Origin of the sequence: Bacteroides salyersiae (assembly GCF_031172035.1) — a bacterium.
Classification (GTDB): Bacteria; Bacteroidota; Bacteroidia; order Bacteroidales; family Bacteroidaceae; genus Bacteroides; species Bacteroides salyersiae.
In genome coordinates this window covers 5,017,414-5,075,084 of the sequence record NZ_CP133452.1, presented here as the reverse complement: position 1 = coordinate 5,075,084, position 57,671 = coordinate 5,017,414, and the positions used below count along the sequence as shown (strand labels likewise).

52 protein-coding genes and 1 tRNA gene (2 of these 53 only partly in view) are annotated in these 57,671 nt (G+C 39.5%); 32 read left to right on the top strand and 21 right to left on the bottom strand.

Annotated features, from left to right (window positions below; translation table 11 throughout):
• From RB604_RS19540 to RB604_RS19520, 5 genes are all read right to left on the bottom strand, one after another.
• On the bottom strand, positions 1-849 hold the 5' portion of the coding sequence (locus RB604_RS19540) for an OadG family transporter subunit (protein ID WP_007481520.1). Its footprint begins 66 nt before the window's first position; the window shows 849 of its 915 coding nt (coding positions 1-849); it begins with the start codon at positions 847-849; the stop codon falls past the left edge of the window.
• Positions 850-869: 20 nt separating this feature from the next.
• The gene (locus RB604_RS19535; protein ID WP_005929789.1) at positions 870-2,423 is read right to left on the bottom strand and encodes an acyl-CoA carboxylase subunit beta; all 1,554 of its coding nucleotides are present in this window, start codon (positions 2,421-2,423) and stop codon (positions 870-872) included.
• Positions 2,424-2,554: 131 nt separating this feature from the next.
• Entirely contained in the window at positions 2,555-2,959 is a 405-nt protein-coding gene (gene mce, locus RB604_RS19530; RefSeq protein WP_002561104.1) for a methylmalonyl-CoA epimerase, read from the bottom strand.
• A gap of 104 nt (positions 2,960-3,063) precedes the next feature.
• A complete protein-coding gene (locus RB604_RS19525; RefSeq protein ID WP_005929793.1) occupies positions 3,064-5,469 on the bottom strand; it encodes a TonB-dependent receptor in 2,406 nt (801 codons plus the stop codon).
• Between the two features lie 76 nt (positions 5,470-5,545).
• On the bottom strand, positions 5,546-6,532 hold the full coding sequence (locus tag RB604_RS19520) for a GNAT family N-acetyltransferase (protein ID WP_005929796.1): 987 nt from the start codon (positions 6,530-6,532) through the stop codon (positions 5,546-5,548).
• A gap of 117 nt (positions 6,533-6,649) precedes the next feature.
• Between RB604_RS19520 and RB604_RS19515 the strand changes: the two genes are divergently transcribed.
• Positions 6,650-7,192, top strand: coding sequence for a beta-class carbonic anhydrase (locus tag RB604_RS19515; protein WP_005929799.1), 543 nt, complete (start codon positions 6,650-6,652; stop codon positions 7,190-7,192).
• Here RB604_RS19515 and RB604_RS19510 read toward each other — a convergent pair.
• Positions 7,152-7,361 carry a hypothetical protein gene (locus RB604_RS19510; RefSeq protein ID WP_005929802.1) on the bottom strand — a complete coding sequence of 70 codons (210 nt, stop codon included), beginning with the start codon at positions 7,359-7,361 and terminating at the stop codon, positions 7,152-7,154. The two genes, RB604_RS19515 and RB604_RS19510, sit on opposite strands and share 41 nt — an antisense overlap.
• Positions 7,362-7,794: 433 nt before the next feature.
• Here RB604_RS19510 and RB604_RS19505 point away from each other — a divergent pair, with 433 nt between their 5' ends.
• The 5 genes from RB604_RS19505 (at position 7,795) to RB604_RS19485 (ending at position 10,657) form a co-directional block, all read left to right on the top strand.
• The gene (locus RB604_RS19505; RefSeq protein ID WP_055295743.1) at positions 7,795-8,331 is read left to right on the top strand and encodes a nitroreductase family protein; all 537 of its coding nucleotides are present in this window, start codon (positions 7,795-7,797) and stop codon (positions 8,329-8,331) included.
• Positions 8,332-8,333: 2 nt separating this feature from the next.
• Positions 8,334-8,669, top strand: a complete 336-nt coding sequence (locus tag RB604_RS19500; protein ID WP_055295740.1) for a hypothetical protein — start codon at positions 8,334-8,336, stop codon at positions 8,667-8,669.
• Complete coding sequence (locus RB604_RS19495; RefSeq protein WP_005929811.1) at positions 8,666-9,460, top strand: Rossmann-like and DUF2520 domain-containing protein; 795 nt, start codon at positions 8,666-8,668, stop codon at positions 9,458-9,460. The genes RB604_RS19500 and RB604_RS19495 overlap by 4 nt, the downstream gene beginning before the upstream one ends.
• Positions 9,461-9,488: 28 nt before the next feature.
• Complete coding sequence (locus tag RB604_RS19490; protein WP_005929813.1) at positions 9,489-10,010, top strand: KdsC family phosphatase; 522 nt, start codon at positions 9,489-9,491, stop codon at positions 10,008-10,010.
• A 65-nt stretch (positions 10,011-10,075) separates the two neighbouring features.
• Complete coding sequence (locus RB604_RS19485) at positions 10,076-10,657, top strand: Maf-like protein (protein WP_005929816.1); 582 nt, start codon at positions 10,076-10,078, stop codon at positions 10,655-10,657.
• 76 nt (positions 10,658-10,733) lie between these two features.
• On the opposite strand, the gene rbp is transcribed toward RB604_RS19485, so the two are convergent.
• The 7 genes from rbp to RB604_RS19450 form a co-directional block, all read right to left on the bottom strand.
• Complete coding sequence (rbp, locus tag RB604_RS19480) at positions 10,734-10,979, bottom strand: RNA-binding regulator (protein ID WP_005929819.1); 246 nt, start codon at positions 10,977-10,979, stop codon at positions 10,734-10,736.
• A gap of 380 nt (positions 10,980-11,359) precedes the next feature.
• Entirely contained in the window at positions 11,360-13,564 is a 2,205-nt protein-coding gene (locus RB604_RS19475) for a tetratricopeptide repeat protein (RefSeq protein ID WP_021935727.1), read from the bottom strand.
• 106 nt (positions 13,565-13,670) lie between these two features.
• The gene (locus RB604_RS19470; protein ID WP_172680712.1) at positions 13,671-14,654 is read right to left on the bottom strand and encodes an ABC transporter substrate-binding protein; all 984 of its coding nucleotides are present in this window, start codon (positions 14,652-14,654) and stop codon (positions 13,671-13,673) included.
• A 78-nt stretch (positions 14,655-14,732) separates the two neighbouring features.
• On the bottom strand, positions 14,733-15,992 hold the full coding sequence (locus RB604_RS19465; RefSeq protein ID WP_085930810.1) for a phosphoglycerate kinase: 1,260 nt from the start codon (positions 15,990-15,992) through the stop codon (positions 14,733-14,735).
• 126 nt (positions 15,993-16,118) lie between these two features.
• Entirely contained in the window at positions 16,119-16,766 is a 648-nt protein-coding gene (gene nth, locus RB604_RS19460; RefSeq protein ID WP_005929828.1) for an endonuclease III, read from the bottom strand.
• A complete protein-coding gene (locus tag RB604_RS19455; protein ID WP_007481544.1) occupies positions 16,763-17,956 on the bottom strand; it encodes an MFS transporter in 1,194 nt (397 codons plus the stop codon). Before RB604_RS19455 ends, nth begins: the two co-directional genes overlap by 4 nt.
• Positions 17,957-18,093: 137 nt before the next feature.
• A complete protein-coding gene (locus RB604_RS19450; protein ID WP_007481546.1) occupies positions 18,094-19,113 on the bottom strand; it encodes a phenylalanine--tRNA ligase subunit alpha in 1,020 nt (339 codons plus the stop codon).
• Between the two features lie 458 nt (positions 19,114-19,571).
• Between RB604_RS19450 and RB604_RS19445 the strand changes: the two genes are divergently transcribed.
• Entirely contained in the window at positions 19,572-19,829 is a 258-nt protein-coding gene (locus RB604_RS19445; protein ID WP_005929836.1) for a hypothetical protein, read from the top strand.
• Positions 19,830-19,926: 97 nt separating this feature from the next.
• Here the strand turns inward: RB604_RS19445 and RB604_RS19440 are convergent, their stop codons facing one another.
• On the bottom strand, positions 19,927-20,100 hold the full coding sequence (locus tag RB604_RS19440) for a hypothetical protein (RefSeq protein ID WP_005929837.1): 174 nt from the start codon (positions 20,098-20,100) through the stop codon (positions 19,927-19,929).
• A 37-nt stretch (positions 20,101-20,137) separates the two neighbouring features.
• Here RB604_RS19440 and RB604_RS19435 point away from each other — a divergent pair, with 37 nt between their 5' ends.
• Positions 20,138-20,329 (top strand): hypothetical protein, encoded by a 192-nt coding sequence (locus RB604_RS19435; RefSeq protein ID WP_005929840.1) that lies wholly within the window; start codon positions 20,138-20,140, stop codon positions 20,327-20,329.
• A 248-nt stretch (positions 20,330-20,577) separates the two neighbouring features.
• On the opposite strand, the gene RB604_RS19430 is transcribed toward RB604_RS19435, so the two are convergent.
• The gene (locus tag RB604_RS19430) at positions 20,578-21,333 is read right to left on the bottom strand and encodes a tyrosine-type recombinase/integrase (RefSeq protein WP_259327066.1); all 756 of its coding nucleotides are present in this window, start codon (positions 21,331-21,333) and stop codon (positions 20,578-20,580) included.
• A gap of 111 nt (positions 21,334-21,444) precedes the next feature.
• Between RB604_RS19430 and RB604_RS19425 the strand changes: the two genes are divergently transcribed.
• From RB604_RS19425 to RB604_RS19350, 16 genes are all read left to right on the top strand, one after another.
• A complete protein-coding gene (locus RB604_RS19425) occupies positions 21,445-22,392 on the top strand; it encodes a hypothetical protein (RefSeq protein ID WP_005930021.1) in 948 nt (315 codons plus the stop codon).
• A 60-nt stretch (positions 22,393-22,452) separates the two neighbouring features.
• Positions 22,453-23,550: a hypothetical protein gene (locus RB604_RS19420; protein ID WP_055294230.1), complete on the top strand. Its 1,098-nt coding sequence runs from the start codon at positions 22,453-22,455 to the stop codon at positions 23,548-23,550.
• 67 nt (positions 23,551-23,617) lie between these two features.
• Complete coding sequence (locus RB604_RS19415; protein WP_055294228.1) at positions 23,618-24,952, top strand: hypothetical protein; 1,335 nt, start codon at positions 23,618-23,620, stop codon at positions 24,950-24,952.
• A 26-nt stretch (positions 24,953-24,978) separates the two neighbouring features.
• Positions 24,979-25,419, top strand: a complete 441-nt coding sequence (locus RB604_RS19410) for a hypothetical protein (RefSeq protein ID WP_147398883.1) — start codon at positions 24,979-24,981, stop codon at positions 25,417-25,419.
• A gap of 2 nt (positions 25,420-25,421) precedes the next feature.
• Positions 25,422-25,994, top strand: coding sequence for a hypothetical protein (locus tag RB604_RS19405; RefSeq protein WP_005930031.1), 573 nt, complete (start codon positions 25,422-25,424; stop codon positions 25,992-25,994).
• 263 nt (positions 25,995-26,257) lie between these two features.
• Positions 26,258-27,013, top strand: coding sequence for a hypothetical protein (locus tag RB604_RS19400; RefSeq protein WP_055294224.1), 756 nt, complete (start codon positions 26,258-26,260; stop codon positions 27,011-27,013).
• A 1-nt stretch (position 27,014) separates the two neighbouring features.
• A complete protein-coding gene (locus RB604_RS19395; RefSeq protein ID WP_055294222.1) occupies positions 27,015-31,091 on the top strand; it encodes a coiled-coil domain-containing protein in 4,077 nt (1,358 codons plus the stop codon).
• On the top strand, positions 31,088-33,553 hold the full coding sequence (locus RB604_RS19390; protein WP_055294220.1) for a hypothetical protein: 2,466 nt from the start codon (positions 31,088-31,090) through the stop codon (positions 33,551-33,553). The genes RB604_RS19395 and RB604_RS19390 overlap by 4 nt, the downstream gene beginning before the upstream one ends.
• Positions 33,540-34,409, top strand: a complete 870-nt coding sequence (locus RB604_RS19385; RefSeq protein ID WP_055294218.1) for a hypothetical protein — start codon at positions 33,540-33,542, stop codon at positions 34,407-34,409. The genes RB604_RS19390 and RB604_RS19385 overlap by 14 nt, the downstream gene beginning before the upstream one ends.
• Before the next feature lie 26 nt (positions 34,410-34,435).
• The gene (locus RB604_RS19380) at positions 34,436-37,570 is read left to right on the top strand and encodes a hypothetical protein (protein ID WP_309006934.1); all 3,135 of its coding nucleotides are present in this window, start codon (positions 34,436-34,438) and stop codon (positions 37,568-37,570) included.
• A gap of 5 nt (positions 37,571-37,575) precedes the next feature.
• The gene (locus tag RB604_RS19375) at positions 37,576-37,842 is read left to right on the top strand and encodes a hypothetical protein (protein WP_055294214.1); all 267 of its coding nucleotides are present in this window, start codon (positions 37,576-37,578) and stop codon (positions 37,840-37,842) included.
• Positions 37,843-37,986: 144 nt separating this feature from the next.
• Positions 37,987-38,394 carry a hypothetical protein gene (locus RB604_RS19370; RefSeq protein ID WP_005930053.1) on the top strand — a complete coding sequence of 136 codons (408 nt, stop codon included), beginning with the start codon at positions 37,987-37,989 and terminating at the stop codon, positions 38,392-38,394.
• Between the two features lie 2 nt (positions 38,395-38,396).
• Positions 38,397-38,795, top strand: a complete 399-nt coding sequence (locus RB604_RS19365) for a D-Ala-D-Ala carboxypeptidase family metallohydrolase (RefSeq protein WP_005930055.1) — start codon at positions 38,397-38,399, stop codon at positions 38,793-38,795.
• The gene (locus RB604_RS19360; RefSeq protein ID WP_055294212.1) at positions 38,792-39,244 is read left to right on the top strand and encodes a DUF6808 domain-containing protein; all 453 of its coding nucleotides are present in this window, start codon (positions 38,792-38,794) and stop codon (positions 39,242-39,244) included. The genes RB604_RS19365 and RB604_RS19360 overlap by 4 nt, the downstream gene beginning before the upstream one ends.
• A gap of 390 nt (positions 39,245-39,634) precedes the next feature.
• The gene (locus tag RB604_RS19355) at positions 39,635-41,626 is read left to right on the top strand and encodes a glycosyl hydrolase family 28-related protein (protein WP_147398884.1); all 1,992 of its coding nucleotides are present in this window, start codon (positions 39,635-39,637) and stop codon (positions 41,624-41,626) included.
• A 39-nt stretch (positions 41,627-41,665) separates the two neighbouring features.
• Positions 41,666-41,854, top strand: coding sequence for a DUF6965 family protein (locus tag RB604_RS19350; RefSeq protein WP_055294208.1), 189 nt, complete (start codon positions 41,666-41,668; stop codon positions 41,852-41,854).
• Between the two features lie 47 nt (positions 41,855-41,901).
• Here the strand turns inward: RB604_RS19350 and RB604_RS19345 are convergent, their stop codons facing one another.
• The 4 genes from RB604_RS19345 to RB604_RS19330 form a co-directional block, all read right to left on the bottom strand.
• Entirely contained in the window at positions 41,902-42,321 is a 420-nt protein-coding gene (locus tag RB604_RS19345; RefSeq protein ID WP_005930061.1) for a DUF5053 domain-containing protein, read from the bottom strand.
• A 42-nt stretch (positions 42,322-42,363) separates the two neighbouring features.
• A complete protein-coding gene (locus tag RB604_RS19340; RefSeq protein WP_005930063.1) occupies positions 42,364-42,561 on the bottom strand; it encodes a hypothetical protein in 198 nt (65 codons plus the stop codon).
• A gap of 90 nt (positions 42,562-42,651) precedes the next feature.
• Entirely contained in the window at positions 42,652-43,830 is a 1,179-nt protein-coding gene (locus RB604_RS19335; protein WP_005930065.1) for a tyrosine-type recombinase/integrase, read from the bottom strand.
• A 134-nt stretch (positions 43,831-43,964) separates the two neighbouring features.
• A tRNA-Ala gene (locus RB604_RS19330) sits at positions 43,965-44,038 on the bottom strand.
• Between the two features lie 112 nt (positions 44,039-44,150).
• On the opposite strand from RB604_RS19330, the gene RB604_RS19325 reads away from it, so the two are divergent.
• From RB604_RS19325 to RB604_RS19310, 4 genes are read left to right on the top strand one after another with little or no spacing between them, the layout of a single operon-like run.
• Positions 44,151-44,453 carry a DUF4286 family protein gene (locus RB604_RS19325; RefSeq protein ID WP_044094074.1) on the top strand — a complete coding sequence of 101 codons (303 nt, stop codon included), beginning with the start codon at positions 44,151-44,153 and terminating at the stop codon, positions 44,451-44,453.
• Positions 44,450-45,016: a crossover junction endodeoxyribonuclease RuvC gene (gene ruvC / locus RB604_RS19320; protein WP_007481586.1), complete on the top strand. Its 567-nt coding sequence runs from the start codon at positions 44,450-44,452 to the stop codon at positions 45,014-45,016. Before RB604_RS19325 ends, ruvC begins: the two co-directional genes overlap by 4 nt.
• Before the next feature lie 34 nt (positions 45,017-45,050).
• On the top strand, positions 45,051-47,051 hold the full coding sequence (gene pulA / locus RB604_RS19315) for a type I pullulanase (RefSeq protein WP_007481588.1): 2,001 nt from the start codon (positions 45,051-45,053) through the stop codon (positions 47,049-47,051).
• A 1-nt stretch (position 47,052) separates the two neighbouring features.
• A complete protein-coding gene (locus RB604_RS19310) occupies positions 47,053-48,507 on the top strand; it encodes an ATP-binding cassette domain-containing protein (protein ID WP_005930076.1) in 1,455 nt (484 codons plus the stop codon).
• On the opposite strand, the gene RB604_RS19305 is transcribed toward RB604_RS19310, so the two are convergent.
• Positions 48,475-49,287 (bottom strand): alpha/beta hydrolase, encoded by an 813-nt coding sequence (locus RB604_RS19305; RefSeq protein ID WP_007481590.1) that lies wholly within the window; start codon positions 49,285-49,287, stop codon positions 48,475-48,477. The two genes, RB604_RS19310 and RB604_RS19305, sit on opposite strands and share 33 nt — an antisense overlap.
• A 9-nt stretch (positions 49,288-49,296) precedes the next feature.
• Entirely contained in the window at positions 49,297-51,117 is a 1,821-nt protein-coding gene (locus RB604_RS19300) for a PAS domain-containing sensor histidine kinase (protein ID WP_172680674.1), read from the bottom strand.
• 212 nt (positions 51,118-51,329) lie between these two features.
• Between RB604_RS19300 and gpmA the strand changes: the two genes are divergently transcribed.
• The 4 genes from gpmA to RB604_RS19280 form a co-directional block, all read left to right on the top strand.
• Complete coding sequence (gene gpmA, locus RB604_RS19295) at positions 51,330-52,085, top strand: 2,3-diphosphoglycerate-dependent phosphoglycerate mutase (RefSeq protein ID WP_005930085.1); 756 nt, start codon at positions 51,330-51,332, stop codon at positions 52,083-52,085.
• 171 nt (positions 52,086-52,256) lie between these two features.
• Positions 52,257-53,309, top strand: coding sequence for a class I fructose-bisphosphate aldolase (locus RB604_RS19290; RefSeq protein ID WP_007481594.1), 1,053 nt, complete (start codon positions 52,257-52,259; stop codon positions 53,307-53,309).
• A gap of 197 nt (positions 53,310-53,506) precedes the next feature.
• Complete coding sequence (locus RB604_RS19285; protein ID WP_005930091.1) at positions 53,507-54,958, top strand: arylsulfatase; 1,452 nt, start codon at positions 53,507-53,509, stop codon at positions 54,956-54,958.
• A 66-nt stretch (positions 54,959-55,024) separates the two neighbouring features.
• Positions 55,025-57,671, top strand: partial view of a hybrid sensor histidine kinase/response regulator transcription factor gene (locus RB604_RS19280; RefSeq protein ID WP_005930093.1) — the 5' portion only. It continues 1,301 nt past the right edge of the window; the window shows 2,647 of its 3,948 coding nt (coding positions 1-2,647); it begins with the start codon at positions 55,025-55,027; its stop codon lies off the right edge, out of view.

Below are 57,671 nucleotides of genomic sequence, written 5' to 3'. Positions count from 1 at the left end.
TTTGTTGATAGTTAAAATCATATCTTCAACATCGTGTGCATCGTTCATAAACTCGTGCAGAGCCATTGCAATAGCGGCGGCTTCTTCGCCGGAGTGACTCCCCAGATTCTTTTCTTTGGCTTCTACCTTATCTGTAATCCCTATAGCTTTCATTGCATTTCTCTTACCTAATTTTACAGCGATATTACCTACTATTTTGAATGAAACATACAATAATATTAAACCGATAAATACAACTGACATCGCTATAATTGCCATGCCGAAGCCGTCTGCATCGTGTTTTTTGAAATTTTCTATTTTTTCATTCTTATCTAATGTCATATTATTGGTACTTGGAGTTACATAGCTATGTTCTCCTCCACCTTTAATCACCCAATTTGCACTTCCATCCTCTTCTCGTGCATAAGACTGATCGGCAAGCATTCCGGCAGGTACTGTAATTTCGTCAATAAGTGTCTTACCGTTCGAATCGTACAAGGCAATGTAGTTCTCTTTGCTTGGATCCAGTGTGAAGCTTACGTGAAACGTTCCGCGATTCGGCATTCCGTCTGCCCAGAACAAGATATGCTGGCGGGGTTTTATCAACGTCAGTACATCTCCTTTAGGAATAGGATATTTGGTTGGATTGTCTTTATCGTTCGTCAGATAGCAGCCTTCGATATTTACCGAAGCAAAAGAGGTGTTGAATATTTCTATCCAAGCATTATGCAAGCCGTAATCATCTTGATAGTTCTGCTCATTGGTAACCAGTACTTCATTGATTTTCAAGCTTGTCGCTCTTTGTGCATTCAGCCCTAAGCAAACTACTGCCACTAACGTGATAAATATCCCAATTCTTTTTTTATTCATAACAATCTGTATTTAATTTGTTACAATGGAATATTACCATGCTTTTTGGCAGGGTTTGTTAATTTCTTAGTCTGCAACTGCTGTAACGCACGGATAATGCGGAAACGGGTATTTCTCGGTTCGATAACATCATCGATGTAGCCATATTTTGCAGCATTATACGGATTAGCAAACAGTTTGGTATATTCAGCTTCTTTGTCTGCCAGGAATTGAGCAGGATTTTCCTGTTCTTTAGCTTCTTTGGCGTACAATACTTCTACGGCACCTGCACCGCCCATTACAGCGATTTCAGCCGTCGGCCATGCATAGTTCATATCACCACGAAGCTGCTTACAGCTCATTACGATGTGAGAACCACCATAAGATTTGCGCAATGTAACCGTTACTTTAGGTACGGTGGCTTCACCATAAGCGTACAGCAGTTTAGCACCGTGTAAGATGACCCCATTATATTCTTGGCCTGTTCCCGGAAGGAATCCCGGTACGTCTACCAATGTAACCAAAGGGATATTGAATGCATCGCAGAAGCGAACGAAACGGGCACCTTTACGTGATGCATTGCTATCGAGTACACCGGCCAGATATTTAGGCTGGTTGGCAACCACACCTACGGATTGTCCGTTCATACGGGCAAAACCGATGATGATATTCTTTGCATAGTCTTTCTGTACTTCGAGGAATTCTCCGTTATCGATGATGGCACCGATTACTTCATACATGTCGTATGGTTTGTTGGGGCTGTCAGGAATTATTTCGTTCAACAGATCATCCATACGGTCGATAGGGTCTGTACAATTTACCAGTGGAGCTTCTTCGAGGTTGTTTTGTGGAATGAAACTGAGCAGGTGACGGATAATTGCCAATCCTTCTTCACCTGTTGCAGCAGTAAAGTGAGTAACACCTGATTTACTTGCATGAACGCTTGCACCGCCCAGATCTTCTTGGGATACGTCTTCGCCTGTTACGGTCTTTACTACTTTCGGACCGGTAAGGAACATATAAGATGTACCTTCGGTCATCAATGTAAAGTCTGTCAATGCGGGAGAATAAACGGCACCACCGGCACATGGACCGAAGATTCCCGAAATCTGGGGAATAACGCCGGATGCCATGATGTTGCGCTGGAAAATCTCAGCATAACCGGCCAATGCATTGATACCTTCCTGGATACGGGCACCACCCGAATCATTGATGCCGATAACCGGAGCACCCATCTTCATGGCCATATCCATTACTTTACAAATCTTCTGTGCCATGGTTTCCGACAATGATCCACCGAATACAGTGAAATCTTGTGCGAAAACATATACTAATCTTCCTTCGATCGTACCATAACCGGTTACGACACCATCACCGAGGAAGTGCTTTTTATCCTGACCGAAGTTGGTACATCTGTGCTGTACAAACATGTCCAATTCTTCGAAACTACCTTCGTCAAGCAGTTGTGCAATACGCTCACGGGCGGTGTATTTGCCTTTGGCGTGTTGTTTTTCAATAGCCTTTTCGCCGCCACCTAAACGAGCCTGAGCACGAAGTTCAATAAGCTCTTTTACTTTTTCAAGCTGGTTACTCATGTGTCTTTTTGTTTTAAAGGATTTATAGAATTTACGATTAGCCGGTTTACGGTTTACGATTGGGATTACTTTTATAAAATAGCAAAAGTAATTTCAATCGTAAATTATAAATCACCCAATCGTCAATGATTTTAGTGTTCGCAAAGTTCTGTCAATACACCCAAAGTTGATTTAGGATGGAGGAAAGCGATATTAAGTCCTTCCGCACCTTTGCGCGGAGCTTTGTCGATAAGGCGGATTTCTTTGCTTTCTGCTTCTGCAAGTGCATTAGCTACACCGTCTTCTACGGCGAATGCCACGTGATGAACGCCCGCGCCTTTGTTCTCAATAAATTTGGCGATGGTACTTTCGGGGCAGGTGGGTTCTAACAGTTCAATTTTTGTTTCGCCTACTTTCAGGAAAGCGGTTCTTACTTTCTGGTCTTCCACTGTTTCGATGTTGTAACATTTCAGACCTAATACATTTTCGTAATACGGAAGGGCTTCTTCGATGCTTTTTACAGCAATACCCAAGTGTTCAATGTGTGAAATCTTCATGACTGTCTTCTTTATTTTGGCATTAATTTTAGTTCTGGTTACTATTAAACCACTACAAAGAAAATCAATTCTTCGTTAATAGAGAAATATTTCCGCATTTAATTTCAAAAGTCGATCAGCAGTCTGACATTGATTTGACGAGATGTAAGGTAATTGGGTACTGCAAACTGATTATTGTGCACATCAGTTACCCAATAATAGGAGTTAACATTGCTGATATTAAGCAAATTGAAAACATCCAGTCCCAGCCACATGCTGCGAATATTGCGCCCGAATCCGGTTTTGTGCTTATCCGTATTATCAATTAAAACACGTGACATACCGATGTCTACACGGCGATAGGAGGGGGTGCGGTATACCGCTTCTTCTCGTCCGCTATGAGGCGGGCCGAAGGGCAATCCACCCGCTAAAGTCGCTTTGAGATTTAGTTTCCATTTGGTACTTTTGGGAAAGTAATCTGTAAAATAGAGTGACAGGTTATAGCGTTGGTCGGTAGGGCGGGGGAGCCACTTGCCGTTTATTTTTTCTTCGGTTTTCATTACGGAGAAAGTGAGCCAGGAATCGGTTCCCGGCACGAATTCCCCGAATAGTTTCATGTCGAGTCCTGTGGCATAACCGCTTGCCATGTTGCGTCCGTAATAACTGATACGGACGTTGTCTACATTGTATGGAATAAGGTTGCCCAGTGCTTTATAATATACTTCGGCTGTAAACTTGAAAGGACGTCCCACTGCCCGGAAGCTGTAATCACTTCCGATAACAAAGTGTATGGAACGTTGCGATTTGATGTTTTTATTGAGTGATACGCTTGCGACTCCGTCTACCATTGTGGTATCACGAAACTCCTTATAAAAAGGAGCTTGGTAATAGAGCCCCGTTGCTACGCGGAATGTGAATTTTTCATTGAAATTCGGAATCAGCGCCAGAGAAGCCCTCGGACTTACAATGAATTCTTTATTCCAGCTCCAGTAGCTTCCACGCAGTCCGGCTGTAAGCGTGAACAGGCCTGCACCGGATTGGAATTTGTAACTGTCTTGTGCGTATATGGATAAACGGTTACTGTTGATGTCGTTTTTGGATGATAAACTGTAAATCAATTCCGGACCATTCGGTACTTGTGGTAATGAATATCCGGCTGAGTCGCGCATTTCCCATTCACGTAGTTTTTCTTTAATACGCTCTGCTTTTAATTCCAGTCCCCATTGAATAGCATGGCGTTGGATGCGGTGTTGTCCTGTGAGCGAGTAGCTTTGTACATCTGCGTTGAGGTAGTTGCGGGCATGCTCCATATAGGTACCCACACCGATTGTTTCACCTGTATCTGTGTCCGTATCCTCTTCGGAAGCATCTAATTCGTTGAGCCAATATTGCCCGGTAATGTCATAGGTTTCCTGCTCTTTTGTATGAAATGCAGAGGCCTGAAAAGTCAAGCTATTGTTTTCGTTGAATTTGTATGTGGCATTGGCTGCACCGAAGAATGTGCGGAATACATCTCTTTCCTGACCGTCAAAATAAACCTTGAATTCACGTACCGAAGCCATTGTGCCGAATCGCGTGTTACGGTCTTCCGGTTGGAAGATGTATTTATTTTCTGAGATATTTCCGATGAATCCTATTTCCCAGCGTTTATTGGGACGCCAGTTCAAGTATGTCTGATAGTCGATGAATTGCGGATCGTATTCTCCTTTCGTATCCAGTGTTCCCAATAGATAGCGGTTGCTTTTGTATCGTACGCTGTTGATCCACGAGAATTTCTTAGTGCCGAAACCTATGTATGCCGAAACTCCTAACAGGCTGAAAGCCCCTGTTGCTTCGAAATGTTCCGGCTTTTTATATGTAATATCCAGTACGGATGACATTTTATCTCCATATTTCGCTTCGTATCCACCGGAAGAAAATCCAACGTTTTCTACCATATCCGGATTGATAAAGCTCAATCCTTCCTGCTGACCGGAACGGACCAATAACGGGCGGTAAACCTCTATACCATTGACGTATACCATATTTTCGTCGAAACTTCCTCCACGAACATTGTATTGTGAACTAAGTTCATTGTTCGAACTTACTCCGGCTTGTGTGGCAATGATCGATTCTATATTTCCCCCCGAAGCATCCGGCATCCACTTGTTTGCTTTCATGTCTATTTGTTGCACGGTGTTGGTTTGCCGGCGACTTTCGGTAATCGTTACCTGGTCGAGTTCGTATCCTAATGCCGGCAACATCATGTTTATGCTGATATTTCCCTGTGGATTTACTAAAGTGCGTTTCCGCGTGTTATATCCGATCATGGAATATATCACTGTTACCGTGTCTCTGGAAGTAAACTTGAGCGAGTATTTACCTTTTAGATTGCTGACCGTACCGATGGCCGTTCCCTCTATACGTACGGTAGCCAGTTCGATCGGTTCTCCGTTATCGTCTGTAATGATGCCTCCGATTTTGACTTGTTGTGCCAAAGCGGGAAAGGTAAACAGTAAAAGCAGGTATATAATTGAGAGACGATTGTTCATATCCTTATTATCATCACTTGGCGTACTTTTCCGTATGGGAAAGTATCGCTTATTGAGTAATAACGAAAAAATCGTCTTAAACGTATATCTTGGTAAATAAATTATTCAGCCATGTCCATCGGAAACGGAACCAACGACGTGTACTACTCTGTTTTCCACCGAAACGAAGAACAAAGTCACGATACCCATGTTTTCTGAAGGGTAAACCTACATCCATAAATTCCAAATGCCGGAATCCGCGTTCGTATGCATCTTTCAAGGCCATCCATACGGCCAATATACCGGGGTATTGCAGTGCATATGTTTTTCGCATTCCTCCCGAAAACCATAAGTAGGCGTTGTCTCCCGAATAAATGCAGGACGAACCGCCGATGATCTTGTCCTTATAGCGTACGATGAATATTTTTCCCTGTTCGCTACTTATCAGTCTTTTTTCCATGTGATAGAAGAATTCGATATTTGGAAAATGTTTGCGGATGTGTGATGAATATATTTTGTACAGCATACGCGAGAATTCCTCAATTTCTTCTATCGAGTGTGCTTCTTCTACTTTTGCTCCGTTTTTGAGTCCCTTTTTTATCTGTCGGATACGTGAGGGGCTGATACGCTCTTCTACCGAATGCTGGCTATGCAAGGAGTTACGTACCCGTAGCCAGTTGATGGGAAAATATCCGTTGGCACGAAAATATTTATATCCGAATAATGCATTGTCGAGATTACGGAATTCGATCATAAAAGAGTCTCGTAAAACTTCTGTGGTGAGGTGCTCCAACATTTCGCCGAATATGGTTTCCTTGTCAGTATCTTCATCCGAGAGGTATTCTCCCGTGCCGTATACTTCACAACGGCGGACGATAGAAGGAGGAAAGAGCTTTTTATTGGTACGGATGCCGGCCAGTAACCGGGCGATGGGTTTGCCGTTTTCTGTTGCTACGATGAATACAGGCTTATATCCCGGGGTTGCTTCATAGATCAGAAACAACTCCTTGGAGTGAAATGTATTTTTTCCCGGCAAGTCGGGAATTTCGCTCCCGCGGTAATATGTAGTAAGCTTTAGGGGCATCTTGTGGCAAATTTACATCTTTTATTTATCTTTTCAACAAGAAAAGGGATTGTTTTGTTGCAACATGTGATAGATGTTTGCTACATTTGTCATAACATTTAGATGTCGAATAAGAATATGGTAGAAGAAATTATTGCTTTTAACAAGCAGTTTGTAGAGAGCAAGGGATACGAAAAATATATAACCAATAAATATCCCGATAAGAAGCTTGCCATTCTTTCCTGTATGGATACCCGTTTGACAGAATTACTTCCTGCCGCTCTGGGTCTCAGAAATGGCGATGCAAAGATAATAAAAAATGCCGGTGCCGTTATTTCCCATCCTTTCGGCAGTGTGATCCGTAGTTTGCTGGTTGCTATATACGAGCTTGGTGTAGAAGATATTATGGTTATCGCCCATTCTGATTGCGGGGCTCATCACATGGATAGCAATGAGATTCTTGAACGAATGAAAACTCGTGGTATCCGGGAAGATCTGATTGAGATGATACGCTTCTGTGGTGTTGATTTTGATTCCTGGCTCGGTGGTTTCGATGATACGCGGAAGTCGGTAAGTGAAACTGTTGATTCTATTATACATCATCCTTTGATACCGTCAGATGTACATGTTCATGGTTTTATTATCGACTCACTGACCGGAGAACTAACGCAGGTTGTATAAAAAAAGGCAGAGCCTTATCGCCTGCCTTTATCTTTTTACGGTTATATACTTTTTTTGACTGGTGCACCCGTTTGTAACAAATAGGGTGACCGTGTCTCTCTATTTCCGCCTCGCGGCTGGCTTTCCGATTCACTTTAATGTAATCGTCTTGTGTTATTCGCTTTTTCATAACGATTGTTTTTTGTCAATACAAAGGTAATGATAAAAAATGAGATGTGATACGATTTGAAGAGGAATGCGTTCTAATTTACACCTTTCGCACCTTTTCACCTTTTTGAATCGTTTTATTTATTGGTGATACGGGGTGAAGGTCCTTATACTATGTCTTGTGGTTAATATAGGATCTTGCTTCTTTGAGTACTATATTTAGTGGCTTTTATATTAATATAATGGATAAGAGTATTGCTCCACCTTGTATTATTCATTAATAGGGAGATATAGAGAAAATAGCGGATGTGTTGAAGAAGGATGAAATGGTGGTGATATGTTATTATTATTGCTGTATTTGGCAAGAGTCTCTTTCTTGATCCTGTGCTTTCTTTCAGTTTTTATATGTATCTTTGCACTTGCTTTTATTAAGAATTATAGAAAGCAGAAATAGTATGGAAAATTTTAGTGAATTGATAAAGAACCGCCGTAGTATGCGGAAATTTACGGAGGAAGAACTTTCTCAGGAGCAGGTGGTAACTTTGTTGAAGGCTGCTTTGATGTCGCCTACTTCCAAGCGTAGCAATAGTTGGCAGTTTATTGCCGTGGATGATAAAGAGATATTAAAGCAATTGGCACATTGTAAAGAGCAGGCTTCTTCGTTTATTGCCGATGCTGCATTGGCTATAGTTGTTATCGCTGATCCGTTGGCAAGCGATGTCTGGATTGAAGATGCTTCGATCGCTTCCATTCTGATTCAGCTCCAGGCGGAAGATTTAGGATTGGGTAGTTGCTGGGTGCAGGTTCGTGAACGTCAGGCTGCCAATGGTATGCCTTCGGATGAATTTGTACGTGAAGTCTTGGATATTCCTTTGCAACTTCAGGTTCTTTCCATCATCGCCATTGGGCATAAAGGTATGGAACGCAAGCCTTTCAACGAGGACCATCTGCAATGGGAAAAAATTCATATCAATAAATTCGGAGGGAAATAACCGTGAGTGCTGCCAAAGCTAACAATAACAGGGATACTTATAAAGCAATCGCCGTCACCTTGATTGTGATAGGAGTACTTTATCTCGTAGATAAACTGATACATTTTTCTGCCATTGGATTGCCTTGGGTGATGAATAAAGATAATTTCTTGCTTTATACAGCGGTTATTTTTTTGTTTCTCAAACATGATAAATCCGTCGGACTTGTGCTGATAGGGCTTTGGCTTGTGATGAATATCGGCCTGATAGTGGCGTTGTTAGGCACTATGTCTGCTTATCTGCTGCCTTTGGCATTATTGATAATCGGCGGAATATTATATTTGATTTCAACACGATGAAAAGAAGCATAGAAGACACCCCAATTGTATTTATCGGTGCCGGAAACCTGGCGACAAACTTAGCGAAAGCTTTATATCGCAAGGGCTTTCGCATTGTGCAGATATACAGTCGCACGGAAGAATCTGCCCGTAACCTGGCTGAAAAAGTGGAAGCGGAATTCACTACCGATCTGGGAGATATAAATCCGTATGCTCGCCTTTATATTGTGTCGTTGAAAGATTCTGCTTTTACAGAACTGCTACCTGATATTGTGGCCGGAAAAAGAAAGGAATCTTTGCTGGTACATACTGCCGGGAGTCTTCCGATGAGTGTCTGGGAAGGGTATGCGGAACATTATGGCGTATTCTATCCTATGCAGACGTTCAGTAAGCAGCGTGAAGTCGATTTCCGGGAAATTCCTTTCTTTATCGAAGCATCCACACCCGAAGATACGGAACTCTTGAAAGCGGTTGCCGCTACTTTGTCCGAGCGCGTTTATGAAGCAGACTCCGAACAGCGTAAAAGTCTTCATCTGGCGGCTGTTTTCACTTGTAACTTTACCAATCATATGTATGCTTTGGCGGCTGATTTGTTGGAAAAATATCATCTTCCGTTTGATGTCATGTTGCCTTTGATTGATGAAACGGCCCGTAAAGTCCATGAATTGAAACCCAAAGCCGCCCAGACAGGACCAGCCATACGGTATGATGAGAATGTTATCAACAATCATCTCGGTATGCTTTCGGACGATGTTGAAATGCAACGGCTTTATGAGTTGATCAGCCGCAGTATTTTCAATCGTAAATCATAAATTGTTTAATTGTAAAATCTATTTTCTAGTGAGTACAATCAACTATGATCTTAAAAAGATAAAGGCTCTGGCTTTTGATGTGGATGGAGTTTTGAGCGCTGATATGATTCCCTTACATATTTCGGGAGAGCCGATGCGTACGGTGAACATAAAGGATGGTTATGCGCTTCAACTGGCTGTAAAGCAGGGATTACACGTTGCCATTATTACAGGTGGCCGGACGGAAGCCGTTCGTATCCGCTTTTCTGCACTTGGAATAACCGATTTGTATATGGGCTCTGCCGTGAAGATACATGATTATCGTGATTTTCGTGAGAAATACGGCCTTTCGGATGAGGAGATATTGTATATGGGAGATGATATACCCGATATTGAAGTGTTGCGGGAATGTGGTTTGCCGTGTTGTCCTAAAGACGCTGCTCCTGAAGTAAAGGCTGTTGTCAAATACATTTCTCATGCTGCCGGTGGTTATGGTTGCGGGCGTGATGTGGTTGAACAAGTGCTGAAAGTGCATGGTAAATGGATGTCCGATGATGCTTTCGGATGGTAGGGGGACGATTAGAAAATTAATAATTAAAAAGAGGGATGTACCGATAATTGGTACACGATGAGATTATGCTTGATAATTTAAAGAAATTCAATATTGTACTCGCTTCTAATTCTCCCCGTAGAAAAGAGTTAATGTCTGGTTTGGGAGTCGATTATGTGGTAAAGACACTTCCCGATGTTGATGAATCCTATCCGGATACATTGCAGGGGGAGGAAATACCGGCTTATATCTCTCGTGAAAAAGCGGAGGCCTATCAATCTATGATTGAACCGGATGAACTGCTTATCACGGCTGATACTATCGTATGGATGAATGGAGAAGTACTTGGTAAACCGAAGGATAGGGAAGATGCAATACGTATGTTGCGTAAACTTTCCGGTGCTTCTCATCAGGTGATTACAGGGGTTTGTTTGACAACAAAAGGGTGGCAAAATAGTTTTACGGTCACAACGGATGTGACATTTGCTGTATTGTCAGAAGAGGAAATTGTCTATTATGTCGATAAGTATTCTCCAATGGATAAAGCCGGTGCTTATGGAGTACAAGAGTGGATTGGCTTTATCGGAGTAGAATCGATTTCGGGTAGTTATTATAATGTGATGGGGTTACCGGTACAGAAGTTGTACAGAGAATTGATTAAGCTCTGATTTTTTTAATGGATGTTATAAATAATAAAAAAGGATATCGCTTAGCAATATCCTTTTTTATTATCAGAATTGTATTTTAATTTCTGGGTAATGCTTCTTTCACTACCATCGGACGGCCTGCATATTCTGCACCGTTTAATTCAGAGATAGCGTTTTTAGCTTCTGATGTTTCCGGCATTTCGATAAAAGCGAAACCTTTTGATCTTCTTGTCTCACGATCAGTGATGATCTTTACAGATTCTACTGTTCCATACTCTTCCATTACTTGTCTCAAATCTGATTCCTTAACATTATAGCTAAGGTTTCCAACATACATATTCATAAATGTAAATATAAAAAAATTAATAATGCAATAAAAAAGTTTTGAGAAAAGGTGATCAGAATGGAAATACTCAATGTAGATAACTGAGGAGATACATATGTGAAAGCAAATCGTTATAAACCTCTTATTGTTTCATGCTACAAAGAAACACATTTTTATTGGAACTGCATTATATATCTATTCTTTTTATCATAATAATATCCTTTTTTGTGAATAAAGGTCGTAAATTAACAGATTGCTTATGATAAAATAAATAAAGGCTACCGAATGTTCAAAAGATAATAAGCCTGTTTAAATTTTCCTCTCAAAATAATACTGAGCAAAATTTAAACAGGCTTTAAAGAACGGTAACCCTTATGACTTTGATGTATAGCTTGGCTTTAATATAGTAAATCCAACATTAATGGAATGTCGTCTTCTGCAATTCCTTTTTGGATGAGATAGTTTCTGTCTTTATTGAACATTTCTAAAAAGATATCTTTGGTTCCGCTCATTTCCTTAGACCGGCTATAAAAACTGACTGCTTTTTCAATATCACCCGATACCCATTCCACGTGTCCGGCGTTGAGATAATCCATTGGAAGTGGCTTTTTATCTATAACCTTATTATAATAGTTTGTTGCTTGTTCATGTTTTCCGATAACAAATGAACACCAGGCAATTCCCCGCCATGCTTTGATACAGTCGCTTTCCATAAAATCGAGTTTGAAGAAGTAGTTCAAAGCTTCCTCATATTGCTGCAGTTCGGCCAGGCAACTGCCTATGTGGAATACGATGCTATGGTTCTCGGGAGTAGTTTCTTCTGCTTTCCGATAATACTCTAATGCTTTGCTGAAGTTGCGTGCGAGGCGGTAGCAAATGGCCAGGTGGCGATTGGTCCATATATTATCCGGTTTGATGGTGTCTGCCTTTTGATAAGCCTCAAGAGCTTCATCCAGTCTTTTTTGTTTTTGAAAAGCATATCCCAATTTCTGGTAGAATTCGGCTTGTGTACTTAGTGGACCGTTCATCCGTTCTATCTCTTTATAAAGCTCGGTAGTTTCCGCCCAATGCTCCTTTTTTAGATGGTAGTCGGCTATTGTGGCCAATGTGCCTTCCTGATACAGGATATCTTTTAGAATGGATATCTTGTGTAATTCTATTTTCTCTTTAAAGATATCCCTGAACTCATTTCTTCTGGTATTTAGTTTGAAAAAACGATACAAGTCGTGCAGGTATTGATTGCTGACGGTAGCAGGGCGTTCTGAGAACTTTTTTAATGTTTCAGCCTTTGACTGTTCGGCAAATTCTTCGGCCTGTTGCTCGGTGAGCTGGCTGAATATCATGTCTCGCTGTGATTGGGGAAATTGCAGCATAGTGAAGAAAAGTGAATATTTGTCGCTGCTACAGAAGAATCCCGACTGTAGGAGCAGATCCATCATTGTATTTTTCTGATGGCCGTCTTTTCTCATTGTTTTAATAACATCCGACTGCTGTTTGTCAAAAGGGTAAAACCAGTTATGCGGTTCTTTGAAGAAAGGAAAATTCTTCAAGGGAGCAAATGTACTCATATATACATCCGCTCCTTCCATTTGCAATTCGTTCATTTCACGAAGCTTATCACCTAATGCCGAATGTTCGAAAACGTTTTCCCAATCCGGGTTACGATCGTCTTTTTCTTCGTCCGATTCTTCAAAGCCGAATTTCATATTGCGCATGGAAGACACATTTTTCAGCATTTCCGGGATAATCTCTTCCCGCATTTTTTTATCTATCTTTTCCGTTTCTTGACACAACAGGAGTTGACGGTATATGCGTACAAGGTCTTCATCGAATGAATTTTCTTCATTGAGAAGCTTCAGGCGATTGGCAATTTCCGGATATAAATCCAGACGGTGGGTGTGGATATGGAGCGCGAAAACAATGCCTATTAATGCCCGTTGACTGACATATACGTTGCCATGTTGGTATGCATCCAATAGCCACATTAATTTACGCAGGTCAAAACATTCCATTAGGCTTAACATTACGGCGCTTGTAAACAGGCATAAATCATTTACCGGAATTAATTCAGATTTCAGCATGCCTTGTGCGTCGGCTTCATCTTCGGTTGTCCAGTAGCTGTTGGACCATGTTTGCAGGAACATGAATTTCTGGGTATCTTCGTGTCGCTTCAATACGGCATCTATGTTGCTGTCCGACAATAACCCGCTGACTGCCAAATCGTCGTTGAATGATTCCAGTATGTGCATCAATACATTGGTGTTATAGGCTGCCAGGTCCTGGGTGCGTTTTTTGCGGACGTCATGGTAATAGCGTGTGGAGATATCATCGAGTTGTAGCAGGCGTGCCTGGTCGGCAATCTCCCATGTGTCACTTAGTAGTTTTATGTACAATTTTTTCCGTTCGGGATCGGCTATACCTTGTTTCATGTATTGCAGCATAAAGTTATAAGAGGTTTGTAGCTGCTCCAAGCGGTTACGAAGCTCCCAATCGGGGCATTGCCAAAGGAAAGACTCTAATTGTGTCAGTGCTTCCTTTAACCGTTTCTGTTCGATTAATTCTACGATGTATTTATATTGCTCATTGATAGTTCGTTCATTCATAATTTCAAGGTATTTGTACTGTTATTCTATATAGTAAAACAAAAATGATGCCAAAAGGGTGGTCTTTTAATATTTATTATAAAGTGTTTGTGAGCTTTGGGTGAGATTACCGTTTGGCGTGTCTGTTGGCGGAAGTGTTCATTGTCCGGGGAAGAAAAGTAGTATCTATCAGATTCTCCCCTTGATAGTTGTCGGGGATTTTATTTTTATTTCTCAGCCATTTTATCGTTTGGCGAATGTCTTGTTCGTCCGGGCGTTTGGCCGGAGTATAAGACGGTAATAAGATAAGTTTAGCTATATAATCGGGTATTCCGGCAGCTTCGGTCAATAAGAGGTTCAGTTCTTTTGGCGAACATGCTTGTATGTGCTTGACTCCCAGATTATATCCTTTGATCAATGCGGTAATTTCTTTTCTTTTCTCTTTGAGAGCAGTTTCGGTGAAAGCAGTTCCGGTAAGGTGGATGTTTAGTTCCCGGGTGCTTATCAATGATTTGTTCCCGTTTTTCATTGCTATGGTGGCAAAAGGATCGGGTAGGAAAGTGGCTTCAATCTGCCCGTATTGCAGCATGTTGAGACGTAGTGGTATCTGTGCAATTTCCGGTTTGTTTATTTCCCCGGATTTTATTCCATATTTCTCGCAAAGTAAGTCAGTTGCGTAATCGATCACCGTGCCACGAGAGATGGCGATATTTTTTTCTTTTAATTCATCAAATTGATTTATAGGATTTTGTCTGTTTGTTATGAAGCAGAAATAACCCTGAGTTGCCATGATAACGGAGCCCCCCGGATGATGTACTTGCAGCAATGCGATGCTGGGGTAGTCGGTTATGGTGCCGTCGATCTTTCCGGTAAGGAAGGCGGCATCCCGGTCGTAGGGCGAATCGAACTGTACAAGATTTACTTTTAATCCTAATGAATCATAAATACCCGATTTTTGGGCCACAATGAAGGGAAAAACATCCATTGTGGGCATTATTCCCAAAGAAAGGGGATGGAGCTCGACCGGCATGGCGATTGCTTTTTCGTTTCTGCTATTGCAAGCGGAAATGAAAAAAGCAAGTATACTGAGTAATAATAATGGATTTCTCATTGCTTATATGAAAAGAAAGGCAACCCTTTCTGATTAAAAGAGCTGCCTTTTTATCGCGTCAAAGATGTGCTTTGAGGATTATTCTTCGATAGCAGCAATACCCGGAAGAACTTTTCCTTCGATTGCTTCAAGTAATGCACCGCCACCGGTAGAAACGTATGATACGCCATTAGCCAATCCGAACTTGTTGACACAAGCTACAGAGTCACCACCGCCAACGAGCGAGAAAGCACCGTTCTTGGTTGCTTCAACAATGGCTTCGCCTACTGTGCGTGAGCCGTGAGTGAAGTTTTCGAATTCGAATACTCCTGTAGGACCGTTCCAAAGGATTGTTTTGGAATTCTTGATAACTTCTGCAAACATTTCTTCTGATTTCGGACCGATGTCAAGACCTTCCCATCCGTCAGGGATTTCATTTACGGCACAGAACTTCGTGTTAGCATCGTTAGAGAAAGAGTCTGCAATTTTGGCATCGACAGCCAATACTAAGTTGACACCTTTTTCTTTTGCTTTTTTCATCAGTTCCAAAGCCAGATCCAATTTATCATCTTCTACGATAGATAAACCGATATGACCGCCTTGAGCCTTTGTAAACGTATAAGTCATACCGCCGGTGATAATCAGGTTATCAACCTTGTTCAGCAGGTTTTCGATAATTTCTATTTTGGAAGAAACCTTCGAACCACCCATGATAGCAGTAAACGGACGTTGGATATCATTCAATATTTTATCGACAGCTTTTACCTCTTTTTCCATCAGATAACCGAACATCTTATGGTCTTTATCGAAGTATTTGGCGATCAAAGCTGTAGAAGCATGTGCACGGTGAGCTGTACCAAATGCATCGTTTACATAGCAATCAGCGTAAGAAGCCAATTTTTTTGTGAATTCTTTCTGGCTTTCTTTTACGGCTTTCTTAGCGGCGGCTTTTTCCTCATCTGTCGCATCTTCTGCCAAACCTCTCGGTTTGCCTTCTTCTTCAGCATAGAAACGAAGATTTTCAAGCAATAATGCTTCACCCGGTTGCAGAGCAGCAGCTTTAACGGCAGCCTCTTCACCCATACAGTCGTTGGCGAATTGAACTTCTACGCCCAGCAATTCTGATACATGCTTAACGATGTGTTTCAGAGAGAATTTATCGGCAACGCCTTTCGGACGTCCCAAGTGAGAACCGATAATTACACTACCACCGTCTGACAGAATTTTCTTCAGAGTAGGAAGGGCGGCACGGATACGTGTGTCATCTGTAATGTTGAAATTTTCGTCCAAGGGTACGTTGAAGTCAACGCGAACGAATGCCTTTTTACCAGCAAAGTTAAATTTGTCAATTGTCATAATACTCTATTTATTTAAAAGTGTTAGTATTCTTTTTGGGATTGACCGCAAAGTTACTATTTATTTTTTAGAATATAGTAGTCGGTAATTAGAATTTAATAGTCATTTGGCTATAATTCTGACTATTTGCTACTTAATTTTGGCTTCTTGAAAATATTTACACATTAATTGCAAACCACAGTTGTCACATTTTGGAGTACGGGCCTGGCAAATGTAGCGTCCGTGCAGAATAAGCCAGTGGTGTGCTATCGGAATTAATTTTTTCGGAATATATTTCACTAATTCTTTTTCTACGCTGAAAGGTGTGGTATGTGTGTCATCCACTAACCCGATGCGATGGCTTACGCGGAATACATGCGTATCTACTGCCATTGCAGCTTTATTAAATACGACGGATTGAATGACATTGGCCGTTTTACGTCCTACACCGGGCAGTTTGATTAATTCTTCCAGCGTATCGGGCACTTTACTATTGAAATCTTTCACCAGCATTTGTGCCATGCCTACCAGGTGTTTGGCTTTGTTGTTCGGATAAGAGACGCTTCGGATATATTCGAATATGACTTCCGGGCTACTTGCCGCCAATGCTTCCGGGGTAGGAAAGTCGTGGTACAATGCCGGAGTGATCATATTGACCCGCTTGTCTGTACATTGTGCAGAAAGGATAACGGCTATCAGCAGTTCGAACGGATCATTGTAATGTAGTTCTGTTTCGGCCACAGGTACATTTTCCTGAAACCAGTTGATTACTTTTTCATAACGTTCTTTCTTTCTCATCGTAATTTGTTTTTATGATAGTGGGGGGCTACCCTTAATTTAAAATAGAAAATAGAAACTACTGTGAGGCAGGCGCCAAATAAATAGGCCATATCAAAAGAGGTGAGTTGAGCGATATAACCGCCGGCCATCAACCCGATACCGATTCCTACATCCCAGGAAGTTAGATAGGTGGAAGTGGCCGTACCGCGTTGGTTGTTGGGAGCCAGATTGACAAACAGAGTGTTAAATGCCGGAAACATGGTGCCGAAACCTACTCCTAATAATAAAGCGATCATGAAAAAAAGCACTTCAGTCAGTTCCGGACTCATCTTCATCAGTTCGTCACAACCGGCTAAAAGAAAGAAACAGGCAGATACCAGATATAATCCAAGCATAATGACCTGCGTGATTCGGCCTTTATCTACTTGTCTGCCGGAGAACATACGGGATACTGCCATGCCTACGGCCATGAAGGTGAAAAACAATCCTGAACTCAGGCTGATTCCTATCTCTTTGGCATACATGGCCACATAGGTGCTTGTCATGCCATAGGGGATGGATAACAGCAATAAAGCGATGCCGGCAGGTATACCTTTTATCAATACGAAACGGTCGAGTGATAAAGGTTCTCGTTTTACCGGCTGTTTAGGAGGTGTTTTTACCAAACAGGCAGCGATAAATCCCAAGACACCGGAGATGAAAGAACAAAGGAAGATTGTTTCAAAAGAATAGGAATCATGCATGAATAACCCTGTCATCGGTCCGAAGCTCATCGCTGTATTATTCATCAGTCCATAATATCCTACTGCTTCTCCGCGTCGTGAGGATGGGGTAATGTCGATTACAATCGTATTTCCGGCTACTGTTACCATACCGAATGCCAGCCCGTGTGCTATTCTCAACAGGACGAATAATGTCAATACTCCCGCCAGCATATATCCGGCAAATATCGAGATGAAAACAAAGTAGGCTATCAGATAGAGAGGTTTTCGTGCCAATGTATCTAACAGGTAACCGGAGAATGGACGGATACAAAGTGAGGCTACGGTATAGCACGAGAGGATAATTCCCACAGCGGCATTTCCCGTATGGAATATTTCGGTTAGGTAAAAAGGTAAAATCGGTAGTATCAGGTAAAAGGCAAAATACAAAAGGAAATTTGCTGCCAATATGAGACAGTAATCGCGGGTGACAAGCCGATCCTTCATAAGTTGAAAGCCTTATTTGTTAGTTGAAAGTTGAAAGCTTTTCTTTAGTTGAGAGTTGAGAGTTGAAAGTTGAAAATTACTATGTAGCATGATAGCGCAGCTAACTTTCAACTTTCAACTTTTAACTTTCAACTCCTTTAGTAGGCCGCTTCGAATTCTTTCAAGAAGCGCGTGTCGTTTTCTGAGAACATTCGAAGGTCTTTTACTTGGTATTTTAAGTTCGTAATGCGTTCTACACCCATGCCAAGAGCATAGCCGCTGTATATTTTACTGTCTATACCGTTAGCTTCGAGAACATTCGGATCTACCATACCACATCCTAAAATCTCTACCCAACCTGTATGCTTGCAGAAGGGGCAACCTTTTCCACCGCAGATATTACAGCTGATATCCATTTCGGCACTGGGTTCTGTAAATGGGAAGTAGGACGGGCGGAGACGGATTTTGGTATCTGCACCGAACATTTCTTTTGCAAACAGTAACAGCACTTGCTTCAAATCGGTGAATGATACGTCTTTGTCTACATATAACGCTTCTACTTGGTGGAAGAAACAATGTGCACGATAACTGATCGCCTCGTTACGGTACACGCGCCCCGGACAGATAATGCGGATAGGAGGTTGGGATACTTCCATGGCACGTGTCTGCACGGATGAAGTATGTGTACGCAGTAAAATATCCGGGTGTGATTCAATGAAAAAAGTATCTTGCATGTCACGTGCCGGATGATCTTCTGCAAAGTTTAATGCCGAAAATACGTGCCAGTCGTCTTCTATCTCCGGGCCTTCTGCAATGCTGAAGCCAAGACGGGAGAAAATATCAATAATTTCATTTTTTACAATAGAAAGCGGGTGGCGTGTTCCCATTTCTATGGGGTAAGCCGAACGGGTTAAGTCCAGTTCGCATGCACCATTTTCTTGAGTCTCGAATTGCTCTTTTAGTGCATTGATCTTTTCCTGTGCTTTGGCCTTGAGTTCGTTCAGTCTCATGCCGACCTCTTTTTTCTGTTCGGCTGCAACATTACGAAAATCTGCCATTAAGTCATTAATGGCTCCTTTTTTACTAAGGTACTTGATACGAAGTGCTTCAAGTTCTTCTGCATTGGCAGCTTTCAGTGCTTCAACTTCTTCAAGAAGCTGGTTAATCTTAGCTATCATATTTTTGATTTATTGTTATTTTACAGTATAAAACGTTGCAAAGATAGTGGTTTTTATCTTAATTCAACTCTCAAATCGGGCATTGTTTTTTACGAATATCTTCCAAAAATGTTAATGACTTTCGGGTATCTATTAAACGATGTTATAAATCTTGTAAAGGCATACGGATTATTTGCAAATCTCCCGGAAGTCCGTATCTTTGCAATGTGTTTTTCATAGTATTAGATTTAAGGTTAACAAAGATTGGCTGTCTGGGATAGATAGCCTTTTTTTTTGTTAGCCTTTTGTGTTTTTATTCCGAAAACATGTCAGGCTGATTATTTTTACTTAACTACTGGCTTTTTATTACTTGACTGCTGTATATGAATTCTTCAAGTTAATATTGTTTTATCCGCAAATCTTTCTATAGGATTTTTCTGTTACTGTTTCCAATATGTGTAATAATTAAAAAAAGGATTATGAACGGAATCAAAAAAATGTCATCTGGTCGGTTGGCATCCAAAGAGCGGAAAAAGTTGGATACTTCGGAATTCGGGATACCTGAGTTAAGGGAATTTCCCATTCATGATGCCGCTCACGTGAGGGCGGCGGAAGCTTATTTTCGATATGCTCCCGAAGAATATAAAGCCCAGTTGGCACGTAATATTTTGGCAAAGGCGCATTTGCTTGGGGTAAATATAAAAAGTCCTGTAATACTTGAGTGGGCGGAAAAATAAGGTGAAAACATTGTGTATGTTTGTATAAATTGCGTTGTAACTCTGTTTGAAATGATATATTCAGTATGAGTTATAACGCAATGAATTATAACGCATTTTATTTTTTATGATTTGTTTGTTTATCACCAACTTCTTTGTTGTTTTTATCATCTTTATTATTTTCCGGTGGCGATACCGGATCTATTTCTTTGTTTTCTTTATTTGCCCTTGTGGCAGACTTGATCAGTACGAATAGAGTAATGACTATGATGATTGCTATTATGATTCCCATGATTAATATCTTTGACTATTATGATAATTAGAACGTTATGAGGCTTCTTTTGTTTGTTGGTTTGGGATATTTTCGAGACGAAGATTCCTACGAGTTTGGCAAAGCATCACAAACAATCGATATTGAAACGGAAGTGCAACCATATATGATTGACGATTTGAACGACAAGGTGACTGCTGCCGTCTCCACTGTAGGTAGTGGTATTTTAGATTTAATGGGACAGCAATGATGTGCAAATATTATCGGATCCCACTCTATTAAAAGTTGTCTCAAATCATATATATTAGCAATTTGTGAGTTATTTGTTGAGAAAATATCTGTTTAAATAATTTTAATGATGATTATGAATAGGGTTAGTTGACAAAACACGATTTTATTAAAAGGTTTTTATTGTAACATATTATTCGGTTTCTTAATTTTGTCAGTTGGGTAATCATTTAGAATATAATATGAATTAAAAAAAGAAGCTATGCTTTTTTATTGATTCTTGTGAATACTGGATATATGATTGAGTATGGCAGAATTGGCTTGATCAATAGTCGATGCTTCTAATGAAGTTAGATAAATACGTGTCATGGTTTCTGAACTGTGTCCCATACCAGCACTGATGACAGCTAAAGAGATATTCATATTTCTGGCTATTGTTGCCCAACTATGGCGCGATACATAAGAAGTCAACAGGATATCCGGACCTATCAGTTGTGATATCTTTTTTAATAATTTGTTGTAATAGCTACGTTTGTTTTTATATTGGGTATATGCTTTTTCTGCGTCTGTTCTTGTAATGATAGGTAATAGATACCCTAATTTACTTTTGGATGCATAACGGTTGATTATATCTGATATACATTGTTCTATCTTAATTTCCAGCATAATATCTGTCTTATGTCGGATGTAGCGAATAACTCCATTTTTTATGTTGTCATGTTTGAGATATGCCATGTCTACAAAGGCCATTCCTCTCATATAGAAGCTAAGCAAGAATAAATCTCTGGCGAAACAGAGAGAAGAGGAATATGATAAATCTAATGCTATTAATTTGGTGATAACAGAAATGTCTACAGCCCTCTTTTTTGTTTTATCTATACCTGTATATACATTATCAAATGGGAAAGTCTGTTCCGTAAGATTGGCTTTAACGGCCTTGTTGTATATGGAACGCAATTGTCTCATGTAGAAGGAGATCGTATTCCGGGATAAATATCTGTTTCTGAGCCATGATTCATATTGAATTGAAAGAGTCTGGCATTATTCAGGAAGCAAAGAAACCGGGCAGGCCTAAAAAGGAATCTTCTGAAGAAGCAGAAGAATAATATTAACCATAAATGATTAAAGGGTAAAATCATGGCATTAACAGTAGAAGTTTTAAAAGCAAATTCGGTATTGGCCGGATTGAGTGACGAACAGTTGGCAGCTATCACAACTTTGTCTGCAAATGACGAAAATAGCGTAATTGCTCAAAAAACGGGTAAGATATACGGTGACTTGGATGCCGATATTTTGTCTGTTACCGGTATTGCAAAGAATGGCACTGAAAAGACGTATGATTATGCGAAAAGGGTACTTGGTGAGTTCAAGACAAAGGCCGAAAGTGCCGTACAGCTACAGAGCACTATTGATACGCTGACAAAAGAAAAATCGCGTTTGGAAAAGGCTATCCAAGATGGTGCTTCCGATGCGGAGACCGCGAAGGCTTTGAAGCAGGCTAAAGCTGATCTTGCAGCTATTACAGGGCAATATAATGAGCTTAATACCAAATTCCAGAACGCTGAACAAAACCATCAAAAAGAACTGTTCGGTATCCGTGTGGAATCAACATTGCAAGCTGCTACGGCTAATTTGAAGTTTAAACCGGAGCTCCCGGGAAGTGTAACTAAGGTATTGCTTAGTCAAGCGACAGAGAAAATTAAAAACATGCATCCGGAACTGATCGATGACGGGAAAGGCGGTCAGATCATTGCGTTCAAAGATGAAAATGGCGCAATTATGCGTAATCCGAACAATCAATTGAATCCATTTACGGCTGATGAATTGATTCAACGTGAATTGGATATGATGGGGGTTTTGGATAAAGGCAGGCAACAAGTCGGTACCGGCACACAACCTCCTTCTGGTGTTACAGGTTCGGGTACTGTTATTAGCATAGCTGGTGCAAAGACAAGAACAGAAGCATATGATATGATTGCTTCAAGTCTTATGACGCAAGGACTGACAAATGGTTCTGCGGAATTCCAGACTGCTATGGATCAGGCATGGAAAGATAACAATATCTCTTCCCTTCCGGAGAAATAAAGAGAATAAGAAAGGGTAAAGGGTCAACCCGGTATTTATAACATTAAAAAAATATTTGATATGAGTTTAATTGCAACCAGATTACAGAATTGGCGTGTTGAAGATCCCGAATTTGACCGGAATATGACCCGCCCTTGCGAGTATGGCGCATTGGATTTTTTCGTAGAACAGACCGATGCACGTAATTCGATTATTAACCCCCGATTACGCGAACGTGCATTCGCTTCGATCGGTAATACCGTACAGATTCCTGTCATTAACTATGATGAGAATGTACAGGTGTCCAATGTTCGCTCATGTGTCATTGCTGATAATGAGAATACTTCTGCGCTGTATACCGTTACATGGGCTACTTACGCGGTAGGATTTACGATGGTGCCGGCTGCTTATATGAATAATGAAATCAGTTACGAACATGACTGGCTTCGCAAAATGGAGAAAATCAGTCGTGCTATGGCTAATGCTCTTGATTCAGCAGCAGTTGCACAATTGGAAGCTCAAAAGACGCAGGTTTTCAAATCTAAACTGAATTATACCGTAACCGGTAACGTGATTGAAGTTCCTACTCAGATGTCTACTGAAATCTTAGGTGATATTAACCCTATGATGCGTGCTAACTGTTATCCGGAACAGATTCACGTGATCGGAAATGCCGGTGTTGATGCACTTATTCGTAAATTGGCTCAGCATGGTATCTACAATGACGTCAACAAACGAATGGAATACGACAACAAGGTTATTCATTATACTAACAATGTCGTTGACGAATCCGGCAAAATGGGAACACTGTTCGCAGTAGTTGACGGGAATGTCGGAGTGCTTACCCGTGTTGACCGTGAAGCATTACGTCGTGCTCGTTCTAACTTCCACGAATGGGACGTAGTACGTATTCCGTTTGTTGATCTTCCGGTAGGTTCTCATTACTATACGGAAGTTGGTGACCAGTCTAAATTGTGGGGTGATGCAACGGCAGATTTGAATTGTGGTGTTAAAGAATTCTTCGGATTCTCAGTTGATGTTGCATTCTTGGTTGCATACAACAGTAATCCTGCAACTATCGCTAACCCGATCATCAAGGCTGAGATTGCTGCACGTGCAGATAATACTCCTTTGGGTATGCCTGTATATGTGACGAATGCTGCTCAGTTTTCGGCTTAAAAATTAGATATGACACAATGAAAGGGGATGGGATATTTGTCCTCATCCCCTTTATTTATTAAAGGGTATGTACAGGTTAAAAGAAATAGAACAGGCTTTGCTTAATGTTGTGGGATGGCAACAGGCTCTTAATCCTACACATCATATAGAAGAATCATTGACGCGTACCGATAGCGGATTGTACTTTCAAAATGCACATCCTCTTGTTACTCTCAATAATATATCGGCCATAATACCGGATGATTGGGGCTATCAGTATCCGAAATGGAACATGATTTCGCCTTATAGAAAAGGGGATATTGTGTCTCATAATAATATGCTGTGGATGGCTAAAATGGGCAATACTAACCAAGAACCAGCGGTTAGCGACTTTAACGGTGACTTTAGTCGTGATTATGGCAATCCTTTTTGGCAGCCTTTCAATATGCTATCCAGTTATCTTGAAAATCTGACAATAAACGGTATAGATACCGTTGTGCAAACCTTTACTCAAATGAAAGGTTTGGATAAGGAGACGAAAAATTTGTTGGAAAGACGTACACTCTTTGATGGTGCAGGACGTATACGTGCTACTTTGCAGAATTCTCATAAACTCGTAGGAATGGAAATTGTTCCTGTCCGTTCTATGGGAGTGACAACTAAAATAGAACGTATCGGGCTTCAAATGACCGGTGGTACCGGACTAATCAAGATGTATCTCTTCCATAGTTCGCAGATAGACCCTATCCGTACTTTCTATCTGAATTTTAATGTCACGAATGGAGGGTTCCAATGGTTCCCATTAAAAGATTGTTATCTGCCGTATATCAGTGACGGAAACAACTCCGGTGGTGCTTGGTATCTGGTATATAATCAAGACGAGCTACCACGTGGAATGGAAGCTGTCAATGTTTCAAAGGATTGGAGCCGTGAACCTTGTGGTACATGTAATATCGGTAGTGTGGAGACATGGAGACAGATTACTAAGTACATGCAGATATCTCCATTCATGTATAATGCACCTACTACATTTGAAGAATATCCGGAACTCTGGGATATTCCCGGAAACATCTATACCAATACGCTGAATTATGGTATTAATTGCGAGATAACGGTTGGCTGTGATCTTACTGATTTTATCATATCACAACGCCAGATATTTCAGACAGTGATACAAAGGCAGGTAGCCGCAATTGCATTGCGGACAATGGCTATGAATCCGGATGTACGCGTAAATCGAAATCAATCCAACGTGTCCCGTATGGATATTCTTTACGAACTTGACGGTAATACACAAGGTAGGCCGGGTGGATTAGGCTACGATTTAAAAAAGGCTTATGAAGCACTGAGTTTAGATACACAGGGATTAGATAGAATTTGCTTGTCATGTAATAATCACGGTGTTCGTTATCGTACAACATAATGGCGGGATTGCAGTCTATAATAGATTTGAAAAGTCGGGTAGTTACCTTTAATGAGGGGCTGGTTTCAGGCATGTATATCCAAAGGATCATTACGGATAACGAAGCTTATATAGTTGATATGAATGCTGAAATTCAGTTGTATGAAGAAGGGGTTAACAGGCTTGGGGTGAGTATTATGGATTATGCTCCATACCGGCCGTTGACTATAGCGATTAAGGAGGAGAAAGGACAACCAACCAACCGTGTGACATTGCGTGATACAGGTGATTTTGAAAGTAGCTTCTACATTGAAGTCGGTGACAGGCAATTTGAAATAAAAGCATCTGATTGGAAAACTGAAGCATTGATAAAGAAATACGGCCGTCAGATTCTCGGTCTTACGGATGAAAATATATTGAGCCTTATATGGGATTACATTTATCCGGATCTCATGAAAAAGGCAAAGGAAGTAATTTTAAATAAATAAAAATGGAACGTGTACCAATACCAAAGAATCCAGAATTATTCGATAGGGTGATATCCGATATACAGAAAGGGTTAGCTGATAATCTTCCGTGGCTGGATCATAGCTTCGGACGTGCAGAACGTCTTGTGAAGTCCATCAACGGAAAGAAATATTATACACCTGATGTATATGCAGGTGGCAATGATTATATACTGATTGCACCGGATGATAAAGTGTTGGGTAACTTTTCATTTTTTGTAATTGATGATCCGCAGGATGTGGATTGGATCACAGGCAGGCAATCTGACTATAAGGCTCAATTTTCGCTTATTGTATGGGTGGATATGCGTAGGGTTACCAATGAGGCTGACAATCGCAATACGGAAGCCGTAAAGTTTCAAATCATGCGTGCGTTGAATGGTGGTTTCTGGCTTAAATCTGGAAGTATTAAGATTAACCGTATATACGAACGTGCGGAGAATGTTTTTAAAGGATTTACATTCAACGAATTGGATAATCAATTTTTGATGCATCCATTTGCCGGATTCAGATTCGAAGGTGTGATGACGGTTAAAGAGACATGTTATAATCAATAGTAAATGAGTATGCAGGATTTTTTATATCATATGGTTATTGTCGCACTGTTGGCGACATTTATTCTTTCATTGTTGCGTAAATGGAGAGTTATTGAGTGGATGCAGGTTCACGGTAATGATTTCTTCTCAGAGATGGCATTGTGTAACTTTTGTCTGTCATGGTGGGTTTCTGTATTTCTGTCTGTTATTTGTGCAGTTATAACAGGCGATTTAACATCATTGTTAATACCTTTTTGTTCCACTCCATTAATCAAGTGTCTGTTATGAGAAAAATAGTACTTGCAAAGCATAAGGTTGAGTTATATGACAGTATTGATGAATTACCGATTGTCAGGTTTCATAAGTACAATAAAATGCTTCTTATAGATGCCGGTGTAGGTTCCGATCTGAGTGATTGGGACGCACATATGGAAAAAGTAGTAAGGTATTGCCGTTTAAACCAGCCGGATAAGGCTGAAAAGGAGATAGGAAACATCCGGCAGAACATCTATTTCATACAATCAGAAATAAGCCCGAAACATCTGGCATTTGCAGCATTGGTAAAAAGCATAGACGGAAAATTGGTAGATGATTTAACCGATGACGGATTACAGAAAGTGTTGGATCTGTTTGCAGAAGCGACGAATAAGGAACTGACCGACCATATGGAATCGGTCAAAAAAAAAATAGATGAAGAGATGCTACTGTATTTCCCCATGCTGTTTGATGATTCTACCGTGAAGGAGTATTATGATCTTTTGAGGGAAAGAACACTGCTAATGCTGAATAGTACCATTGAGGGAGTTGATAGAAGTAATGAAATCGATGATCTGACAGGTCAACTGATTACTTATACCAATCCTCAGTCTTTTTCCGGAACCGACAGTGTAGAAATACAGTATGATAAACAATTCGAAAATATGTGTCTTATGATTGCACAACATCTACATGTCAATGCAAAGAAGTACACTGTATTAGAATATTACAACGCATTTGAATTCATAAAGAAGTCTTTGAAGTCAAAAAACAAATCAAAATAAGATGGCAGATAACAATAATCCTATAAAATACAGTGATCTTATTAAGCCTGACAGTTCAATAACCGATCTGATCAAGCAATTAGAAGAATTGAAAGGCATATATGAGTCTGCTCTTGCGAAGGTGAAAAAAGAAGCGGAACAGCTTAGTAATTCCCTTAAAAAAGTATCCGGTGCAACAAAAGAGGGACGTGAAACTATTCGTAAAGCTTCTGAGGATGCAGAAAGATTATCTTATTCTCAATCAGAACTTACGGATTCTTTGAATGCTACAACAAAGGAATTGAATCTGTTAAAGTCAGTTCAGCAACAACAGAATTCGATTAGTAAATCTGCTGAAAATTCCAATAAGTCATTAGGGGCTTCTTATGAAAAATTGAATTCGGATACGAATAAATTAACCCGTTCTATCGATGAATTGTATACTGCATTGTCAGATGTAGAAAAGACGAATTACGATGCATTCATAAAAAAGGGTGAAAATGGGATGGCTTCATATTCGGATGTAATAAATAAGGCATCTTCTAATGTTGCCCGGCTGACATCTATCTCTGATCAACTGAATGCGTCTTTTGATTCCGGTGATTTGAGCATAGATGATTATCGTGCTGCTATGGAAAGAGTAAATGCCGGTCTGCAAAAGGCTGACTCTGTAATGAACAAATTTCAAGAATCACAAAGGGGTGTTGATGATGAAAATGGAAGGTTACAGGAGTCTTTTTATGGTCTTGATACGAATATGCAAAATTTGTTCAAGAATCTTATTGAGCTTCAGCAGGAACAGGTAAATACCAAATCTTCATTGAAGGAACTTAACAAAGAATATGATTCTGGGAAGATTTCTGAGAATGAATTCATAGAAAGGGCAGCGGCTCTGACTTCTGTTATGGATGGTCAAAAAGATGCTATAAAGAAAACTCAGACGCAAATTAAACTTCTTAATCAGTTGAATACAAGTACTGCGGGAAGTTATGAACATTTAAGTGCTCAGTACTCATTGAACAAAATAGTTCTGAATGGATTATCTGATGAATACCGGAAAAGCACGGAAGAAGGGCGTAAATTGGTTGCTGAGACGGACGCATTGTATCAAGAAATGAAGAGACTACAGGAAGAAACAGGAAAGACAAGTCTAAATGTAGGAAATTATTCTGCTGATGCACAAAAGTTGACAACGCAAATTGAGAATCAAACTAAGCAGTTGGCATTATTACGTCTTGAGGGTAAACAAAATACAGAAGAATACCAACGGTTATCGAGAGAAACAGCCATTTTAAGGGATGCTCTTAAAGATGCTACGGCAGAGGTAAACAATATGGCTTCCGATACTTCTAACTTGGATGCTGTGTTAGGTGCTGCCAGTGCTGCATCTGGTGGATTTTCTGCCTATACTGGTATAATGGAATTAGCCGGTGTTGAAAGTGAAAATGTAGAAAAGGCACAAAAAAAGTTGCAAGCTGCAATAGCGGTAACGACAGGTGTTCAAGCTATTCAAAATTCAATTCAGAAGCAATCCGCATTAATGCTTGGAATATCCCGATTACAACAAACGGCTTTAACGAAGGCTAAAGTATATGATCGTCTTGTAACTATGCAGGGAACCAAAGCTACTATATCTGCAACTGTAGCTCAGAAGGCATTTAATCTTATTGCAAATGCTAATCCTTATGTTCTGTTGGCCACTGCGTTAGTAACTGTGGTGGGTGCGTTAACTCTTTTTTCTATGGGGACAAAGGATGCTGCGGAGAAACAAAAAAGACTCAATGAATACCAAAAAGCATATTCAGATTATTTGGAAAAAGAGAGTGAAGAAATGAATCGTACCATTTATGAACGTATCACTCGATTGGAACAAGAATTAAGTATTGCCAAAGCACGTAATGCAGGTCTTATTGAGATACGTAAAATAGAGGATGAAATATTGTTGCTACGTACCAAAGCTCACAATAAATCAGTTGGTTATTATTCGGATGAATTGAGGAATTTGGAATTGAACCGGTATAAATTAGAGCAATTTCGGGACTTATTGATTAATTTACAAAATTTACAAAAGGATGATATTAAAACAACATATATTGATGTTGATTTGGATGGAAAAATTGAAAAAGTAAAAGTTGACAAAGCGATTGAAAATGTACAAGGTCAAATTGATAAATTGGGACATGATGTTGAGCTTGGTGTCAATTTGGAAACAAAAGGAATGGAATTGGATACACTGATTAAAGCCCAATATGAACAACGGAAGCAGGAAGATAAGAATATTGCAAAACAAGAAACCGATATTCTTCGTAAAGCAGAAGATATTAGAATATCTCTTATTAAAAACAGCTTTGACCAACAGAGATCACAACGAAAAGCGGCAAATGCCCGTTCGATAGCAGATATAAAATATCAGTTGGAGACAGATAATAATCTTACGGAAAAGGCAAGAAAATCATTGAATGATTCGATAATATCTTTACGTAAGCAATTGGATAACGAATTAAAGGAAATTGACAAACAACAAAATGCATCAGAACTGGCAACTATTAGATTGACCGAAGATGCCAAGATTGCATTGTTGGAAGAGGGTGCAGATAAGCAAAGAGAACTGTTGAGAGTATCTTATGAAAGACAGATACAGGATCTTACCAACAGTTTGAATATTGAAAGGGATTCATTGACTGAAATACAAAAAAATGAAATGGAATCCCGTTTAGGTTATCTTCGTGACCAATACACAAAGGATCTTAATCAATTGGAAGATCAGATAACATCAGATATGTTACAAAAAGAATCTGACCGGATACAATTAGAATTGGAAGCTGTAGAGGAAGGTTCTGAAAAGGAAATTGACCTACGTATTAAGCTTTTGCAGAACCAACGTAAAATAGAGTTGGCACAAAATAGGTTATTGTCGAAAGAAATGAGACAAAGCGAAGCAGATATAAATGCCAAATACGATGCTCAGATTGTAAAAGAATTGAAGGCTTTCGGTATGGATAAGATTGCTTTGAATAATGAGCTTGCTGTGTCTGAAATCAATGCATTAAAAATATCTGAAAAGGAAAAAACAAAATTAATTCTTGAAGAAACAAAGAAAAGGTTAAAGGCTGAATTAGCGTTAGAGACAAAACCTGATGGTACCCTTACAGAAAGAGGTAAGATTATAGCAAATCAGATAAAGGAAATAGACAATGAGATAGATAAAACTTCTAAACCTTCAAATATTTATGAGCTTTTCGGGTTGAATTTAACTTCAGAACAAGAACAGGCTATCAGTACAGCCGCACAATATGCCATAGATGCTATAAATTCAATTGCAGATGCAAAGGTTCAGGCGGCAGAAAGGGCAGTCGAAGCGGCAGACCGTGAGGTTGAAGCTGCTCAAAATGCTTTGGATGCGGAACGTGAAGCTCGTGCAAATGGGTATGCGTCAAATGTTGAGCAAGCTCAGAAAGAGTTGGATTTAGCGAAGAAGAATCAAGAAAAAGCATTGAAAGAGCAAGCCAAAGCACAGAAGCAACAGGAAGCGATCAATAGTTTAGAGCAGGCAAGCAATCTTGTTACTGCAAGTGCTGGCATATTCAAGTCCTTTTCCGGTGTTGGTATTTGGGGGATTCCTGCTGCAATCGCCATGATCGCTACCATGTGGGGTGCGTTTGCTGCTGCAAAGATAAAAGCGTCTCAACTAACAAAAGGCAGTGAAGAAAAGTATGGTGATGGTACAGTAGAATTGTTACAGGGTGGTTCTCATCAGTCGGGCAATGATGTTGATCTTGGAACAAAACCGGATGGTACCCGTAGACGTGCGGAAGGTGGTGAATTCTTTGCCGTTATCAATAAGAGAAATTCGCGTAGGTTTCGTAAGGTTATTCCTGATGTTATAAAATCCTTGAACAACGGAACATTTACCGATAAGTATTTAGCTGCATATGACGGTGTAAATAACATCTCTGTCAACTTGAAAGAGAAAAATACCGATTTGAATGATATAAGAAACGATATAAGGGAGATAAAGAATAGAGAGCGTACATATCGTGATGCGAATGGTGATACTATTACTGCTTATAAGAATTTGAAAAGGAGAATTAAATCATGATGAATCCATTATACATTTTTTATTTGGTCAATCGGGATGTTTTTGATCCGGAAATGGAAGGGACTCAATACGGATACAGGTTATTCGCAACCTCCGGTTTTGTTATTAGGGATGCAAAGTACAATACAAGTCCTCTTGTTCCCGTGTCAGAATACACAAAAGTTGCATTCAATGAGAAAGAGGTTACTGTCTGCTTTTTCGACTCAAATCACAAATATATATCCGGCTATTCCGGAAGTAATCTTGATCTGGTTATACCAAATGGTGCGTCAGCAATGGTATTCTGTTATACGGTAGATGACTGGAACAGTGGTGATGTGAGTATTGATTTGCTTCATAAAGCGAAGCCAATCTATAAAGACAGTCTTTCAAAGACATATACAAAAGAGTCCGAGCAGGAGTTTTTCCGTGAAGGCTTGAATGGTGAAATTACATTCATGTGTCGGGATTATTATTTTATCCTTAACCGTCCCTTTGATACGATTTACTATTTAGACGTTTATTGGAGCCAAGACGGTGGACGTACTTTCAATCTGTATGTTAAGACCAAATTCTTACGCACTGACTGTACCATTAACGTGGCTGACCTTTCGGTTCGTGTCAAACCGGATAGTAATGACGCTTATACGAAATTATTGGACGGATGGGAACGGGAGTATGATTTGGTAAGATTAAATCCAGAACTTGAAAAGATATCCCTGTATAGACGTGGAATCTTACAAATCTATACGGCAGGAGATGATAAGGTCTCATGCGCTCTTTCTGGGGTATTTTGGGAACAGGATGCAGATGTGGTTACAGATACAAACGAACTCAAAGAGAAGTATTTCTTTGGTGAATCAGGAACAATTATCGCAATAAACGTGCAAGGAGATGGTATTCCGTCTTATATGAAAGGATATTATATCGCTGATTTTTCACCAACCGCAACTCCGGATAAATACCGTACTGCTACATACAGGCTAAAGGATAATGCCGGATTTATCCAAGTACTTATTTCTGGTACTGGCATTTCTGGAAGTTTTGCGCTGTACGATGGAAAAACTAATGAGCGAATAGGTAACACAAGAGGTGATTTGTATATAGATCCATCAAGAAATGGAACACTTGAGTTTTTTGCTACTTCTAATACGTCTGTAAAAATTGCCACAGGGGACACAAATAAAAAAGTATTTTACACGAGGTATGTTGTGGCCACAAATAAAGTATCTGTTACATGGCATAATAAACCATCGGATGATATGATATCAACTCCGGGATCATATCCCTATGTGATACCGTATGCTGTTCAAGAATTTAAATCATCCGCTATTGTAAAAACGGAACCTTCTGAATGGGGACAGAATGGAAGAGGTGAATACTATTATCCTCCTACCGATATTTCACCTTACAAGGCATATCCTGTTAATCGTGATATGTGGACTGATGATTATTCTTATTGGTTTATACATGACTTCTCAAAGGATGAAATAGAACCAAAATCAAGACTTGAATACACGATGTCTCATGCCATGCCTTTGCATTCTGTCTTATCCGTGCTTCTTGACAAGGTTGCACCGGGTATTACTTTTGGGAATACAACAGAATACAGCCAATTCTTTTATGCATCACACCGTCCTATCGGAGGAGGTCAACGAAAGGTGTACATGACTCCGAAAACCAATATCTTGATAAGTAACTATACCCAACCTGCACAAAAGGCTACTATCACTTTGAAAAGTGTATTAGACATGCTGAAATACGTGTATCAATGCTATTGGTATATTGAGGATAACAAGTTGAAGATTGAGCATATACAGTACTTCCGTAATGGTCGTTCATACACCAACCAGCCGGGAATTGCTATGGATTTGACAAAGTGGATATGTCCGAGCAATGGAAAATCATGGGAGACTGGTCGTAAAGAGTATAAATACGAAAAGTTGGATATGCCGGAACGCTATCAATTTTCATGGATGGATGAAGTCACAGAACCGTTTACCGGTTATCCGATCATCATGAGAAGCAACTATGTCAAGCAGGACAAGATTGAGGAGATATCGGTTAGTAATTTCTCTACTGATATCGACTATATGATATTGCGTTCTGATGAGTTTTCCAAAGACGGATTTGCATTGATGGAAACGATTACGCAGGCCGGCAGAGAGCGTGTCCCTGTTTTATCTCAAACGGTAGACGGTGATATTTATCAGAATCAGAACGGGTATCTGTCCTATTTCTTTCTGCATCCTGTTTATTGGGGTTATAACCTCCCATCTAAAAAAGTGAATATCAATAATTCCGATATCACATTGAAATACATTTCCCGGTTAAAGAGCAGCGAAGCAAAATTCCCTTACGATCGTGAAATATCCCCTTTGAAATTGATACATACCTCCATCGGGGACGGTAAGATAGAGAGTATTTCAGTGAATTTGAGTAGTAGAATGCATTCAATAGATTTACGCTATGATACAGAATAACAATAACAATCTTAGTGTACTTCCGTGGTACACTTCAATTAACGAACAGAATCACCGGAAAAGTTATTCATATGGGGATATATACCCTTTGTTTACTCCTTCAAGCTTTCTGTTGCCTTTTCAGTTAATGAGAGAGTATAGTGAGAATCCGATTCAAGAAGTGCTCCTATACACAAAGAATGGAGTGAAATATGCGGATATAACGTCTGACATGATTATGACGGGATTGGAAATTGTGCATTTTAAGGATTTGGGGTATGATGTAATAGTATATCCGGGTAGGTTACCATTGTCTTTAACAATGTATGACGGAATATATTATGCACGCATGTATGACGGTAAGCAGTATTTCTATTCAGAAATGTTTACCGTTGTTCAGGATATTTCCGCGTATTTGAAAATACAATGGTACGATGTCGAAAATCTTGTATTTGATGCCGGCCAGATAGTATATAACAATCCGGCATTTAAGAATGTACTTTATTTATGTACCGAGCTTGGGAAACCGGAATATCCGTTTGAGGAGGATGGAGAAACATTAGATGGGTATTTCTTCCCGGAAAAGCAGATCTCTGAAAAGACATATCGATGTACCTTTTTAGCACCTGAGTATTTATGTGACGTGATGAGATTAATTCGATTATCTGATTATGTCATTGTAACGGATAAATACGGTAGAGTATATAACTGTGATACATTCTTGGCAACTCCGACATGGCAAACACAAGGAAATCTTGCAAGCGTAGAAGTTGAATTCCAAACTGATACAGTTGTGAAGAAAATATGCCGGGGAACGATATACGAAAATAGGGGAGATTATAATTCCGATTTCAATAACGATTTCAATAACGACTAATTTATTAACTATTAAATCTTAGAATAATGGCAGATTACATTAAACTAAAAGATGCGATTACTGAGGTCATAAAGACTAACGGTAATCAGGAGATAACCGGTCAGATCCTTCAAAATACATTGTTGTCTATCGTCAATGTGATTGGTGAGGATAGGACTTTTGCCGGTGTAGCAGAACTGGATACTAATCCGGGAAATCCGGATCAAAACGTTATTTGGGCGGCAACTCAAAAGGGTACATATACCGGATTCGGAAACTATGTACATGACGGTGTAGGTATTGCCTTTTTAGGTAATACAACTTCTGGATGGCAGGCTGTAAAGATGAATGTAGTGGGAGTCGATTCGGATGGAAACCCTGTAAATCCGGATAGTTATGTCACTAAAGAAGCATTTGAAAGGTTCAAAAAAGATTTGGTCGCAGAACTTACAGATACTTCTGACGCAAATAATATTCATGCCAGATTTGATAGTCATGGTAATGTTATATTTGATTATTACGCTACCAAGCAGTCTGTAGATGCTTTGATCAAAGAGATCGGTTCTGAATCTACTTCCGAATCAGAGGATGGTAGCGTATGGGGTAAATTGATTTCCTTAGTGCAAGATACCACTGTGCATTCTAAAGAGATTTCCGATTTGAATGATGAATCTGATAAGCTACAGGCGGATATGACGAAGGTAAAAAGCGATATATCTAAGTTAGATAAAGACATGGATAATGCTTATACTCAGAATGGATGTCTGTTTTGCCATCACGGTATGGTTAATATTAATTTCTATGATGATAATGTTAGTATTAATTTTCCGTCGCAGGTTACCATTTCGTATTCTGATACTTTGAACGTAGTACATAATCAGGGAGACCTGTCAATGCCTTATGATTTTGAAGAATGGTTTTTAGTACTTGATTTAGAAGACAACAAGTTAAAACTCGTTTCTTCTATAAATCAAATGACTAAAAAAGTATTAGTAGGATGGATCAATGTGCTGTTAAAATCCGCATTATTAAGATGTAGTGATTATTCGATCAACGGTAAACCAATGGATCCTACCAAATACCTTTCTGCATCCGAAATACTCAATGTGATAACATCTACTGCTACAGACCTACCTTTATCCGCGAATATGGGTAGGATACTTTCGACTCAGAATGCCATGATGCATGTATATACTGATAATGTATTTGCCTCCGTTAATTTCAGTAAGACAGATACATCAGTAACCATCTCTTTGCCACGAAACCTGTTGTTGTCATACGGAAATACAAGAATAGGAAACTCGGCTACCGAATCCGGACAAGAGATTATTGATCCAATGACAGACGATAAGCTCAAGTATTTAGTCTATGATTTAAGTGAGAAACAGTATAAATTAGTAAAATACTCATCTCAAATGTCTAATAGCATACTTGTAGGATGGGTCAACGGATTCTTGAAAGAAGCCATATTGAAGTGTAACCGGTACAGGGTAGATGGTGTCTCTCAATCTCCCGATGACTATATCCCAAACTCCGACATTGTTCACGACTTAACAACAACTGATGAGAATAAGGTTCTTGGTGCCGATCAGGCAGGGGCGCTGGCAACTCAGAACGGATGGTTGTTTCCTCGTGAAAAAGGGATTATTCATTTTGAATCAACTTCTTTTAATAACATAACATTAAAAATAGATGGTCGATACTCAGTAAGCTGGGGGAATAGTGTTTTTCGTAATGAAGATACGTCCTTAAAAAACATTTCCGCTTCTGGTTTTCAATCTAACAGATTCCTTGTATATGATATCGAATCTGATTCCTTCTCTTGGGAGGAGTACGGCTTTCAAATGAAAGGAGTGTTGCTTGGATGGTACGACATCACTTCCGGAAACGTTTTTCTCAGATGTAGTGAGTATTCTGTAAACGGTATGCCGGCATCAAATGATGACCTTGCGGAAATTGCTTATAACAATATCCCTACTACGGTGATTCAGTTGAAGAAAAATTCAGATGAGGGCTTCATCAGTATGGTTATGACATCCCCGTTAATTGATTCCGAGATAAATATCACTGGGGGGTATGTATCCTTAAGTACAAATATAGGGACGGAAACCTCTGTGAAAATAAAGAAAGGAGTATCAAATAGTGTGTATTTTAAATGTATTGATCCCTTTGCAGTAATTGAAGCTAAAGGAGTATATAATATAACAAATAATACTCAAAATAATAATTGTTATGTAATAGGTAATGTACGGGATTTCGGTGAAGGGGCAACCCATATATCGTTAGCTTCAGATAATAATGTTACCGGTGAAATAAAAGATTTTAATAGAAAAATGACATATATTCTTATCAATAGTGGCACCTTTTCAAATCCTAAATTATCTGGTAAACTCGAAGACTTACCGAGACTTTTAACGTATTTACGACTTACGAGTACTGGAATAAGTATTACCGGTAATGTTTCCGATCTTCCTCGTAAATTAACCTATATGTATCTTAATACAGGTTCCCCCATAGATATGTCCGGAGATGTGTCTGACTTACCTCTTAGTTTGGAACAAATTATGTTATATGGTTTAACGGACATATTTACGGGAGACGTGGCGGATCTTCCTCGTGGCTTAGTCTCTATAATTTTTTCCGGTACAAATTATAATATATCTGGGAATATTGCAGATTTACCACCTAACGTACAAAACTTACAAATATCTGGATTATCTACCGTACACGGGGACATTTCAGAATTTCCGAGAGAATTAAAAAGTATTACGCTTTTTGGAAATTGTAATTTAAAAGGTTCGTTGTCTGATTTGCCTACAAACACTAACGTGTTTAATTTACAATCCATAGATTCCGCTAACCCGATAACAGGGGATATTAGTGAGATACCTAACAAGGGAATCGTACATTTTAGTATAACTAAAAATTTCAACGTTACGTTTAATGGGGAATTCCCTATGTCGGATCAAGTATATTATTTCCAGTTGCAACCATCCGAAGTATTCCCTATAGACTCTGCAACGGTTGATAATATACTTATAAAATTAGCGGCTATTGCGGGGGAGAGAACGGGAACGAGAACGATAAATCTAACTGGTGCATGTGCCGCACCTACGGAAGCTTCTCAATCGGCGATCGAGTCATTACAGCAGAAAGGATTTACAGTAACAACTAATAAATAATAATTATGATAGTATCAACAAAACCCTATGTCCTCATCTATAAAGACGGGACAGTACAGAATATCATTAAAGAGAATAGCGGCAAGGTATATCCTTCCGCTACCTCAGAGTATGCAGAATTCGACACCGAGTCGGAAATGAATGACTATATCGAAAAGAATTCTCTGGAAGTTCAGGAATGGGTGTTACATCCGGAAATGGCGGTACCGGAGGAATCAGACTTGCCGGAAGAAGATATATTTCCAGAGGTGGAAGAGGTTATCGATGCTTAGATGAATAAAAAAGTTGCCCTACTTTCACAAGCAGGGCAGCTAAAAAATAAATAAAAACAGATTATGCGTTATCTGTCTTTTGTAAATATGGTAATGGTAATTAATTTTTGAAAAAACAAAAAAAATGTATGATACATAAGAGATATGGATCAGTTTAGTCAAGTTATAACAATGGTAGGTGGAATCGTGGCAACTATCTTGATTCCATTGATTGGAGCATTTCAGTTTTATGATTCAAAGAAACGGAAAGAAGCTGCTGTTGCAAAAAAAGCGGAAGCCGATAATATTACACAGTATGCAGCAGAATGGAAAAGGTGTTATGAAGAGGAACGTGCGGTTGAAGATGTGCTCAATAAGAAAATAGACCAACTTTACCAAGAAAAAGAAGAGGATCGTAAACGTATCCGTGAACTTTTGGATAAGAACACTCGATTGGAACTTAATAATCAAGCTTTGGAATTTCTCAAATGCAATAATGCTCTGAAATGTTTGGATCGTGATCCGCCAAATGAATTTATAAAAAAAGCAACAAGTAATCAAAAGGAGGAATAGGGATGAAGTATTTTACAATTGCAGAACTTTGTAAATCAGAAACAGCAGATCGGTTGGGTATTGATAACCGGTGCAAGAAAGAACATGTATACAATATGACCGCATTAGTGGATAATGTCCTTGATCCGCTCCGGGAGGCTTATGGAAAACCGATACAGGTAAATAGCGGATTCCGTTGTCTGGCTCTCAACAAGGCTGTGAAAGGTTCCGCCACCAGTGACCACATGACTGGAAGGGCAGCAGATATTACCGGTGGTAGCCCGAAAGAGAATAAACGGTTGTTTTATCTGATTCAGGAACTTGGCCTTCCTTTTGACCAATTGATTGATGAGAAGAATTTCTCGTGGGTACATGTATCTTACCGGAAAGAGGGGAACCGTAAGCAAATTTTAGCTTTATGAAATCATTGCCGTGGATATTAATAATTATATTATTAATAGCTTGTGTGGCTGCTTGGTTTCGGCCACATAAGCCTTTGCCGGCAGAGATACGCACCGAGACAAAAATAAAGACCGTTGTAAGAGTTGATACGCTACTTATCCATGCGCCTATGGCTCCGCTATTGGTCGTCCGTTTGACAGATACAATACATGTAGGCGATACTGTAGTTCAGCGTGAACAGGCTTATTATGAGGATAGCCTTTACCGGGCATGGATATCCGGTTACCGGCCAAGATTGGATAGCTTACAGGTATTTCCGAGAACTACATATCAGACAGTGACGAATGATATTTACCACACCATTACCCCGAAGAAAAAGCGTTGGGGATTGGGCTTACAAGCCGGATATGGTTATCCGGGTGGATGGTATGTGGGTGTCGGGGTAAGTTGCAACTTATTTATGTGGTAATTGTTATAATAGTGTAGAAGCTTACTTGTAGCGACAAGTGGCGAAGCCTTGGTTCTTAACGGATCGGGGCTTTTTATTTTTAAAGGCTATGATAAACTATTAATATTTGTTCGTTTTCACTATAATTTCTTTTGGTGACATGAAAATAATTTTGGAATTGTCTGGGTAATTTTGTCAATAGAATATGTATATCGTTGATGTACTGGTTGTTATTAATCTGTGTCCTACCTAAATTTGTCCGGGTACTTTTTGGGGTTATTTTGATATATATTTTTATATTTGTATTGTAGAGTTATTTTTATTACAAGAATAATCAAAGAATCTAATATATAATAACTCATATTGTTTATAGAGATAATTTCTTTTGATACGATATTTAATTTTTACTTTATGGAACAAAATCATAATTTAATTATGGATTGGCCTGAATTCAATCCCGAATCGACAATATCCAATTCAACTTATGTTGTTACTTCGATTCATGTAATAAATAGTAGTGTTCTGTTAGCTTCGAATATTACTTTGATTTTTATGGGTGGCATAATTACTGGTAATGGAGACTTGAAAGGTAATAATACATCTTTAATTGCTCCTATCTCGCAAATTTTTGGCTTGGAATTGAATGTCATTGGATCATGGATCATGGATAGAGCATATCCTCAATGGTTTGGAGCAGTAGCAGATTCTTTAGAGGATTGTTCTGATGCTATTAATAAGGCTATTACAATGAAAGGGACAGGGCAAGTGTTCATTCCACGTGGTAAGTATATAATAAAGAAAATACTTCATGTGAAGTATGGTATTCAGTTGGTAGGTGAATCCGGAATGGAAAATAAAACGGAAAAAGAAAAAGGAACTTTCTTAGTAGCAGAGATGGATAATTCTTCACGTTTAGTAGAAGATAGTTTATTTACCAATGGGTATGTTGTGGAAATAAATGTAAAAGACTGGTATGTAAATGAGAAAGGTGAAAAAGTTTGTAATTGGGAAGTATTGTATTCCAGTAATCAAACTCAGATTGAACGATTATTGTTCTCTAATAATATTAGTAAGCTAAAAGCTATATTTAGCGCTGCATCTTGTTGTGAAATAAAAGCTTGCACTTTTAGTAACTTTCAACAAAGTATTGTTTTTAGTAATAACCATTATATAGATCGTAAGAGAGTAACTGGTTGTGTAATAAACAATAGTATTGATATACATAGAGGAGAAAGTTTGTATACGATTGATTTTGGTTTTCTTGGTGATGGTTTAGTTTGTGATTTTAATGCTATTAATAATGGCAGCTACAATAAAGGTATACGGATAGCTTCATGCCTTGGAGGTAATATTACTTCAAATATAGTGAATGCTGACATTTGGATAAGTGGCAGTAAGGGAATAACTTTTAATTCTAACCATATGGAGGATGGTCAAGTTGTTATTCAAGATTCTAATGTAAGTCTGCATAATAATTATTTTAAAAAGTTAAATAGGCCTTGTGTTGTAATACAATCTGGGGGGGACGAAGATGTTTCTGTTGTCAATATGGCAGATAATTTGTTTCTATTTTATGATAAAGAAGATCGTGATGGTGTTCAATATACTGTAGCTGATATTTGTGAGTACGATATTCAGTTAAGGGGGGTAACGACCAAAACTCAAATGGTTCAGATGTTAAAACTTTCACAAAATTATCGTTATTGGGTTCGTTCTGGATCAATAGGTAAAATGTATTTGTGTGGCATTGCATTATGTGGTAATGATATGCTACCTATGAAAGAATTTAATAAATATAGTTATCTATTGTCTCAATCTTCATTAATTGCCCCTAATGGTTATATTGATAAGTTGGGATATATAGATAATGTACGAGATATTTTTATAACATTGTATGGTCTTAATCCTAATGTTATTTGGCAATATTTAGATGGAGAATATTATTATAAAGCTCATGCAATTTGGGATCATGGTCGACAAATATGTAATACTGTTAGGGATTTAGGGAATTGTACCTTGAGTTATGCTTCTAATGGGTTACTTTTCAATATCGTAAATGGGGATACTTGTGGACGCAGAACAAATTTTCGATTTTATAGAGGAAAGAAAGATGGGAATAATATTCAATATACACATTATGTTGATGTTCCTATATGTGGGACTAAGCATTTATATGAAAATGGTATTTCTATTTGTGGTTACAAATGGCAGAAATTGACGGAAGGAATATTATCGGGGAATACTAATATAAAGTCTATCAGTTATAAGGGCAATAATATTGAATGCAGGAGTACAACTTGTCCTTCAGTCGGTTCTTGGCAAGATGGTGATATTGTTTATAATATGGGTACCGGTACTAATTCCTTATGGATTTTTATTAATGGTCGTTGGATTGCTAAGTAATAATATTTAAGTACTCATTTTGGGATAAATACAAAGAATATGTTTGAAAACAAAGCGTATCCGGCCTCCCCGTATCAATTAAGTAAATGTATAAACATACTCGATTGTGAGTATTTTATTGAAAGCTCGATAGCTACTATATCGAAGCACTGGGAGAATCCAACGTTCCACCCCTATATTGAGCATCTATGGGAATTTAGGGAAAAGATAGAAGGGGAAAAGGCATAAAAAGCCCCGCAACGACTCAATTGCGGGGCGGTGTCAAATTAAACGCATTAGAGAATGCGAATTGAGCCTAATAACTTACTTACGTCTGAAAGAGCGTAATTTAATTTTTCTTTTTCTTCTTCGCTGAATTTACATGGCTTGCCGTTTACTATACAACCGTTAATCCGATTATTTAACCACTGGCGAGATTTACCGAAATATTTCTTTGCTATGTACGATAAAGAAATAACTTCCTTTACTTCTTCCAATTGCTGGCGTATGCTTATTTCTTTTTCTATTTCTTTTAATCCTTCGTCTATTTGTTTGTATCCATTTAAAATGAAGTCTGCTATAATATTAGCATCTTCTTTAGAAGAAAATTTGTTTTTTATTTCAATAAACTTTTTTTGATATAACATCTCATTTTCCGGAGTCGGATTATTGAGAAGTATTTGAAGCTCTTTTAATTCATCTTTTAACGTTTTCATAATTTTATGTTTTTAGAACCTCCCATTGCTGGGAGGCATTTTTTACTTTTGTTTTTCTAACTCTTTTAACGCTTTCTCAATGTTCCCGATGTTTTTTTCAACTCTTAGTTTCTCATCAAGGATTGCGTTCATTTTTTCTTCATCTGCATTGCTGTTGTTTTCGAAGATGAAATCAAGCATTTTTAGTTGTGCTTTGTTTTTCATTAGCAAGCTAATTAGATAATCTTTTTCATTACTCATTTTTATTTATACGTTTAATTTGACAATGCAAATATAATATACATTTGTATATTATGCAAGCGTTTTATGATTTATTTTATAGGATGCTGCTTATTTTTTCAGATTATCAAGTATTTTTCTAATAGCTTGATCAGCGTGTTTTCGCATTATCTTTACATAATTAAAAATAGGACGATTCATTTTCATGCTTTGACCGATACAATATTCTAATGTTTCAAGATTTATTCCAAGCTCGAAACCGTGTTGTACAAAGCTCTTTCGTGCTGAATAGTATACTACGTGTGATTCGATACCTATTTTTTCGGCAAGGCGCCCTATTTCTTTTGTGACATACTTTCTGAAATTATCATATGTGTATTTATACCCAAAGTTAAGTTTCCCACTTTTACTGATCCATTCTTTGATAATCGGTTTTGCTTCGTCCGGTATAGTAAGACTTACTTTTTTATCACCTTTTTTAGTGTTCTTAGATTTTTCTCGTATGTATTCAATTGTATCCTTGTTTTTAAAATTAAATTGCATGAGGTCTATGAGATTAATACCTCCAAGATAATAGGATAGCATAAAGAGATCACGAGCCATTCTTAGAGATTTTTCTTTTGGGGTTGAATCTCTAATCATTTTTACTTCTTCAACGGTGATATCAAGCTCTCGTACACTTCCTGCCGGCTTTTCGTAATATTCAAAAGGATGTGTTTCATAAGCCGCTTTTTTATCTCGTATTGCTTGATTGATTATTGCCTTTAAATGAGCCATATGTGTCCCTCTTGTGACAGGATTTAGATTTCTTTCCTTATTCATGTAGATGTCGAAATCTTTTATGGTACGTGGAGTAATACCATCTAACATAATATCATACTTTATAAACTCATTAAAATAATTACAGGTTCTACGATATAGTGCGGCTGTGCTTTTTCTGCCTTCATTTTCCATATTGATTATGAATTCGTTGGATGCAGTATTAAAACTTGTAGTACCTTGTTTAACGGTTGACAAGTATTCGATGAGTTGTTTACAAGTATATGATTGAGTATTTATTCGGTCGAGTGCTTCTTGATATGAATTAAGGATATTCCTTAATTTCATATTTATACTCGAAGCATTTGCTGTTCCTACAACTTGCCCGTCTTTGAAATAAGATAAATTGTCAATAGTGAATCGGGTAACAAGGTATCTTGTTTCTTGTTTGTGTCCAATTGCGATTCTGATTTTGTGTTTTCCGCTTTTCAGCATCTTAGCTGGAACAACGGCAATTTTGAGAGTTGTCATAATTGTTTTGGATAAGTTTTCGACAAGTTATTAATGCCAAAAGTGGCAGAATTTGTCTTTTTTTTATCCAAAACGAAATTTGGAAGAATTTAGAAAGTACGTTATAACATACTGTAGGAGCGATTTTTAATCTGTGGAGAGTATCGGACTCGAACCGATCACCTCGACACTGCCAGTGTCGCGCTCTAGCCAGATGAGCTAACCCCCCAAATGTATTATGCCAACGTTTGCAGGCTTTGTTCCATTTTCGTGGTGCAAATATAATGCATTATTCTGAAATAATTGCTATGTTTGCGGTAAATAATAACAAAAAAAGAAATATGCTTATCTATAATACGACATTTCAAGTAGATGACGAGATTCATGATAACTTCCTGATATGGATTAAAGAGTGTTATATTCCTGAAATAAAAAAACATGGAGCGTTAAAATCACCGCGTATATGCCGGGTGTTAAGCCATAGGGAAGATGGTACCTCTTATTCTTTACAGTGGGAGGTGGAGAGTAGCGGGGTATTACATCGGTGGCATTTGGAACAAGGTGCGAAGTTGAATGGAGAATTATCGAAAATATTTAAAGATAAGGTAGTCGGGTTTCCGACATTGATGGAGGTTATGGAGTGATACAGCCGGTAAAAGAGAAGATAATTCTGGGGATCGATCCGGGGACTACCATTATGGGATATGGGGTGCTGCGGGTGACGGGAACAAAGCCTGAAATGATTGCCATGGGAATTATCGATTTGCGTAAATTCGGTGATCATTATTTGAAATTGAGACATATTCATGAACGGGTATTGGGTATAATCGAAAGTTATCTACCGGATGAATTGGCAATTGAGGCACCTTTTTTTGGCAAGAACGTTCAGTCCATGCTGAAATTGGGACGTGCACAGGGGGTAGCAATGGCGGTGGCGTTGAGCAGGGATATTCCGATAACCGAATATGCTCCTTTGAAAATTAAGATGGCGATTACGGGAAATGGGCAAGCATCGAAAGAGCAAGTGGCCGATATGTTGCAACGTATGTTACACTTGGCGAAAGAGGAAATGCCTGTTTTCATGGATGCTACAGATGGATTGGCGGCAGCCTATTGTCATTTTCTTCAAATGGGGCGTCCTACGATGGAGAAAGGATATCATGGTTGGAAAGATTTTATAGCCAAGAATCCGGATAAAGTGAGGTGAATAATAAAGTGAATTTGAAATAAAAAGAAATGCTATGAAGTTAAACTATCTGGCTATAATAGGAGTGACGACAGCAACAGTGATGAGTTGTACACCAGCAAGAAAAGAATATGCATCTTATGAATTATATCCCGTCCGTTCGGGAAGCCTGACAGAGATGGAGTATACGCCTGCGACTACAAAGTTTTCGCTTTGGGCACCTACGGCAGACGAAGTCCGATTAATGTTGTTCGAAACCGGAGAGGGCGGACATGCCTATGAAACGATACCGATGGTGTTGGGAGAGGAAGGTACGTGGGCAACAACGGTTGATAAGGATTTGGTAGGAAAATTCTATACTTTTAATGTAAAAGTAAACGATAAATGGCTTGGTGATACTCCGGGCATCAATGCAAAAGCAGTAGGTGTGAATGGCAAACGGGCAGCCGTTATTGACCTGAAGACTACTGATCCGGAAGGTTGGGAGACAGATGTACGTCCGGAGCTTAAATCTCCTGCTGACATTATTCTTTATGAAATGCATCATCGCGACTTTTCGATAGATTCTGCTTCGGGCATTAAAAACAAAGGAAAATTCTTGGCATTAACGGAGCACGGAACTTTAAATCCGGATAGATTATCGACAGGTATCGATCATTTGGTCGAACTGGGAGTGACACATGTACATTTGCTGCCCTCTTATGACTATGCTTCTGTGGATGAAACTAAGTTGAATGAAAATAAATACAACTGGGGATATGATCCTCAGAATTACAATGTGCCGGACGGATCTTACTCTACCGATCCCTATAATCCTGTGGCGCGTATCAAAGAGTTTAAACAGATGGTGCAAGCGTTACATAAGGCGGGTATACGGGTGGTGCTTGATGTAGTGTATAATCATACATTCAATACCACTGATAGTAATTTTGAGCGTACGGCGCCGGGATATTTCTATCGCCATAAGGAAGACGGAACATTGGCAAACGGCTCTGCTTGTGGTAATGAAACGGCGAGCGATCGTGCGATGATGCGTAAGTATATGATTGAGTCGGTGCTTTATTGGATGAATGAATATCATATTGACGGATTTCGTTTCGACTTGATGGGTATTCATGATATCGAGACAATGAATGAAATCCGTAAGGCGGTGGATAAGGTGGATCCTACTATTTATATCTACGGAGAAGGATGGGCTGCGGAAGCTCCGCAATATCCGGCTGATTCGTTGGCTATGAAAGCCAATACTCATGAGATGCCGGGGATTGCCGCATTTTCTGATGAACTGCGTGATGGTTTAAGAGGGCCTTTCAGCGACAATCATAAAGGAGCGTTTCTGGCAGGATTGCCCGGTAGTGAGGAGAGCCTTAAGTTTGGTATTGTGGGAGCGATTCAGCATCCGCAGGTTAATTACGATTCGGTGAATTATAGTAAAGCTCCTTGGGCATTGCAGCCTACACAGATGATAAGTTATGTGTCTTGTCACGATGATATGTGTCTGGTGGATCGTTTGAAGACAAGTATCCCTACACTTACACCGGAGCAATTGGTGAGATTGGATAAATTGGCTCAAACAGTGGTTTTTACTTCTCAGGGAGTGCCGTTTATTCAGGCAGGTGAAGAGGTGATGCGTGATAAAAAAGGAGTGCACAACAGTTACGAAAGCCCGGATTCTATCAATGCCATCGATTGGAAACGCAAAACCACGAACAATGATGTATTTATTTACTATAAGCGATTAATAGATTTGCGTAAATCGCATCCGGCTTTCCGTATGGGGGACGCGGAGAAAGTGCGTGAACACTTGGAATTCCTACCTGTGGAAGGTAACAACCTAATAGCATTCCGCTTGAAAGATAATGCGAACGGGGACACATGGAAAGATATAATCGTTGTATATAACTCGCGTGATGCTTTAGCTAAACTGGCAGTTCCAGAAGGTAAATACACGGTTGTTTGCAAAGATGGTGTGATCGACAGCCGTGGCTTGGGAACGGTTTATGGGCCGGAAGTTTCTATTCCTGCACAATCGGCATTGATAATGTATAAAAAATAAAATGAGACAAAATATCGTAAGTATAGCGGGGGGCGTAGCACGCAACCCGCTTGTGCGTTTGGCACAGCCTGTAACGGCAACTTTGGAGGCAGGTGAGCATATTGCTATCGTAGGGCCAAACGGTGGTGGAAAGAGTTTGTTTGTGGATACGCTTCTTGGAAAATACCCACTGAAAGAGGGGACGTTGACGTATGACTTTTCACCGTCTTCTACCAATACCGTATATGATAATGTGAAATATATCGCTTTTCGTGATACTTATGGGGCGGCAGATGCGAACTATTATTATCAGCAACGTTGGAATGCACATGATCAGGATGATGCGCCCGAAGTCCGTGAAATGTTGGGTGAGATAAAAGACCCGGCATTAAAAGAGGAACTCTTTGAATTGTTTCGAATAGAACCGATGCTGGATAAAAAGATCATTTTGCTTTCCAGCGGAGAGTTGCGGAAATTTCAATTGACGAAAACATTGCTTACTTCTCCGCGTGTGCTTATAATGGATAATCCTTTTATCGGTTTGGATGCTCCTACGCGTGAATTACTTTTCACATTACTCGAACGTCTTACGAAAATGTCTTCTGTACAAATCGTTTTGATACTTTCGATGATGGACGATGTACCCTCGTTTATAACTCATGTCATTCCAGTCGATCATCTGACGGTTTATGATAAAATACCTCGTGAAGAGTATTTGATAAAATATCGTGAAAATGTTGTAGAAGAATCATTTGCAGAACTGCAGCAGCGTATTGCCGATTTGCCGTATAGTGATACGAATTATAGTTCGGAGGAGGTCGTAAAACTCAATAAAGTCAGTATCCGTTATGGCGATCGTACTATTCTTAAAGAACTTGATTGGACAGTCCGTCGGGGCGAAAAATGGGCATTGAGCGGAGAGAATGGTGCCGGAAAATCCACCCTGCTTAGCTTGGTTTGTGCCGATAATCCTCAATCTTATGCTTGTGATATCAGTTTGTTCGGGCGTAAACGAGGAACGGGTGAAAGTATTTGGGAAATAAAGAAACATATCGGCTATGTCAGTCCGGAAATGCATCGCGCTTATTTGAAGAATCTGCCTGCTATCGAGATTGTTGCCAGTGGTCTGCACGACAGCATTGGACTGTACAAACGTCCGCATCAGGAACAGATGGCGGTATGTGAATGGTGGATGGACGTTTTTGGAATTGCTTCTTTGAAGGATAAACCGTTTCTTCAGTTATCCAGTGGGGAGCAGCGTTTGGCTCTGTTGGCCCGTGCATTTGTGAAAGATCCGGAACTGCTGATTCTTGATGAACCTCTTCATGGATTGGATACATTCAATCGCCGGAGAGTAAAGAAAGTGATTGAAGCCTTTTGCCGGCGGCAAGATAAAACGATGATTATGGTGACACACTACGAGTCGGAATTGCCGGATGTCATTTCAGACCGTCTTTTTTTGCGGAGGAATAGATAAGGAGCAGGCAGTGGATCGGGAATTCAAAAAATCGCAGTATGCTTTGTGGCAGGTTTTTAGGTCCTCTTCTCCATATACGAAATGAGTGGATTCCGGCAACCGGATCAATTGAAGATATTTTGTGGATATCGTACGTTGGAATACTCTTACGCTGGAACTGCTGACCAGTTCGTCTTTATCTGCATGAATCACTAAAGTAGGTACGGCTACGCAGTGTAGCAGCTTTCTTGTCTGCTTCATCAATCGGAATAAATCTATTATTCTCGGTGCCCATGTGAGATAGGTGAAAAGCGAACAGGGAGCTACACTACTTGCGTGAAGCAATGCCTGAGCCGGATCATTTTCCGATATCTTTTTAGAAAATCCTATTTTAAGGTTGTTTTTAATGGCCAGCCACTTTACACTGACATGCAGTGGCGAATCTATGGCTACAATTCCTGTTATTTGCCCGGGATTTTCTGCATAGGCGATAAAAGAAAGTAATGTTCCCATAGAGTGGCCGACGAGGATAATCTTGTCATATTGTTGTTTATATAAATTTATTTGGGTACGTGTATAATCGATCCACTGGTCTCCGCTACTACGGGCAAAATCTTTACCGGTCCCGCCGTGTCCCGGTAATAACAAGGAAACAGCCGAATAGCCGTGCTGTATTGTCAGTTTCATTAGATCCTTGAACTGTGCCGGTCCTTCCACAATACCATGTATAAAGATAACAATCGTGTCGGTGTTCTTGACCGGACAAAATTCCGGCTTTTGGGATTCTGAGTATGGATTCATTCTATTTTACTAACTTAAAGGATGAGTAAACCAGAAATAAGACCCTTTACCGGGTTCTGATTCAAGACCGATCTGTCCGTTCAATTGTGTGACGATATTCTCACAGATGGAAAGTCCCAGTCCTGTGCCCGGGATGAAGCTATTGAGTTTGACAAAACGTTTAAAGACATCTTTTTGCATTTCCGGCTCTATCCCGGTTCCTGTGTCTTTTACATAAAATTTCACTTCTTTTTCCCTTACTTCATATCCGATGGTGATATTTCCTTGAAAAGTGAATTTTATGGCATTGGTTATGAAATTTATCAATACTTGGTTCAGTCTGTTTTTATCACTGACGAGATATAATTCCGGAAGGTCGGGTGCAAGAAGTATCTCCACACCCGTTTTTGCTTTTCCTTGAAATGAATTTACCAGATCGGTGCAAAGTTGTCGTGCTTCCATCTCTTTCGGGTTTATGTCGAAAGTTCCGGCTTCTATTTTAGACAGATCCAGAATATCCGAAATCAATTGTAGCAATAATCGGTTGTTTTCTTCTACAATATCGGCATATTGCTTTCTTTCTTCCGGATCGTTTGTCTCCTGCATCATACTTGAAAAACCGACAATGGCATTAAGAGGAGTCCGTATTTCATGACTCATATTAGCAAGAAAAGCTGATTTTAACCGATCGGATTCTTCTGCCTTTTCTTTGGCGTCGATCAGTTTCAATTCGGTCTCTTTTAGTTCGGTAATGTCGAAATTAATACAAAGCATTTCTATGATATTGTCTTGCGGACGATAACTTCTGACAAGAACATTGATCCGTGTCCAGGTATAATGCCCGTCTTCCCTGCGGATACGGACGTCCCGGCATAGTTTGGAAGCAGTACCTTTTACCACTTTGTCGAGAAAATCAATCATTACCGCACGGTCTTCCGGATGAAAATGAGAATGAATACCGATGATATCTGTAAGGGGAGTACCTTCTTTTTCTCCTACATTGCGGAACCAGCTTTTTAATGCATAGCCATCCCGGCTGAGACCGTCAAAATGGGCATAACCTACTTTGGCGTAGTCACCAACCAAGTCGAAGAAACTTTTAAATTCCTGTATTTTATTGTATGCAACTGTACTTTCTGTTTTGTCTACATTGATCAATAAATAATTAATCGGTTGTTCATTATTGTCGTATAGAGTGGTTACTTTTATCATTAAATCCATTATGCCTTGAAGCTGTTGCGACTTATAATATCCGTTTAGTTTGGAGAAGTCGTATCGAAGGGCTATGTCAGCATCTTCATGGTTTCTCAACTTTTCTTTTAGTTCATCAGAGAATACCGGGTTATCGAAGATATTGACTCCTAATATCTGATCTTTATTGGTAATATGAAACATATCCATATCTTTCTTGTTAAGGTCGATCAGATATCCGTCCTTATTATATAGTTCGATTCCTACCGGAAGATTCTTATAGATGTTGTGTAAAATACGTTCACTATGTTGAAGTGCCTGATAGGCTGTGGTCGTATTAGGACCATCCTGTGCTTCGGCGATACCGTATACTTTTATATTTCCTTCATTGTCTGTTTCCTGAAAACATATCTTGCTACGTATCCACACTCCGCCTTTGGGGGTGTCGAGTAAATATACTTCTTCAGTTGTTTGTTGTAATTCATTAAAAGAAGAGACAGTGGTATGATGTTGATCTTCTTTCAATATGCGTGCATTGAAATCTTTGAAGCTGATGGTTCCGTCCTCATCGAGCCCCAGTAAATCAGAGATGAATTCGGAACAGATATAGCGCTCGGTTTTTATATCTGCTTCCCACCATCCCATATTCGCTTTGTTCATTAACTTGAAAATAAACTTATCGTCTGATTGTCTGTTAGTATTCAAAGTCGTATTTTTTTGATTAAAGATTGTTTATGGTGTAAAAATAATGATTTAGATTGAAAAAAGAGCAATAAATCAGTATTTTTAGGTATTGATAACTCCCATCTTTCGTATGAACTTTGTTCTCGTCAAAAATGTTCTATATTAAAACGGAAAGGAGATTATAAGAAATGAAAAAGATTGTTTTGCTCCGCCACGGCGAGAGTGCATGGAATAAAGAAAATCGTTTTACGGGATGGACAGATGTTGATTTGACTGAAAAAGGGATTGCTGAAGCTAATAAGGCGGGTGAATTGTTGAAAGAAAATGGCTTTAATTTTGATAAAGCGTACACTTCTTATTTGAAACGAGCGGTGAAGACTTTGAATTGTGCTTTGGATAAATTGGATCAGGATTGGATTCCGGTTGAGAAAACTTGGCGTTTGAATGAAAAACATTATGGTGCGTTGCAGGGATTGAACAAAACTGAAACTGCTGCCCAATATGGAGATGAACGGGTGTTAGTGTGGCGTCGTAGTTATGATGTAGCGCCTCATGCATTGTCAGAAGATGATTCGCGCAATCCACGCTTTGAAGTTCGTTATAAAGAGGTGCCTGATGCAGAATTACCTCGTACAGAATCCCTGAAGGAGACAATCGACCGGATTATGCCTTATTGGAAATGTATTATTTTTCCGAATTTAAAGACTGCAGACCAATTACTTGTCGTAGCCCATGGAAATAGTTTACGGGGAATTATTAAACATTTAAAACATATTTCTGACGAGGATATCGTCAACCTTAATTTGCCTACGGCCGTTCCTTATGTCTTTGAATTCGATGACGATCTCAATCTGGTGAACGATTACTTTTTGGGAGACCCGGAAGAAATAAAGAAACTGATGGAAGCTGTGGCTAATCAGGGGAAGAGAGAAGTTGGGAGTTAGAAGTTAGGAGTTAGAAGCTATGCAGCATGTTGGCGTTATTGATCAACAAACTTTTGACTACTTATTGTCAGCTCTTAACTTCCAGCTTCCAGCTTCCAACTCCTAACTTCCAACTCCTAACTTCCAACTCCTAACTTCCAACTATTATTAATTATTAAAAACAATAACATTATGAGTAAAATAACAGATTTATTAGGTGATAAGGCAGCTTATTATCTTGACCATACTTGCAAAACCATTGATAAGTCACTTATTCACGTGCCTTCTTCGGATACGATAGACCGTATTTGGATTGATTCCGACCGTAACATACAGACTTTACGTAGTTTGCAGACGATTCTGGGACACGGTCGTTTGGCAAATACCGGTTATGTTTCCATTCTTCCTGTCGATCAGGATATCGAGCATACTGCCGGTGCTTCTTTTGCTCCGAATCCAATTTATTTCGATCCGGAAAACATTGTAAAATTGGCTATTGAAGGAGGGTGTAATGCTGTTGCATCTACTTTTGGTATTCTCGGTTCTGTGGCACGTAAATATGCTCACAAGATTCCTTTTGTGGTGAAACTGAATCACAATGAATTATTAAGCTATCCCAATTCGTATGATCAGGTGATGTTTGGTACGGTGAAAGAAGCATGGGAGATGGGAGCGGTTGCCGTAGGTGCTACCATTTATTTCGGTTCCGAGCAGAGCCGTAGGCAGTTGGTAGAGATAGCCGAGGCTTTTGATTATGCTCATGAGCTCGGTATGGCGACTATTTTATGGTGTTATCTACGTAATAACGATTTCAAGAAAGACGGTGTGGATTATCATGCAGCTGCCGACCTTACCGGGCAGGCCGACCGACTTGGGGTAACTATCAAGGCGGATATCGTAAAGCAGAAACTTCCTACGAATAATGGTGGCTTCAAGACTATCGGTTTCGGTAAAACAGATGAGCGTATGTACACACAACTGACTTCGGAACATCCGATCGACCTTTGCCGTTATCAAGTGGCTAATGGCTATATGGGCCGTGTCGGATTGATAAATTCCGGCGGTGAGTCTCACGGTGCTTCCGATTTAAGAGATGCTGTGGTTACGGCCGTTGTCAATAAGCGTGCCGGTGGCATGGGATTGATTAGTGGGCGTAAAGCTTTCCAGAAGCCAATGAATAAAGGTGTGGAATTGCTGAATGCCATTCAGGATGTTTATTTGGATCCGGCTGTTACGATCGCCTGATTCCATTTGACACGTGTGATACAAAGGTCACAGAGCGTATTGTTTAATAGGGCTCTGTGACCTTTCTGTTTTTTTGCAATGGATATGATAAAATGGATAGTAATGAAAATAGATTCTTTTACATTCTTTGTACTAATATAAAATCATATTCTTATTTGAAAACTTTATCTTTGTGCCGTAATCTTATATAAAATGTTATGAAAAAGAGAATCTTGTATAGTGGTGCTTTGTTTATCGGTCTTGTCAGTGTTCAATCCGGTTTTGCCCAAAAGAAGAAATCAAAAACTCCTCAACGGCCTAATATTGTTTTTATTCTGGCCGATGACTTGGGCTACGGTGATTTGAGCTGTTACGGGCAAGAGAAGTTCGATACTCCCAACATCGATCAGTTGGCACAAAACGGAATGCGTTTTACGCAATGCTATTCGGGGACTACGGTTAGTGCCCCTTCACGTTCTTGCCTTCTGACCGGTACCCATAGTGGGCACACAGCTATTCGTGGAAATAAGGAGCTTGATCCCGAAGGACAATTTCCTCTGCCGGCCGATGCACGTACCATTTTCCACCTGTTTAAAGATGCCGGATATAAAACTGCTGCTTTTGGTAAATGGGGATTAGGTTTTATCGGCTCTACGGGTGATCCTAATAAGCAGGGAATCGATTATTTCTATGGTTATAATTGTCAATTGTTAGCGCATAGTTATTATCCCGATCATTTATGGGAAAATGATCAACGTATCGAGCTGAAAGATAATGTATTGGAGGTGGAGTATGGCAAGGGAACCTATTCTCAGGATTTGATTCATTCTAAAGCACTTTCTTTCTTGGATGCCAGGAAGCAGGAAGAACCGTTTTTCTTATTTTATCCGACCATTATTCCGCATGCTGAACTGATTGTTCCCGAAGATAGCATTATTAAAAAATTTCGCGGTAAATTTCCGGAGGTTCCATACAAAGGGTTTGAACCTGGAAGTCCTGCTTTCCGTAAAGGAGGATATTGCACTCAGTTGAATCCACGTGCTACATTCGCTGCGATGATTTATCGACTCGATGTATATGTAGGACAATTGGTCCAGAAATTGAAAGAAAAAGGAATGTACGAGAATACTCTTATTATTTTTGCAAGTGACAATGGCCCTCATCAGGAAGGAGGAGCCGATCCCGATTTTTTCAACAGCAACGGTATCTGGCGTGGCTATAAGCGCGATCTGTATGAGGGAGGAATCCGGGTTCCCATGATTGTGTCCTGGCCGGGACATGTACAATCCGGTACGGAAACCGATTTTATGTGTTCTTTCTGGGATCTGATGCCTACTTTTGAAGAAATGTTACGTCCTAAAGCCGACCTTCGAGAGATGGATGGTGTAAGTATGCTTCCTTTGCTTGAGAACCGGAAAGGTCAAAAAGAACATGAATACCTGTATTTCGAATTTCAGGAATTAAATGGTCGCCAAGCTGTTCGCAAGGGTTCATGGAAACTTGTTCATATGAATATACGCGGTGATAAACCTTATTATGAACTTTACAATCTGGCTGCTGATCCTTCGGAAAAGCACAATGTTTTAAGTCAGTATCCCGAAAAGGTGGAAGAGTTAAAAAATATCATGAAAGAAGCACATGTAGACGATCCGAACTGGCCTCTCTTTTAAGATTCTTTTTTTGGTAATAGAAAAAGAAAAAACTATTTTTGCTCCCGGTCACATACGAATCTTATTATGAAAATAGTCAATTGCCTCCGTCTTTTTTGTTGGATAGTAGGTCTGCTTTTATGTTGTAATCACTTAAAAGCCAGCCATTATTATTTTAAACAAATCTCCTTGAAAGAAGGGTTGCCTTCTACGGTCAGGTGTATTTATGCCGAAAAGAAAGGATTTGTGTGGATCGGGACGAGAAGCGGGTTAGGACGTTTCGACGGACATGAGCTGAAACGATATACGTATCAGTCTGATAATCCGAATTCACTGCCTCACAATCATATTCATCAGATTGTGGAAGACAGTTTGCATAATATCTGGATTATGACCGATAAAGGTATTGCCCGCTATCGGCGCAGAAGTGATGATTTTGATGTCATTAAAAACAATAACAATCAAAATATAATTGTAAATGCTTCCTGTCGCACCAGTCAGGGAATCTTGTTCGGTGCACGTAATAAAATTTATTTTTACAGTTATAAGGATGATTCTTTTGTCCTTGTCCGGGATTTTGCCTCTGACGCGCAATTCTCCATATCTTTTATTGGCATGTGGAATGCAGAAACAGTACTTTGTGCCAGCCGTTGGCAAGGGGTATTGTTACTTAATCTTCGTACCGGAGAAGTGTCGCCTCCTCCTTTTGATTGTGGAAAAGAAATCATGGAGATCATGATAGATTCCCGGCAACGTGTGTGGGTTGCTCCATACAATAACGGCATCCGGTGTTTTGCAAAAGACGGTGCCTTGCTGGCTTCTTATACCACTCGGAATTCTCAGTTGAATAATGATGTCGTTTTATGTATGGCCGAAAGGGACGGGCATATATGGATCGGTACTGACGGTGGCGGGATTAATGTATTGGATCCCGAGACCCAAGAAATATCCGTTTTGGAGCATATCCCCGGAAACAATTATTCTTTGCCTGTAAATTCTATTTTATGCTTGCACAATGACGTTAATAATAATATGTGGGCAGGCAGCATCCGTGGCGGACTCATTAATATCCGTGAAATATCGATGAAGACTTATACGGATGCAGTACCGGGAAACGATGCCGGATTGAGTGATAATACAGTCCTGAGTTTATATCAGGATTCTGTATCCGGAGATATCTGGATTGGTACCGATGGAGGCGGATTGAACAGATTAAATCCAGGGACGGAAAAATTCCGGCATTATCAGGCTACATGGAAAACCAAAGTAGCATCGATTACCGGTTTTACTTCTAATGAATTGTTATTATCGCTTTTTTCCAAAGGTCTGTTTATCTTTAATAAATCAACGGGAAATCTTACTCCGTTGGTTGTTGATAATGAAGAGATAAACAATCTCATCCGATATAGCGGGCGAACTGTGAATGTTTATCAGATGGTGCCTGGTTCTGTCTTATTGCTTGGTTCTCATATTTATAGGTATGATATTGCTTCCGGTAAGGTCGACGTGATAAAGGAAGAAGAGGGAGAGGATTTTGTCGGTACGATTCTTCCGGTTTCTTTGGGCTCGCGGACGAGTTATTTTTGCGATCTTCATCGGATTTATGCATTGGATCACTCTACGAATAAGTTGCATGCCGTATTTACTTGTGGCAGGGATACGCTTATCAATTCGGTTTCGCGTGATGAGCGTGGTGTTTTTTGGATTGGCAGCAATCGGGGGCTGAGTAGTTACAATCCTGTGAATCATGAATATCAGCATTTGCCTACGACGCTTTTTGATGAAATAATCTCTATTGTATGCGACCGGAAAGGAAAAGTGTGGATCGGAACGGATCAGATGCTGTTTGCATGGCTCATCAATGAAAAAAGATTTGTTCTTTTCGGAGAGTCGGACGGGGTTTTGATAAATGAATATCTATCTAAGCCTAAGTTGGTTTCTACTAAGGGTGATATCTATATGGGAGGTATTAAGGGGTTATTGCGCATTGATAGAAATTTGCCGATAGAAAGTTCGGAATACCCGCAGATGCAATTGACGGATGTACTTATCAATGGTGAATCGGTGAATGACGCTTTAAGTGCGGAACCTATCGGTATCTCTGTGCCTTGGAGTAGTAAGTCGATTGCTATTCGTGTCATGTCTTGTGAGAAAGACATTTTCCGCCAAAAAATTTATCGTTACCAGATTGCCGGTTTGAATGAGCAATATATTGATTCTTATAGCCCGGAACTGATTGTCCGTTCGTTACCTCCCGGAAATTACCGGATCATGGCTTCATGTAGTACGAAAGATGGTAACTGGACTCCCTTACAGCAGGTTTTGAGTCTTACTATTTTGCCGCCGTGGTATAAAACGTGGTGGTTTATAATGTGTTGTGTCTTGATTGTATCCGGAGCCATCATACAGACTTTTCTGGTCACTTTGCGTCGTAAAGAAAATAAACTGAAGTGGGCAATGAAAGAGCATGAGAAACAGATGTATGAAGAGAAAGTGCGTTTTTTGATTAACATCAGTCATGAACTTCGTACTCCGTTGACTTTGATACATGCGCCCCTCAATCGTATCTTGAAAACTTTATCTCCTACGGACTCCAATTTCGTACCTCTTAAAAGTATTTACAGACAATCACAGCGTATGAGAGATTTGCTCAATATGGTACTCGATCTACGTAAGATGGAAGTCGGAGTGAGTAAATTGCAGATTTATCCGCAGCGATTAAATGATTGGGTAC

Excerpts from the sequence above, each read along its gene's own strand:
- RB604_RS19290 (WP_007481594.1), top strand. The coding sequence starts at position 52,257 with ATGAGTAAAATAACAGATTTATTAGGTGATAAGGCAGCTTATTATCTT.
- RB604_RS19345 (WP_005930061.1), bottom strand. The coding sequence starts at position 42,321 with ATGAAAACGTTAAAAGATGAATTAAAAGAGCTTCAAATACTTCTCAAT.
- mce (WP_002561104.1), bottom strand. The coding sequence starts at position 2,959 with ATGAAGATTTCACACATTGAACACTTGGGTATTGCTGTAAAAAGCATC.
- RB604_RS19440 (WP_005929837.1), bottom strand. The coding sequence starts at position 20,100 with ATGGGAATCATAATAGCAATCATCATAGTCATTACTCTATTCGTACTG.
- RB604_RS19360 (WP_055294212.1), top strand. The coding sequence starts at position 38,792 with ATGAAATCATTGCCGTGGATATTAATAATTATATTATTAATAGCTTGT.
- RB604_RS19510 (WP_005929802.1), bottom strand. The coding sequence starts at position 7,361 with ATGAAAAAGCGAATAACACAAGACGATTACATTAAAGTGAATCGGAAA.
- nth (WP_005929828.1), bottom strand. The coding sequence starts at position 16,766 with ATGAGAAAGAAAGAACGTTATGAAAAAGTAATCAACTGGTTTCAGGAA.
- RB604_RS19435 (WP_005929840.1), top strand. The coding sequence starts at position 20,138 with ATGAGGCTTCTTTTGTTTGTTGGTTTGGGATATTTTCGAGACGAAGAT.
- RB604_RS19505 (WP_055295743.1), top strand. The coding sequence starts at position 7,795 with ATGGAAAATTTTAGTGAATTGATAAAGAACCGCCGTAGTATGCGGAAA.
- RB604_RS19405 (WP_005930031.1), top strand. The coding sequence starts at position 25,422 with ATGGAACGTGTACCAATACCAAAGAATCCAGAATTATTCGATAGGGTG.
- RB604_RS19310 (WP_005930076.1), top strand. The coding sequence starts at position 47,053 with ATGAGACAAAATATCGTAAGTATAGCGGGGGGCGTAGCACGCAACCCG.
- RB604_RS19450 (WP_007481546.1), bottom strand. The coding sequence starts at position 19,113 with ATGATAGCTAAGATTAACCAGCTTCTTGAAGAAGTTGAAGCACTGAAA.
- RB604_RS19365 (WP_005930055.1), top strand. The coding sequence starts at position 38,397 with ATGAAGTATTTTACAATTGCAGAACTTTGTAAATCAGAAACAGCAGAT.
- RB604_RS19370 (WP_005930053.1), top strand. The coding sequence starts at position 37,987 with ATGGATCAGTTTAGTCAAGTTATAACAATGGTAGGTGGAATCGTGGCA.
- RB604_RS19380 (WP_309006934.1), top strand. The coding sequence starts at position 34,436 with ATGGCAGATTACATTAAACTAAAAGATGCGATTACTGAGGTCATAAAG.
- RB604_RS19475 (WP_021935727.1), bottom strand. The coding sequence starts at position 13,564 with ATGAATGAACGAACTATCAATGAGCAATATAAATACATCGTAGAATTA.
- RB604_RS19420 (WP_055294230.1), top strand. The coding sequence starts at position 22,453 with ATGAGTTTAATTGCAACCAGATTACAGAATTGGCGTGTTGAAGATCCC.
- RB604_RS19385 (WP_055294218.1), top strand. The coding sequence starts at position 33,540 with ATGATACAGAATAACAATAACAATCTTAGTGTACTTCCGTGGTACACT.
- RB604_RS19390 (WP_055294220.1), top strand. The coding sequence starts at position 31,088 with ATGATGAATCCATTATACATTTTTTATTTGGTCAATCGGGATGTTTTT.
- RB604_RS19495 (WP_005929811.1), top strand. The coding sequence starts at position 8,666 with ATGAAAAGAAGCATAGAAGACACCCCAATTGTATTTATCGGTGCCGGA.
- RB604_RS19375 (WP_055294214.1), top strand. The coding sequence starts at position 37,576 with ATGATAGTATCAACAAAACCCTATGTCCTCATCTATAAAGACGGGACA.
- RB604_RS19340 (WP_005930063.1), bottom strand. The coding sequence starts at position 42,561 with ATGAGTAATGAAAAAGATTATCTAATTAGCTTGCTAATGAAAAACAAA.
- RB604_RS19520 (WP_005929796.1), bottom strand. The coding sequence starts at position 6,532 with ATGCCCCTAAAGCTTACTACATATTACCGCGGGAGCGAAATTCCCGAC.
- RB604_RS19445 (WP_005929836.1), top strand. The coding sequence starts at position 19,572 with ATGAACGGAATCAAAAAAATGTCATCTGGTCGGTTGGCATCCAAAGAG.
- RB604_RS19425 (WP_005930021.1), top strand. The coding sequence starts at position 21,445 with ATGGCATTAACAGTAGAAGTTTTAAAAGCAAATTCGGTATTGGCCGGA.
- RB604_RS19485 (WP_005929816.1), top strand. The coding sequence starts at position 10,076 with ATGCTTGATAATTTAAAGAAATTCAATATTGTACTCGCTTCTAATTCT.
- RB604_RS19525 (WP_005929793.1), bottom strand. The coding sequence starts at position 5,469 with ATGAACAATCGTCTCTCAATTATATACCTGCTTTTACTGTTTACCTTT.
- RB604_RS19415 (WP_055294228.1), top strand. The coding sequence starts at position 23,618 with ATGTACAGGTTAAAAGAAATAGAACAGGCTTTGCTTAATGTTGTGGGA.
- RB604_RS19455 (WP_007481544.1), bottom strand. The coding sequence starts at position 17,956 with ATGAAGGATCGGCTTGTCACCCGCGATTACTGTCTCATATTGGCAGCA.
- RB604_RS19335 (WP_005930065.1), bottom strand. The coding sequence starts at position 43,830 with ATGACAACTCTCAAAATTGCCGTTGTTCCAGCTAAGATGCTGAAAAGC.
- rbp (WP_005929819.1), bottom strand. The coding sequence starts at position 10,979 with ATGAATATGTATGTTGGAAACCTTAGCTATAATGTTAAGGAATCAGAT.
- RB604_RS19325 (WP_044094074.1), top strand. The coding sequence starts at position 44,151 with ATGCTTATCTATAATACGACATTTCAAGTAGATGACGAGATTCATGAT.
- RB604_RS19400 (WP_055294224.1), top strand. The coding sequence starts at position 26,258 with ATGAGAAAAATAGTACTTGCAAAGCATAAGGTTGAGTTATATGACAGT.
- RB604_RS19300 (WP_172680674.1), bottom strand. The coding sequence starts at position 51,117 with ATGAACAAAGCGAATATGGGATGGTGGGAAGCAGATATAAAAACCGAG.
- gpmA (WP_005930085.1), top strand. The coding sequence starts at position 51,330 with ATGAAAAAGATTGTTTTGCTCCGCCACGGCGAGAGTGCATGGAATAAA.
- RB604_RS19350 (WP_055294208.1), top strand. The coding sequence starts at position 41,666 with ATGTTTGAAAACAAAGCGTATCCGGCCTCCCCGTATCAATTAAGTAAA.
- pulA (WP_007481588.1), top strand. The coding sequence starts at position 45,051 with ATGAAGTTAAACTATCTGGCTATAATAGGAGTGACGACAGCAACAGTG.
- RB604_RS19515 (WP_005929799.1), top strand. The coding sequence starts at position 6,650 with ATGGTAGAAGAAATTATTGCTTTTAACAAGCAGTTTGTAGAGAGCAAG.
- RB604_RS19395 (WP_055294222.1), top strand. The coding sequence starts at position 27,015 with ATGGCAGATAACAATAATCCTATAAAATACAGTGATCTTATTAAGCCT.
- RB604_RS19535 (WP_005929789.1), bottom strand. The coding sequence starts at position 2,423 with ATGAGTAACCAGCTTGAAAAAGTAAAAGAGCTTATTGAACTTCGTGCT.
- RB604_RS19305 (WP_007481590.1), bottom strand. The coding sequence starts at position 49,287 with ATGAATCCATACTCAGAATCCCAAAAGCCGGAATTTTGTCCGGTCAAG.
- RB604_RS19355 (WP_147398884.1), top strand. The coding sequence starts at position 39,635 with ATGGAACAAAATCATAATTTAATTATGGATTGGCCTGAATTCAATCCC.
- RB604_RS19470 (WP_172680712.1), bottom strand. The coding sequence starts at position 14,654 with ATGAGAAATCCATTATTATTACTCAGTATACTTGCTTTTTTCATTTCC.
- RB604_RS19285 (WP_005930091.1), top strand. The coding sequence starts at position 53,507 with ATGAAAAAGAGAATCTTGTATAGTGGTGCTTTGTTTATCGGTCTTGTC.